The organism is Nonomuraea recticatena (assembly GCF_039533245.1).
Taxonomy (GTDB): Bacteria; Actinomycetota; Actinomycetes; order Streptosporangiales; family Streptosporangiaceae; genus Nonomuraea; species Nonomuraea roseola.
The window spans coordinates 1-57,671 of the sequence record NZ_BAAATE010000041.1 but is presented as its reverse complement, the minus strand read 5'-3'; the positions used below and the strand labels follow the sequence as shown (position 1 = coordinate 57,671).

At 69.6% G+C, this 57,671-nt stretch carries 46 protein-coding genes and 2 pseudogenes (1 of these 48 running past the window's edge); 21 read left to right on the top strand and 27 right to left on the bottom strand.

The features are described 5' to 3' along the window. A protein-coding gene (locus ABFX50_RS44095) for an ABC transporter ATP-binding protein (RefSeq protein ID WP_346155427.1) crosses the window boundary here: on the top strand, positions 1–1,685 show its 3' portion. 271 nt of this gene lie to the left of the window's left edge; only the last 1,685 of its 1,956 coding nucleotides appear in the window; its start codon lies off the left edge, out of view; its stop codon occupies positions 1,683–1,685. Here the strand turns inward: ABFX50_RS44095 and ABFX50_RS44090 are convergent. From ABFX50_RS44090 to ABFX50_RS44080, 3 genes are all read right to left on the bottom strand, one after another. Further along, positions 1,646–1,915: a hypothetical protein gene (locus tag ABFX50_RS44090; RefSeq protein WP_346155424.1), complete on the bottom strand. Its 270-nt coding sequence runs from the start codon at positions 1,913–1,915 to the stop codon at positions 1,646–1,648. The two genes, ABFX50_RS44095 and ABFX50_RS44090, sit on opposite strands and share 40 nt — an antisense overlap. Positions 1,916–2,244: 329 nt before the next feature. Further along, positions 2,245–3,552, bottom strand: a complete 1,308-nt coding sequence (locus ABFX50_RS44085; RefSeq protein WP_346155421.1) for a hypothetical protein — start codon at positions 3,550–3,552, stop codon at positions 2,245–2,247. 543 nt (positions 3,553–4,095) lie between these two features. Continuing rightward, positions 4,096–4,221: a hypothetical protein gene (locus tag ABFX50_RS44080; RefSeq protein WP_346155420.1), complete on the bottom strand. Its 126-nt coding sequence runs from the start codon at positions 4,219–4,221 to the stop codon at positions 4,096–4,098. A 179-nt stretch (positions 4,222–4,400) separates the two neighbouring features. Between ABFX50_RS44080 and ABFX50_RS44075 the strand changes: the two genes are divergently transcribed. Then, a complete protein-coding gene (locus ABFX50_RS44075; protein WP_346155417.1) occupies positions 4,401–5,870 on the top strand; it encodes an MFS transporter in 1,470 nt (489 codons plus the stop codon). 104 nt (positions 5,871–5,974) lie between these two features. Here ABFX50_RS44075 and ABFX50_RS44070 read toward each other — a convergent pair whose 3' ends face one another. Continuing rightward, positions 5,975–6,499 (bottom strand): helix-turn-helix domain-containing protein, encoded by a 525-nt coding sequence (locus tag ABFX50_RS44070; protein WP_346155414.1) that lies wholly within the window; start codon positions 6,497–6,499, stop codon positions 5,975–5,977. A 248-nt stretch (positions 6,500–6,747) separates the two neighbouring features. On the opposite strand from ABFX50_RS44070, the gene ABFX50_RS44065 reads away from it, so the two are divergent. The 3 genes from ABFX50_RS44065 to ABFX50_RS44055 all read left to right on the top strand — a co-directional run bounded on the left by ABFX50_RS44065 (position 6,748) and on the right by ABFX50_RS44055 (position 8,492). Further along, positions 6,748–7,008, top strand: coding sequence for a hypothetical protein (locus ABFX50_RS44065; protein ID WP_346155412.1), 261 nt, complete (start codon positions 6,748–6,750; stop codon positions 7,006–7,008). Between the two features lie 39 nt (positions 7,009–7,047). Further along, on the top strand, positions 7,048–7,215 hold the full coding sequence (locus ABFX50_RS44060; RefSeq protein ID WP_346155410.1) for a hypothetical protein: 168 nt from the start codon (positions 7,048–7,050) through the stop codon (positions 7,213–7,215). A 434-nt stretch (positions 7,216–7,649) separates the two neighbouring features. Next, positions 7,650–8,492: a hypothetical protein gene (locus ABFX50_RS44055; protein WP_346155407.1), complete on the top strand. Its 843-nt coding sequence runs from the start codon at positions 7,650–7,652 to the stop codon at positions 8,490–8,492. Between the two features lie 88 nt (positions 8,493–8,580). Here ABFX50_RS44055 and ABFX50_RS51575 read toward each other — a convergent pair. The 5 genes and pseudogenes from ABFX50_RS51575 to ABFX50_RS44035 form a co-directional block, all read right to left on the bottom strand. Beyond that, positions 8,581–8,739 (bottom strand): annotated as a pseudogene (locus ABFX50_RS51575) (transposase); the annotation flags it as partial. A gap of 351 nt (positions 8,740–9,090) precedes the next feature. Continuing rightward, positions 9,091–9,783 carry a hypothetical protein gene (locus tag ABFX50_RS44050; protein WP_346155405.1) on the bottom strand — a complete coding sequence of 231 codons (693 nt, stop codon included), beginning with the start codon at positions 9,781–9,783 and terminating at the stop codon, positions 9,091–9,093. Between the two features lie 1,593 nt (positions 9,784–11,376). Next, positions 11,377–11,830 (bottom strand): annotated as a pseudogene (locus ABFX50_RS51570) (transposase); the annotation flags it as partial. A gap of 484 nt (positions 11,831–12,314) precedes the next feature. Then, positions 12,315–13,346: an NAD(P)-dependent oxidoreductase gene (locus ABFX50_RS44040; protein ID WP_346155403.1), complete on the bottom strand. Its 1,032-nt coding sequence runs from the start codon at positions 13,344–13,346 to the stop codon at positions 12,315–12,317. 111 nt (positions 13,347–13,457) lie between these two features. Then, positions 13,458–14,210 (bottom strand): hypothetical protein, encoded by a 753-nt coding sequence (locus ABFX50_RS44035; RefSeq protein ID WP_346155400.1) that lies wholly within the window; start codon positions 14,208–14,210, stop codon positions 13,458–13,460. Between the two features lie 471 nt (positions 14,211–14,681). On the opposite strand from ABFX50_RS44035, the gene ABFX50_RS44030 reads away from it, so the two are divergent. From ABFX50_RS44030 to ABFX50_RS44015, 4 genes are all read left to right on the top strand, one after another. Continuing rightward, positions 14,682–15,830, top strand: coding sequence for an integrase core domain-containing protein (locus ABFX50_RS44030; protein ID WP_346155398.1), 1,149 nt, complete (start codon positions 14,682–14,684; stop codon positions 15,828–15,830). Between the two features lie 63 nt (positions 15,831–15,893). Further along, positions 15,894–16,064, top strand: coding sequence for an RNA polymerase sigma factor (locus ABFX50_RS44025; RefSeq protein WP_346155396.1), 171 nt, complete (start codon positions 15,894–15,896; stop codon positions 16,062–16,064). A 21-nt stretch (positions 16,065–16,085) separates the two neighbouring features. Continuing rightward, positions 16,086–16,247: a hypothetical protein gene (locus ABFX50_RS44020; protein WP_346155395.1), complete on the top strand. Its 162-nt coding sequence runs from the start codon at positions 16,086–16,088 to the stop codon at positions 16,245–16,247. Positions 16,248–16,628: 381 nt separating this feature from the next. Continuing rightward, positions 16,629–19,763 (top strand): AfsR/SARP family transcriptional regulator, encoded by a 3,135-nt coding sequence (locus tag ABFX50_RS44015; protein ID WP_346155392.1) that lies wholly within the window; start codon positions 16,629–16,631, stop codon positions 19,761–19,763. Here the strand turns inward: ABFX50_RS44015 and ABFX50_RS44010 are convergent. The 7 genes from ABFX50_RS44010 to ABFX50_RS43980 form a co-directional block, all read right to left on the bottom strand. Continuing rightward, a complete protein-coding gene (locus ABFX50_RS44010) occupies positions 19,760–19,912 on the bottom strand; it encodes a hypothetical protein (RefSeq protein ID WP_346155390.1) in 153 nt (50 codons plus the stop codon). The two genes, ABFX50_RS44015 and ABFX50_RS44010, sit on opposite strands and share 4 nt — an antisense overlap. A 94-nt stretch (positions 19,913–20,006) precedes the next feature. Further along, on the bottom strand, positions 20,007–21,257 hold the full coding sequence (locus tag ABFX50_RS44005) for a Zn-dependent hydrolase (RefSeq protein ID WP_346155386.1): 1,251 nt from the start codon (positions 21,255–21,257) through the stop codon (positions 20,007–20,009). Continuing rightward, on the bottom strand, positions 21,254–21,430 hold the full coding sequence (locus ABFX50_RS44000; RefSeq protein ID WP_346155383.1) for an MbtH family protein: 177 nt from the start codon (positions 21,428–21,430) through the stop codon (positions 21,254–21,256). The genes ABFX50_RS44005 and ABFX50_RS44000 overlap by 4 nt, the downstream gene beginning before the upstream one ends. Next, complete coding sequence (locus ABFX50_RS43995; protein WP_346155381.1) at positions 21,427–22,176, bottom strand: thioesterase II family protein; 750 nt, start codon at positions 22,174–22,176, stop codon at positions 21,427–21,429. Before ABFX50_RS43995 ends, ABFX50_RS44000 begins: the two co-directional genes overlap by 4 nt. Further along, positions 22,173–25,220 (bottom strand): condensation domain-containing protein, encoded by a 3,048-nt coding sequence (locus ABFX50_RS43990; protein WP_346155379.1) that lies wholly within the window; start codon positions 25,218–25,220, stop codon positions 22,173–22,175. Before ABFX50_RS43990 ends, ABFX50_RS43995 begins: the two co-directional genes overlap by 4 nt. After that, positions 25,217–25,837 (bottom strand): LOG family protein, encoded by a 621-nt coding sequence (locus ABFX50_RS43985; RefSeq protein WP_346155376.1) that lies wholly within the window; start codon positions 25,835–25,837, stop codon positions 25,217–25,219. Before ABFX50_RS43985 ends, ABFX50_RS43990 begins: the two co-directional genes overlap by 4 nt. Beyond that, positions 25,834–27,339 (bottom strand): amino acid adenylation domain-containing protein, encoded by a 1,506-nt coding sequence (locus tag ABFX50_RS43980; RefSeq protein ID WP_346155374.1) that lies wholly within the window; start codon positions 27,337–27,339, stop codon positions 25,834–25,836. Before ABFX50_RS43980 ends, ABFX50_RS43985 begins: the two co-directional genes overlap by 4 nt. Before the next feature lie 143 nt (positions 27,340–27,482). Between ABFX50_RS43980 and ABFX50_RS43975 the strand changes: the two genes are divergently transcribed. The 8 genes from ABFX50_RS43975 to ABFX50_RS43940 are packed head-to-tail and all read left to right on the top strand — an operon-like array spanning position 27,483 to position 44,096. Then, positions 27,483–30,695 (top strand): SDR family NAD(P)-dependent oxidoreductase, encoded by a 3,213-nt coding sequence (locus tag ABFX50_RS43975; RefSeq protein ID WP_346155372.1) that lies wholly within the window; start codon positions 27,483–27,485, stop codon positions 30,693–30,695. Continuing rightward, positions 30,692–32,401 carry a fatty acyl-AMP ligase gene (locus tag ABFX50_RS43970; protein WP_346155368.1) on the top strand — a complete coding sequence of 570 codons (1,710 nt, stop codon included), beginning with the start codon at positions 30,692–30,694 and terminating at the stop codon, positions 32,399–32,401. Before ABFX50_RS43975 ends, ABFX50_RS43970 begins: the two co-directional genes overlap by 4 nt. Continuing rightward, the gene (locus tag ABFX50_RS43965) at positions 32,398–35,046 is read left to right on the top strand and encodes a type I polyketide synthase (RefSeq protein ID WP_346155365.1); all 2,649 of its coding nucleotides are present in this window, start codon (positions 32,398–32,400) and stop codon (positions 35,044–35,046) included. The genes ABFX50_RS43970 and ABFX50_RS43965 overlap by 4 nt, the downstream gene beginning before the upstream one ends. Then, the gene (locus tag ABFX50_RS43960; RefSeq protein ID WP_346155363.1) at positions 35,043–36,437 is read left to right on the top strand and encodes an amino acid adenylation domain-containing protein; all 1,395 of its coding nucleotides are present in this window, start codon (positions 35,043–35,045) and stop codon (positions 36,435–36,437) included. The genes ABFX50_RS43965 and ABFX50_RS43960 overlap by 4 nt, the downstream gene beginning before the upstream one ends. 8 nt (positions 36,438–36,445) lie before the next feature. Further along, positions 36,446–39,574 carry an amino acid adenylation domain-containing protein gene (locus tag ABFX50_RS43955; protein ID WP_346155362.1) on the top strand — a complete coding sequence of 1,043 codons (3,129 nt, stop codon included), beginning with the start codon at positions 36,446–36,448 and terminating at the stop codon, positions 39,572–39,574. 13 nt (positions 39,575–39,587) lie between these two features. After that, positions 39,588–39,998: an aspartate 1-decarboxylase gene (panD, locus tag ABFX50_RS43950; RefSeq protein WP_346155358.1), complete on the top strand. Its 411-nt coding sequence runs from the start codon at positions 39,588–39,590 to the stop codon at positions 39,996–39,998. Next, positions 39,995–40,267, top strand: coding sequence for a phosphopantetheine-binding protein (locus tag ABFX50_RS43945; RefSeq protein WP_346155355.1), 273 nt, complete (start codon positions 39,995–39,997; stop codon positions 40,265–40,267). Before panD ends, ABFX50_RS43945 begins: the two co-directional genes overlap by 4 nt. Beyond that, the gene (locus tag ABFX50_RS43940; RefSeq protein WP_346155352.1) at positions 40,248–44,096 is read left to right on the top strand and encodes a non-ribosomal peptide synthetase; all 3,849 of its coding nucleotides are present in this window, start codon (positions 40,248–40,250) and stop codon (positions 44,094–44,096) included. Before ABFX50_RS43945 ends, ABFX50_RS43940 begins: the two co-directional genes overlap by 20 nt. Positions 44,097–44,152: 56 nt before the next feature. On the opposite strand, the gene ABFX50_RS43935 is transcribed toward ABFX50_RS43940, so the two are convergent. The 8 genes from ABFX50_RS43935 to ABFX50_RS43900 are packed head-to-tail and all read right to left on the bottom strand — an operon-like array spanning position 44,153 to position 53,389. Beyond that, complete coding sequence (locus ABFX50_RS43935) at positions 44,153–45,874, bottom strand: non-ribosomal peptide synthetase (protein WP_346155349.1); 1,722 nt, start codon at positions 45,872–45,874, stop codon at positions 44,153–44,155. Between the two features lie 3 nt (positions 45,875–45,877). Next, the gene (locus ABFX50_RS43930; RefSeq protein ID WP_346155347.1) at positions 45,878–46,891 is read right to left on the bottom strand and encodes a TauD/TfdA family dioxygenase; all 1,014 of its coding nucleotides are present in this window, start codon (positions 46,889–46,891) and stop codon (positions 45,878–45,880) included. Next, entirely contained in the window at positions 46,888–47,649 is a 762-nt protein-coding gene (locus ABFX50_RS43925) for a thioesterase II family protein (RefSeq protein ID WP_346155344.1), read from the bottom strand. The genes ABFX50_RS43930 and ABFX50_RS43925 overlap by 4 nt, the downstream gene beginning before the upstream one ends. Beyond that, complete coding sequence (locus ABFX50_RS43920; protein ID WP_346155341.1) at positions 47,646–48,716, bottom strand: GntG family PLP-dependent aldolase; 1,071 nt, start codon at positions 48,714–48,716, stop codon at positions 47,646–47,648. The genes ABFX50_RS43925 and ABFX50_RS43920 overlap by 4 nt, the downstream gene beginning before the upstream one ends. After that, the gene (locus ABFX50_RS43915; protein ID WP_346155339.1) at positions 48,713–49,984 is read right to left on the bottom strand and encodes an ATP-grasp domain-containing protein; all 1,272 of its coding nucleotides are present in this window, start codon (positions 49,982–49,984) and stop codon (positions 48,713–48,715) included. Before ABFX50_RS43915 ends, ABFX50_RS43920 begins: the two co-directional genes overlap by 4 nt. Then, the gene (locus tag ABFX50_RS43910) at positions 49,981–51,012 is read right to left on the bottom strand and encodes a PLP-dependent cysteine synthase family protein (RefSeq protein WP_346155337.1); all 1,032 of its coding nucleotides are present in this window, start codon (positions 51,010–51,012) and stop codon (positions 49,981–49,983) included. The genes ABFX50_RS43915 and ABFX50_RS43910 overlap by 4 nt, the downstream gene beginning before the upstream one ends. Next, positions 51,009–51,908, bottom strand: coding sequence for a GHMP family kinase ATP-binding protein (locus tag ABFX50_RS43905; protein ID WP_346155335.1), 900 nt, complete (start codon positions 51,906–51,908; stop codon positions 51,009–51,011). The genes ABFX50_RS43910 and ABFX50_RS43905 overlap by 4 nt, the downstream gene beginning before the upstream one ends. Next, positions 51,905–53,389, bottom strand: a complete 1,485-nt coding sequence (locus tag ABFX50_RS43900; protein WP_346155484.1) for a lyase family protein — start codon at positions 53,387–53,389, stop codon at positions 51,905–51,907. Before ABFX50_RS43900 ends, ABFX50_RS43905 begins: the two co-directional genes overlap by 4 nt. A gap of 133 nt (positions 53,390–53,522) precedes the next feature. Between ABFX50_RS43900 and ABFX50_RS43895 the strand changes: the two genes are divergently transcribed. From ABFX50_RS43895 to ABFX50_RS43885, 3 genes are read left to right on the top strand one after another with little or no spacing between them, the layout of a single operon-like run. Next, positions 53,523–54,182, top strand: coding sequence for a helix-turn-helix transcriptional regulator (locus ABFX50_RS43895; RefSeq protein WP_346155331.1), 660 nt, complete (start codon positions 53,523–53,525; stop codon positions 54,180–54,182). Continuing rightward, on the top strand, positions 54,179–54,826 hold the full coding sequence (locus tag ABFX50_RS43890) for a response regulator (RefSeq protein WP_346155328.1): 648 nt from the start codon (positions 54,179–54,181) through the stop codon (positions 54,824–54,826). The genes ABFX50_RS43895 and ABFX50_RS43890 overlap by 4 nt, the downstream gene beginning before the upstream one ends. A 1-nt stretch (position 54,827) precedes the next feature. Continuing rightward, positions 54,828–56,051, top strand: coding sequence for an MFS transporter (locus ABFX50_RS43885; protein WP_379506914.1), 1,224 nt, complete (start codon positions 54,828–54,830; stop codon positions 56,049–56,051). Between the two features lie 240 nt (positions 56,052–56,291). Here the strand turns inward: ABFX50_RS43885 and ABFX50_RS43880 are convergent, their stop codons facing one another. Both ABFX50_RS43880 and ABFX50_RS43875 read right to left on the bottom strand, forming a co-directional pair. Next, positions 56,292–56,504 (bottom strand): hypothetical protein, encoded by a 213-nt coding sequence (locus ABFX50_RS43880; protein WP_346155321.1) that lies wholly within the window; start codon positions 56,502–56,504, stop codon positions 56,292–56,294. A 185-nt stretch (positions 56,505–56,689) separates the two neighbouring features. Further along, positions 56,690–56,881 carry a hypothetical protein gene (locus ABFX50_RS43875; RefSeq protein WP_346155317.1) on the bottom strand — a complete coding sequence of 64 codons (192 nt, stop codon included), beginning with the start codon at positions 56,879–56,881 and terminating at the stop codon, positions 56,690–56,692. Between the two features lie 12 nt (positions 56,882–56,893). On the opposite strand from ABFX50_RS43875, the gene ABFX50_RS51565 reads away from it, so the two are divergent. After that, the gene (locus tag ABFX50_RS51565) at positions 56,894–57,184 is read left to right on the top strand and encodes a helix-turn-helix domain-containing protein (protein WP_379506913.1); all 291 of its coding nucleotides are present in this window, start codon (positions 56,894–56,896) and stop codon (positions 57,182–57,184) included. Here ABFX50_RS51565 and ABFX50_RS43870 read toward each other — a convergent pair. Then, a partial coding sequence (locus ABFX50_RS43870; RefSeq protein WP_346155314.1) for a transposase family protein occupies positions 57,172–57,671 on the bottom strand: 500 nt, incomplete at its 5' end. The two genes, ABFX50_RS51565 and ABFX50_RS43870, sit on opposite strands and share 13 nt — an antisense overlap.

Sequence of the window (57,671 nt, the reverse complement as noted above, 5' to 3'; positions counted from 1 at the left end):
GAGCGGTGCTGCTGGCCACCAACGCGGTCCTGGTGCTGCTGCTGTCCGGGCCGCCCACGCTGGAACGGCTCACGCAGGCGCTGCCCGTCCTGCTCGGCGTGGCCGTCGCGGGTGTGGCGCGCAGCGTGCTGTCCTCGATGGGCGACGCCGTGAACGGCAAGCTCGCCCCGCGCATCGACCGGGCCGCGACCGTCCGGCTGCTCGAACGGGCCGTGCGCGTGGAACTGGTGATCATCAAGAACGCCGAGTTCCGCAACCTGATGTCGGCCGCCGCCCGTGGCGCGCTGTCCGCCCGGATGGTTACCACGTACGCCATCGCGCTGGTGGAGGCGCTGACCGGCCTGGTCGCCGCCGCAGGCGTGCTGACCGTCCTGCATCCGCTGCTGATGCCGCTCATGGTGGTGGTGACCGTGCCGTCGGCGTGGGGCGCGGTCCGGATGGCCCGGGCCCGGTTCGTGTCGATGAAGCGGTGGACCGAGCTGCAGCGGCAGCTCGAAACCCTGTCCGAGCTGCTGATCGGCTCGTCTCCGGCTGAGGAGGTGCGGGCACATCGGGCGGGCGGTTTCCTGCTGCATCACTACCAGCGGCTGGCCCGGCTGTCGGAGGCGGAGCAGGCCCGGCTGGCCGGGCTGGAGGCCCGAACGAACTTGATGTCCGACGGGGTCGCCGGGCTGGCCCGGCTCGCCATGTACGGCGTGCTGGGCGCGCTGCTCACCTCCGGCGCGGTGCCGCTAGCCGTGGCGGGCACGGTCATCATCGCCATCCGCACCGGCACCGGACACTTGACCGCGCTGGTGTCGGCCGTGAACGACCTGTATGAGCAAGGCCTCTTCGTCCAGGACTGGAAGCAGGCATGCGACCGGGCCGAGCAGGAGGCGATCCGCGGTGGCACGATCAAGCTGGACCAGCCGCCCGACCAGATCTTCGCCCGGAACCTGTGGTTTACCTACCCCAACAACGAGCAACCCTCGCTCGCCGGCATCGACATGACGGTCCGCCGCGGCGAGATCGTCGCGCTTGTCGGCGAGAACGGCTCAGGCAAGACGACGCTGGCCAAGCTGCTGACCGGCCTGTACATGCCGCAGCGCGGCGCGGTGTGGTGGGACGGCCGCACCACCGCCGAGCTGGACCGGGCCACCCTGTTCGACCATGTGGCGCTGGTGGCTCAGGATTTCGTGCACTGGCCGTTCACCGCCCGGGTCAATGTCACGATCGGCCGTTCGACCCGCAGGCCGGATGCCGCCGCGCTGCGTGAGTCGGCCGCCTTCGGCCGGGCCGACGAGGTGGTCGACCGCCTGGACGCGGGCTGGGAGACGCTTCTGGCGCCGGAGTTCCTAGGCGGCACCATGCTGTCCGGCGGTCAGTGGCAGCGTATCGGGCTGGCTCGCGCCCATTACCGCAACGCGTCCGTGGTGATCTTCGATGAGCCCACGGCCGCGCTGGATCCCAGGGCGGAACTCGAGGTGTTCGATCGGGTCGGCGACCTGGCCAAGGGCGGCAGGGCCGTCATTCTGGTCACCCACCGGCTGGCGTCCGTGCGGCGCGCGGACCGCATCTACGTTCTGGACCGCGGAAGGGTCATCGAGCACGGCACCCATGATGCGCTTATGGCGTTGAACGGCCGCTACGCCGAGCTGTACAGCCTTCAGGCCAAACAGCACCAGGACTCCGTGCCCTCCTCGTAAGACTTCAGGAACGTCTTGCCGGCAGATGCTGCCGAGGGACCCGGCGGCCACCTGGACAGCGCCCGGTCGTCACCAGCGGTGCGGTGGCCAGGACGGCGCCACTCCCATGCCCATGTCTCCTGCGCGGGGGCGGCCAGCGGGCCTGCCAGCGGCACCGAGGCCACGGTCGCGGTGGCGAAGACCCAGCGCTGGACCTTTCCGCGCGCGGACGGCGGCCTGGGCGGTGGCATAGTGACCTGAGCGCCTCTCCCGCGCGGCAGCCCGACGCCTGCTCAACCGGGCGTTTTTTACATGCCTCTACATCGAGACCACCGAACGCCCGATGTCAGCGCCGGCGATCCTAACCCTTCGCCCCGTTCCTACACGTCCAACGCAGAAACGGTGGCGCCCCGAAGGATGCCGCCGTTTCTCAAACTTCCGCGCTACTCACTTCCGCCCCCGAAGAGGGGTGTTCGAGTGACACGTCTTGGTGGAGGCAAGCAGGTGCCCAGCATGCCTCACGAGAACTTGGATGGTCCAGCGTTCATGAGTCCTGCTGGCGTTGGTCCAGTGGCGCCGGTTACTTCAGCCGGTCGGCCACTTGCGCTGCCACCGGAGCCATGCGCGTACAGCGCGCACCCGGATCGTAGTTCTGCCCCTCGTCTGGATCGGTCATCGTCAGAATCACCACGAAACGTCCCTTCCGGAACACCAGCGCGCCCGCCGGCCAGGCATAGCGCCGGGTCACGCAATAGGACCCATCGCCCACGGAACGGCTCAGCCGCCGTCCGCCGTCGACGGGCCCGGCCACGGTAAGGTAGTGCTCCGCCGCGGCGGGGGCCATGTAGCTGATGACTTCCACCCGTAGCTTGTGCCGGTCGGTGAAGTAGTGATTTCCGGTGCCTCGTTCGCACATGGTGTGGACGTAGGCGTACTCCTTGGGATCGCGGATACCTGTACCGATGCTGAAGTCCAGCCTTCCGACCGCGCTGGAGATCTCTTCTCGGGCGAACGGCGCGGCCGGGCGGAGGAACAATCTCCGGAAATCCCCGGCGTTGTAGACGGCGCAGGCGAGCGTCGGCTTGGCCGTGACCAGAGGGCTGTGGTAAGCGATCGACGGAGCCCCTACGGGTCGTATCGATCGCTTCGACAGGTTGCCGGCGATCGTTTCCAGCAGCGTTCGCTGAACGTGCTTGAGCCGAGGCCCTCGCTCCAGCGACGTATTCACCTGCACGACCGTCTTACCGGACCGAAGGGCGAAGTTCACATGGTCGATACCGTCGTCGTCCGGGCTTGTATCCTGCTTCTCCTGCCGTACCGTGACCTTACCGATGGCCGGCCGGTTGACGAAGTCTTTGAAGGCGTACTGCATGGCGGAGGCGTTGGTGTAGCTCTCTTGGAAGACTGCGATCGTCAGCCTGCTCTTCGGCCACAGCCAGTAGTCGCAACTGTTGGGCGGTGTCGTTGGGAGGAACAGGTCGTCGTCCTTGTCGACGGGTCCGTCGCCCTGGCCGTCAAAAGTGGAGCGCCGGTACGATCCGGTCAAGGGGTTGGGGCGAAGCAACAGGCCATGCTTCTTCAGGTCGGCGAGCGTCATCAAGGCGCAGGCTGAAATGACGGGCGAGCCAGCGTATCTGATGGGCGGCGTACCGGTCTCGACCAGCGGCGCCGGGTCGGCGATTCCCTCCTCCTCCAGCGCTTCGAAGCCGTCACGCTGGATCGTTTTCAACTTGAGGCCGCCTGCGGTGGCCTCATCCCCGGTCGTCGGGGCAGCGGAACTATCTTCGGTGACGCCCGGACCACTCTCTCCACGCAGGTTCGGCAGAATCACGAAGTCGGCGGCGATGACCAGTACCACCACGAGCCCCGTGGCGATCAGCAGCGCCATCAGCCATCCCATCCTTCGGCGCCGCGGCGGACGCGGCGGAGGCGGCGGAGGCGAAGGGTGTGGCCCTGCCGGCGGGAGGCCGTAGCGGTGCGGGGGTGGCGGATAGGGCTGGCGGGGGCTCCCGGGCACGCCTTGCGGTCGCCACTGAGAATGGCCAGGAGTGCCGTGCCCCTGCCATGAACCGGACGGATCCTGATAGGGCGGTTGTCCCACGATGCCCCCGTTCGATGATCGCTAGAAACTTGGCCCTCACGGGCCAAGAACAGAGGCCAGAGTGTAGCGCCGTATTTACCGCGCATCCTGACACATCTGTACGTTGTGGCACCGGGCACCGGACTTGGCTGGAAACCGACGAATATCGGCAGTTTTGCGCTAGGTGAGTGGAACGCGCGCATGCCAGCCTGTACTCCGTTGTTTCAAGCGTTAACGGGCGCGTTTCATACCGGACAGTGCAATCTCCAGGCGTAAGCGCCCGCCACGAGGAACTCCGCTATGTCTCCCGTCTTCAGGCTCAGTGGGACGTGTACATCTGCCGGATCTTGATTACACCAGGACCTGGGTCTTCCGCTCGAGGCGTTCGTAGGGGGCTTGGCCGCCGAGGGCCCGGTGGGGGCGATGGAGTTTGTCGTTGAGGACGCCGGTGGCGTCGATGACGATGCCCTCAAGCATGCGGTGCAACTCTTCGAGAGGATACCCAGTAGGGGTATATTTACCGCGGCAAATAGCCGCACTGCCAAACGCAGCCCATGAAAGGGACCCCCTTGTCGTCATCGGCGTCATCCACGCATCTTGGCCCACGCGCCGAGGCCAGGACCTGGCTCGGGCTGGCCGTGCTTGTCCTGCCCGCCATGCTGCTGTTCATGATGCTCACCATCTGGTTCCTGGCAATCCCCCAGCTGGCCGCGGACCTGAAGCCGAGCAGCATCCAAACTTTGTGGATCATCGATATCTACGGCTTTCTGATGGCCGGCCTGCTGGTCACCATGGGCACGCTCGGCGATCGGATCGGCCATCGCAAGCTGCTGGTCGCGGGTGCGGCCGTTTTCGCCGTCGTCTCGCTGATCGCCGCCAACACCTCAGACCCAGCCTTGATGATCGTCTGGCGGGCCGTTCTCGGCATCGCCGCGGCCACCCAGATGCCCGCCACCCTCGGGTTGATCTTTGCCACGTTCACCGACGCGCGCAAGCGCGGCATCGCGGTCGGCGTTTGGTCGGGCGGCATCTCCGTCGGCACCGCGCTCGGACCGGTGATCGGCGGGGCGCTGCTGGAGGCATTCTCCTGGCGCGCCGCCTTCCTGGTCGCCGTACCGGTGATGGCGATTGTGGCGATCGGCGCCCTGCTGCTGTTGCCCAACCCCCGCAACCCGACCGCCAGCCGCCCCGACCTGTTCAGCGTGGGGTTGTCGCTGGCGACCCTACTGCCGATCGTCTACGGCGTGAAGGAACTGGCCAGGCCCGACGCCCTCGTACCGGCGTTGGCTGGCATCGCGGCCGGGCTGGCGTTCGGTGCCGGGTTCGTCGTGCGTCAGCTGCGCCTGCCCGAGCCGCTGCTGGACGTGCGGCTGTTCGCCAATCGCATGGTCAGCGGCGCCCTGCGGGTGTTCTTGCTCGCCGCCACCGCGCTGGGTGGCGTCTATCTGCTGTTCACCCAATACCTTCAGTTGGTCGAGGGCCTGTCGCCCCTGCAGGCCGGGCTGTGGGCGTTGCCGGGTGCGGCCCTGCTGGTGGTCGTCTCCGCGGCCTCGCCCGTCCTGGCCCGGCGTATCCGCCCTGGCTATCTGATTGCGGCCGGGTTGGCCGTTCAGGTGGTCGGCTACCTGATGCTCACCCAGGTCGACGCGAGCGGCGGGCTGCCGCTGCTGGTGAGCGGCTTCATGGTGCTCTATCCGGCCGTCGCGCCGTCCATGGCGCTGACCACCAACCTGATCGTCGGCTCGGTGCCCCCGCACAAGGCCGGGGCTGCCTCCGGGCTCGCCACTACCTGCAGCGACCTGGGCATCTCGCTCGGCATCGCGATCATCGGCAGCATCGGCGCCGCCGTCTATCGCGCCCAGGCCGGCGTCGCGCTGCCTACGGGCCTGCCGCCCGAGGCCGCAACCGCCAGCCGCGACAGCATTGACGGCGCGGTCGTCGCCGCCCAGCAACTTCCCGACGACCTCGGCGACGCACTACTCACCCCCGCCCGCGAGGCCTTCACCCGCGGCCTCAACCTGGCTGCCGTCACCGCCGCCGCGATCGCCGCTGGGGCGGCCATCATCGCCCTCGCCAGACTTCGCCACGTCCCCGCTACTGGCCAGCCGGCCCAGGCCGAAGCCTGAGCGCGGGTCTTCCGACCGCGCCGCCCGGCAGATACCGGTCGTCATCCACGTAAGGGAGACCGGTATCGCGCTCGATGACACCCGACGTGTGCGGTATCAAGTCGCTAACGACCTCGTGCATAGTTCGGACTGAGGCACTGTGGCGTGCGGTCAGGCACTCTCTCATGCTGGTTTCTGGTCGGACAAGAGTCCAGCGATGGTGGTGACGATCTCCCGTGTTGATCCGGCTTCTGCCCGATGAAGCGAGCACGGTCCGCGGTGCCGGCGGCTGGGCGGCGCACCCGGATCTCGGTCGCGTCCAAGATGGCGCTCCGGCCGCTGTCGCCCAGGTAGTCAATCACCTCGGCCAACGTGGTAAGCCTACGACGTGAGGCGATTCGGCACTCGCGCTGAGCCGGCAGCGAGCGGGTCTTCCCGATGGCACGGGTGATGGTGGAGCGATCAACGCCGAACCAGTAGCCAAGCACATCGTGAGTGACTCCATGGCGCAGGTGGACCAGCGTGGCCAAAAGCCGATCAACGAAGACCAGCTTGTGCCGGGCTCCTGCCCCGATCCGGCGCCGCCGAGGCCTGGCCGGCGGCTCGGCCTTCCGTTGAGCGACCCATAGCGGCCCGATCTCGGCGACCAACTCCCGCCAGCACGTCCACCGGCAACCCGTAGAGCCGGTCCGGTACTACGCACGATCGCGGTTAACTGTCCGTTACGTGATATCTACTAACAGCAATCAGCTATCGGTAGCGAGGCCGAATGCGACCTGATCGCGCCATCTTTCGCGCGTATTCCGCCATGCAGTCCGTGAGCATGGTCGAACCAGTTCAGAGGTTGGCAAGCTAGGACTTCGGTGCGAAACCACTGAAAGGGGTTGCATTGCGTTACATGAGGTTCGTTGCCATGGTGATCATGTCGATCACCGCCGCTGCAGCCTTCTCGTTGGGCACGCAGACGGCCTACGCCGCTGAGACCACGAAGAAGGGCGAGGATGTTATAACGGTCGCCGAGATGCGTTCCGTGGGCCCCTTCTACACCTGGGAAAGCTGCGACAGCGAGCGCAGGACCTACTCGCGCTACTACACCCGCATCGAGCAGTGCGAACTTCGGTACGGATATTGGTATTTCCGTTACGACTCCGCCAGCTAGTAGTGCGGTGACCACATAGGTTCACCGGCTTGAGGGACCGTGCTGCTGCTTGCGCTGGCCGTCCCGGTTGCCCTCCACTGTCGTATCGACACCGAAGCGATGGAGGAGGAGCGCGGTGGTCGAGCCCGTGCGGGCGCGGCGACCACGCGGGCCGCCGACCAGTCCGCCGCGGAGCGCGCGGCCAAGGCAGAGAAGATGCGTCTTTAAGGCCGCGGGGACATAGCGGCCCAGGATGAGACGAGTCCGAGAAGCTGGTCGACATGCTGCGGAAGACATGTCCGATTAGCACCCGCCCGACGAGCTGCTCCCGACGGCGTCCGGGCGTCGGCCCGTGGCCTTCAAGCGTCAGCCCGCCAGCTCCAGTGGTAGCCGCACGACGTGCAGTGACGCGCCAGCCGTTCCGGCCTCCTGCCGTCTACGGTGTAGCCCTAGAACGGCTGTTTCGTGGCCTAGCGGGTGGCGATCCGATGGGAGCGGAAGGAGGGAAAGCTGGGTTCGGCGTTGAATGAGTTCAGGAACACGTTGGTGGAGGCGGCCGAGCAAAGGAAGCGCGCTCACGATGCCACCCCCGTCGGCATGTTCCGTTCGGCGGACGTGGTGCGGCAGGTCGATACGGTCGCGAGTGCAGAGGTATGCTCCTAATGGCGATGACGCTCCCCCAAGAGTCTGCGTGGCTCGCTTCGGTGAGCGGTGCCAGCGCAATATTCCTATGGGATGAGGATGCTCTGGCCGGCCCCAATAGCGTGGCAACACACCTTCACACCTTCCTGAACCAGGTAGCACCCGACGTGCACGAGACCAACACCGCCGCAGCACGATATGCCACCGCCACCGGCGGAGCGGAATTCGGCGCCTTCGCCCGGCATTGGAACACCCTCACCACCAACACCGCCACCAGCCCAGAACCCAGCACCGACACAGGCTTCGGCTCTGGCGAGAATGGCGGCTCGGCCGACGCCCTCCAGATCACTGCCGGGGTGGTGGGCCTGCTTGGCCTCGCCGCCGGCGGCATCGTCCTGTCCAAAACCGGCGTCCTGACCCGGCTGGCCTTGCTCGCCCAGCACATGGCTGCCAGCGCCGCCGCCGGACCCGCCGGCGCCCTCACCGCCGCCCAAGCCGTCGCCACCACCCGCGTAGCCAACACCGCCACCACCCACCAACTCCTCAAATACCTCACGGAGAAGATCGCCCCCCACCTCCGCCGCGCCAGCGACGCCCTACTTCAGGGCCGACTTCCCGCACTCGAACGTCCGGGCGGCTACCGTAAGCCGCCTATGGGCGCCAAGGGGGGCGAGAGGATGGATATAGGCAGACGCCCGAGAGATGCCGGTGGACCTCCGCTCTGCTTGACATGCAGGAACCCTGCCCACCGATGTACATGCAATCGTGATCCGTACGTCGGCAATGATCATCCTTTTGCTTGCAGCAACTGTGGACGTTTGATTAAGCATTGTGTCGTCAGGCCGTGTAGCAAACACAGATGACAGGTCCTCCGCGGTACGGCGAATCACATAAGCACGGGTGCGCTGGTCCCCGCGCATACGCGTGAGGATGACTCAAAACTGGGCTGCATCAGCCTGCGACCGCGCCGCGATTCAGGCGCCATCTATGGGTCTTGCCCGATGATGCCTCGACAGGACTTGCGCGCATAGCGCGGCAAAAGACGCCCTCATCGCGCAACCGCTCGTAATTGTCGCCAGCCGCGATGACCAAGGTAGCGGCCAAGTCAGGACCGACGCCTTTTCCAGCAGATCGGGAGCGAGGGTTTAAACGGCGCGCGTGATGCGTTGAGCCTTTTCCAACCTATCGCCGCAGCTCAGCCAGGACATCCAGTCTGCACGAGGCGACTGACCTGCGGCCTGCCCTCCGCCGCAGCATGAGCCAGGCCACGCCAATGCGACTCAACCCTGGTCAGCGGGTGGTGCCAAGCAGGTTGAAAATGCTCAGTGTCCCGTTAGGGATGAAGAATTATCCACCGCAGTTCAAGAAGGACGCGGTGGCGTTGTATGAGTCCAGGCCCGGACGCGACGATCGCGGTGCTCGCTGCTGACCTGGGGGTCAGCCCGGAATGCGCGGATCAGGTCAACGGCGTTGCATCGACCACTCCCAATGCTCCCAGAAAGACTCGTCGCCATTTTCGATTCGGTCTAAGTCTACGTCGATTTCGACAACATTGGGAAGCACCGTCTCGATCTCTGAGGGAAGCAGGGTATGCGCGGTGACTACTCTGACGTTAGCGTCGAGGAGGAGGTTGCGGGCACGATCATCTTCGTCCATGTCGAAGAACCAGTCGCTGAACGATTCTGCTACGGTTTTATCGAGGTTGACAATGCCCTCGAAATTTTCCTTGTAGTCCTTCAGTTCTTCGTAGAGTGTGGTAACGGCGCTCCCGGTGGCTCCCGTTGTGTACGCAAGAGTTCGGATAGTCGCGCAGAGCTTGCGCATCGCCTCAAGCGCATGTTCGGTCGCCGGTGAATGCCAAGAGCTCGACAGGTCGTATGCGCGTTGTTGACACACCTCCTGTAACGTGGTCAGTTCCGCGGCTACATTGTGAAACAACTCACCCCGTCGGGCCATTTGGCCTAGGTCCAGGTTGTCGAAGAAGCCTTTGATCGTGGGCGCGTCGTACGTGGAGACGTCCGCCGGTTCAGTTTCCGGTCTAAGAGTCTTCCAAACCTCATGTCGAACGCCGTTGATCGCCTTCTCTAGACGCGGTCGATTTGCTTCAATAATCCCCTCCGTCCTGTCGTAGTCAACGCTGCTGGCAACGATCATGCTAGCTATGCTGGCATAGTCTCCATGAGCTTCCGCGTATCTATATCTTGACGTCCTCGCTATATCAAATACCGCTTCATCGAAATGCGCCATGGTCCGCCAGGTAGGACTAGAATGAAGGCCGAGTACGTGCCATTCCAATTCCCTCCACTCATCGTCCTCTGCCTTGGATGCGAGTTTCAGGTCTGCGTACATTTCATGGCCGATTTTCTTCAATAACTTACGATCTACAATTAGATCGGCCTTTCCTGACGGCCACGAGGTTGGCAGCTGAAATCCGCTCTCCCAATTATTCCATGAATCTTCTGACATTACACTCCTTCGAAGTCATGCTAAGTGGTGAAATGACCTACTTGACTCGGACGGGAGGGCTCAGCGAAGTCGGTACACCTACACGTAATAGCTTGAATGTACTGGCAGTATTTTGCCATTTATGGACGGGATTCCCGCCATGACCGGAGAGATACCTTTCGGGCAGGGGTCTCGGCGAGGTGGCACGAGCCTGACTCTCGGGATAAGCCATTGTTCAGAAGATGGCGACGCTGGATGTGCGAGGGTAGCCAGATCGAATGCCGTCACGCTTGAGCCCCTTGTCCCGCTGGAACATCCCCACAACCTCCTCTGAGCCTTTTCCATCCTCCGTTCGCGCAGCTCGTGGGACTTGCCTTGGAGGTCCGTACGCGCCGAAAAAGCGGCTGTGACGCCACAGGTCACAAGCTCGTACGTGTCGCCGACAGAGCACTGCGCAACAGCGCGGATAGCCGACTGCCAGGATGAAAGGCTCAGAAATCAACAAACCGCAACCCGGAGCAGCACGACACCATCCTCACAGCCGGAGTAGTACGGCTTCTCGTGGACCAGAGTGAGGCGAGTAACGCCCGACTCGGGGTCAGCCGTCGCCCCGGGCTCCACGTTCGCGTGTCGGTCCCGTAGCACGCCGGTCAGGTGTAGCAGGCACTGTCCCCTCAGACCGCACATGCCTACGCGTCTCCCCCAATGGCAACGGCCGCCCGTCCTTCATCGCCGAGTGGAGCCCCAAGCAGGTCGCGCAGCACGTCGACCTTTGGCTGCCTCGTCGAAGTTGTCGACTCGAGCCAGTCCGAACGCAGCGCCTACAACCGCGCTGCCACCTGTAGCTACCGCACGGCATCTGCCTTGCTGCCGTTCTTGCTGGAGCTGGAAAACCCTCGCTCCCGCAAGAGAGCGAGGGGTGGTCTCCTAACAAGTACCGCTCACCAGAATTCAAAATAATAGCTGGTCCCCCAGGAACTCCATCTGATCTCTGAGACCTGGTAGTAACGCTTGAACTCGGACCTTTGACTAACACATCCGCTATAGTCCACACCTACGCCGCACCAGTGCGTCTCTGCGTACGAGATGTGTGATCCGGTCATGGATGCCCCGGCGTTCGCCGGGGTGGCGAGCAGCACGGCTGCCGCAACGGCTGCCGCTCCGATCGCTCCACGGAACAGGTGCTTCACATACTTCCTCTCAGATAAGCGGCCGGTCAGTAATAAGTCTGGCCACGTGAGCCCTCGAACGCACATTGGTTCTAAGATCGCGGAAGCTTACATGCACGTCGGATCCGTTGAGGGCGTGCAGATGAGGCAGATCAGCGGCCCGGGCTGTGGCGATCCAGGCGTCGAGGCGGTCGGCGTTGCCCTCGCTCGGCCGGAGCTGGTCGGCAAAGCCGCGGACGAGCCCAGCCAGGCCGATCATCTCCGGACAGGCGGTGGTGAGCTCGTTGAGCAGCGGCGATGCTCGTCTTTGAGGTTGTCGGGCTGGCTCAGTGGGACCCGGGTAAGGCCGCGTGGGGAGATGGGAAGGCGGTCGGCTTCGACCCGGCCTGTTGCCCGGCGACTTCCTTCATAACGGCCTCATCGAAGTTGCGCCGCAGGTGCCAGCGGTCATCAACCGGGAGGGCGTGGCGGATCGCCTCGGCATAGGCGCCTGAGCCGTCCCGGCACACCACCTGCACCCCGGGACGGGTGCGCCACCAGGCTTCCGGGACATCGGCGGTACGGCCAGGCAGGATGTCGATGCGCTCCGCACCACCACCACCAGCACACGGCGTGCATCGACCAGGACATCGGTCAGACTGCGCTCGTGATGGTCGTGCACGCGGGCTGTCGCGGCTCCGCAGGCCGGGCGGGCGGCGGATCCGTTCGGGATTCGCGCGCGTACCCGAATCTGCTCGCTCCGGGCCGACACTACCGTACGCCACGTGCACGGCCTCGCGCCTGCATGTAGGGAGGGCAGGCCGTGCACGTGTGCACCCGCACCATAGTCACGCGAGGCCACGCGATGCGGGAGCTGCGAGAGCCTCCGCGCGCCTGCGTGCGCGAGTCGGGACTCTCAAGGCGGGCAAACCGTCGACAGGCGGGCGGGCATGCCGCTACGGCGGGCCCATGAATGGCGAGGCTTCCATCCTGAAGAACAGCGACCTGCGCTCGGCGTTGCCGGACAGCCGCCGCCGTACTGCCCCGAGCCCAAGTCGAGTCTCGTCACCAGTGCCTGGCCCGCATCGGCTGTTATGCCGGCTCCCGTTCGCCCATGCGGTCGCGACTGAGGAACTCGGCAAGGCGGGTCGGGGCGTCATCTCCGTGGCCGGCTGACACCGCGGCATCGATGACCTCCTTGGCCGCTCGGGTGACGGCCGAGGAGACCTCGGCCTGGTCGAGTGCGTGGACGATGTGTTCCAGGCTGGCGGCGATCGAGGTCAGCGACGACGACTCTTCCCCGGAGAAGCGGCCGGCGTCGATCTCGGTTGCCAGCCCGGGAATCAGGTCGGCGACAAGCTGCGCCATCTGCTGGGCGTGGGACGCCAGTGCGGTGGCCGGTACGTGATGCCGCGCCGCGAGTGCGAAGGAGTGCATCAATCCGGTGATCGAGCTCCAGAACAGGTTCAGCAGGGCGACATCGAAGCTCGCCGCCCTTCCCGGGTCGGCTCCGAGATGGACGGCTGTGCCTCCCAGCGCCGCCAGCTTCTCGCGGTGGCGGTCGAAGAGCTCGGCCGGTCCGCTGTAGAGGATGCGGGTCGCCTCCGTGCCGATGGCCGCCGCAGGAGTCATGATCGAGCCGTCGAGATAGGCCAGGCCCAGCTTCTCCGCCCGGGCGGCCAGCTCACGGGTGCGCTCCGGTCCTTCGGAGGTGAGGTTGACCAGCGTGGTGCTCGGCAGTCCGCGACGGTCTGATTCGGCGACTGCCCGGTCAAGGATGGCGTCGACGGCGTCCGCGTCGATGACGCAGACGATGGCCACTTCACTCGCATCGAGCGCGGCCAGCGGGCTGTCCGCCCAGGTGGCGCCGCTCGCGAGAAGCTCATCGGCTTTGCCCGCGGTCCGATTCCACACCGTGGTGGGGTGACCGGCGGCAAGGAAGGCCGCTGCTATGGCGCGTCCCATCGGCCCCAGACCGATCACCGTCACGGGCGCTTGCGAGGTCTCCTGTCCCATAGTCGTGTGCTCCCATCGTTCGAGGACGTCGGCGTCCCGGCCGTACAGTTTAGGCAAAGGTTGACGTTGATGTGAAGGTCCGGGCGGACCACGCGGGATCGAGAGCATGCGCGCGTTGCGCTACTCGTGGAGAAGGGCCGGCTGCGCCCTGACCGAACGGCCGCCCGATACCGCGTCTACACCGATGCGCATGCCGAGACCGTCCGCCGCCCCGGGTCCTTAAGCGTTTTCATCCTGAGCGGCGCGGGCGTCTTCGACGGTTTGAGAACGAGGACCGCGTGAACGTTTGTAGTCGTGCGGTGTGGGGTGGCAGCGCAGGCGGGTCAGGATCTTCCATGTCTCGAGCTCGCTCGCCCGATGGCGCGGATGCGGGTGTGGGCGTGGTTGCGTGGTATCCGAAGACCATCCCTGCCTGGGCCACCGGCTGCCAGCCACTGGACAGCTGGCCCACTCCGCCGGTTCCATCAGCGCAAAGGACTTGTAGCCTGCGACTTCTTCCACGTTGACACGATCTTTCCGAAGCGCGTGTACGTGTTGTCTGTGATGGAGATCAGCACGCGGCGTGTGCGCATCTTGGGGGTGGCGTCCCGTCCGACCGGCGCATGGACCGCATAGCAGGCCCATAAGCTCCTGATCGACCTTGGCGAGCGAGCGGCGTCGTTCCGCTTCCTCATCCGCGATCGGGACGCCAAATTCACCAGTGTCTTCGATGATGTCTTCGCGGCCGCGGGCGTCACCGTGCTGAAGCGCCGTCACGAACGCCGAGGGTGAACTGCTATGCAGAGCGCAGGATCCGCACGGCGCGAGCGGAGTGCTCTGCTGATCTACGGTGAACGGCATCTGCGCGCGGTCCTGGACGAGTACATCGATCATCACAATGGGCATCGGCCGCACAGGCGCGTGGGCAACGACCGCCCCATCAGGAACGAGCAGGTGGTTGTGCCGTTGGAAGGCCGTATCGAGCACCGACAAGTGCTCGGCGGAGCGATCAACGAGTACCGCCGAGCCGTATAACTCGGGCCGAGAAACCCCAGTCCAGCCCGCACGCGCGAGTTTTGACGCGCTACAGGCGCGAGGCGGGTCGTCGGAGTCGGCGAGGCGGGCAGGGCCCGGCGGAGGCGTGGTGGTCGAAGGCCTGGCCCCGGCCAGCCGCAAGACCCGCTGAATCCAGGCCTCCAGGCTCGTGGAGGCCGGCGGCGTGGAGGCTGGCGGCGTGGACGCCTGGTCCATCTCGTCAACTCTGCGCCTGCCGATAATTACATCCGCCCAGATGAGTGGGCGTTTGCTACCTGCGGCCGGGAGAGCGGCTCGTCGTCTGCGACTTGTTTGGCACGCCAGCCCTGACGCCGGAGAACCAGGCGGAGATGCGCGACTACCGCGCCTACGGCAGCGCGCCCTCTGGCCGTTCAGGAGACGGAACCCAGTGCGGCAGGATGATCGGCCGTGCTCCTTCGCCTGGCCTATCTCACCGTCACGAACACCTTCGCCGCGCTGCGGTTGCTGCCCATGAGCGATCGAGACAAGGACGTGGAGATTCTCGTCCTGTGTCACCAGATCACCGTCCTTGAACGTCAACTCGGCGCCGACACCAAAGTGAGATATATACCTGAGGACCGGGTCCTTCTCGCCGCTCTCCTGACCTCGCTGCCCCGCGAGGTTGTGCGCCAGCTGCGGCTTCTCGTCCGGCCGGACACCGTCCTGTGCTGGCACCGCGATCTGATGAGAGGTCGTCATGCCCGTACCTGCCGGCCGAAGCGACGTGGGCGCCCACCCACGGTCCGCTCCATCCGTGTCCTCGTTCTGCGCCTGGTTGGGGAGAATCCGGCTTGGGGATATCGGCGGATCCACGGGGCGCTCACCACACTCGGCATCAAGGTCGCCGCATCGACGGTGTGGGAGATCCTCAAGCAGGCAGGTGTTGATCCGGCGCCCGAGCGGGCGTCCACCACGTGGGCCGACTTCCTGCGCTCGCAAGCCGACGCCATACTGGCCTGCGGTGTCATCGAGACTGTCACCCTGAATGGGAAACGCCAGTACATCCTGACAGTCATCGAGCACGCCACCAGGCGCGTCCGTGTGCTCGGCACCCCCGCTCACCCGAGCGCAAACTGGGTCATCCAGGCGTTCAAGAATCTGGTGATGGATCTGGAGGATGCGGGCTGCCGGGTGCGCTTTCTGATCCGGGACAGGGATGGGAAGTTCCCTGCGCTCATGGGCAAGGTCCTCGCTGAGGCCGACATCAAGATGGTGCTCACCGGTATTCGGATGCCGCGGATGAACTCGATCATGGAGCGGTGGGTGCAGTCGTGCCGTCACGAGCTTCTCGACCGCTGCCTTGTATGGAACGAACGCCATCTTCGGCACGCCCTGCGCGAGTACGAACGGTTCTACAACCAGCACCGAGCCCACCAAGCCCTGAACCAAGGAGCCCCGCTGCGTCCCGCCCCGGATCCGATCACAGACCCCGGGCGAATCATCGACCTGAACATACGCCGACGAGACCGGCTCGGCGGCGTCCTCCAGAGTACTCACATGCCGCTTGACCTTTATGGACGTAATTTTCGGCAAGCGCAATGTCGGGCGGCTCTGTAACTTTCAGGGGTCTCGGACCACTTCTCCATGTCCACGAACACCGGGACATGAGGAGTTGAGGCGGTGACGGATGAGCGAGAACGATTCACCACCATGTACGACGAATGCCGTCAGCGAGTGTGGGCCTACGTGGTCGCCCGCGCTGGACGGCAGGTCGCCGACGAGGTGGTGAGCGAGACGTTCGCCATCGCCTGGCGCAAGCTCGACCAGGTGCCCGGCAACGCCCTGCCGTAGCTGCTGAGGATCGCCAGGAACGTGCTGCGCGACTCCGTCAGGGAGGAGGCGCGGCGTGAGGGTCTCGCCAGGGAGCTGCGCGAATGGGTCGTGGGCGACGTCGCCGACCAGGTGGCCGAGCGCCTGGGAGTCCTCAGGGCCATGCGGAAGCGGTCTGGGGGCCGAATCTCCCCGCACCTTTGAGCAATACGGGGGCCTATGGCCAAGGAAATGATTTCTCGGGCATCGCGTTTGGGGCTCTGGTGTCCGAAATGTGGACGCTCGGCCCTGATCAGCGCCTCGCGGGCGTGCGGCGCGGAGAGAACGCTATACCGAACGGCCGATCTCGTCATTGGGGGCGTACTGCGACAACATCAACGGCCGAGTCAGGCAGGGGCAGGGCCCCGGCCGTCGCCGATGGGCAAGCAGGGATGGCGTGCAAGGTGAATGTGGTGGATCGTTACCGTCATCTCGTCCTCGTGACCGCGCGCGTGCGTACCAGCTGGTCGTGACACCGCGGCGTCCGAGGGCCGGGCTGAAACGGAAGCGCGCGGGCTGCCGCGCGGTGAGTTCAGGGAGCGCCCAATGAGTAGTGTTCTGTCTTTTCGGGTTCTCGGGCCGCTGGAAATCCGGGCGGGTGAGGAGCGGATCCAGATCAGGAGCTCGCGGCAGCGGATCATCCTCGCCCTGCTGCTCCTGCGATCGGACCGGGCGGTGCCTGTGGAGCGGCTTGTGGAGGCCATCTGGGGCGAGTACGCGCCGCCCACTGCGCGCAGTCAGGTGGTCATCTGCATCTCCGGCCTGCGGCGCATCTTCGCGGACGCGGGCGACTCCACCAGCCTGCTCCGCACCTCTCCTCCGGGGTACATCTTCCACGCCGCCCCCGAACAGGTCGACCTCCTTGCCGCCGAACGCCTGGCCGGCCGCGCCCGTACCGCGGAGAACCAGGGAGACTTGGTCACCGCGGCGAAGCTGTTGCGCATGGCCTGCGGCATGTGGGAGGGCCCGGTGCTGGAAGGCATCGAGAGCTCGTTGCTCGAAAGCGAGGCGCGCAGGCTCGAGGACAAACGGCTGACCTGGGCCGAGCACAGTGCCCAGCTCGAGTTGAGCCTGGGCAGGCACCGCGAGGTGATCGACGACCTGGCGGAGCTGGTGAGGGCCCATCCGCTCCGGGAGCAGTTACGCGCCCAGCTGATGCTGGCGCAGTACCGGTGCGGACGCAGGGCGGACGCGCTGGAGACCTACCGTACGGGCCGCCTGCAGTTGATCGAGGTGCTGGGCATCGAACCCAGTGCCGAGCTGCAGTCCCTGCACGTCACCATACTCAACGATGATCCCGGACTCGACCAGTTCGTGATCACGCCGCAGCAGGGGCTCACGCAGGAGACTGTGGTGCCGCGCGACAGCGAACCGGCCCAGGTCTACGACGATGCCCCCTACCAGGGGATCGATGAGGCGGCGGTGCCCGCCCAACTGCCCGCGGACGTGCCCTACTTCGTCGGCAGGAGCGACGAGTTCGCCAGCCTGGACGCCTTGTTGGAGGAGCGGCAGCGGCAGGGCCTGCTCACCATCGCGCTGGTCACCGGCATCGGCGGTGTAGGCAAGTCAGGATTCGCCGTGACCTGGGCGCACCGGATCGCGGCTCGTTTCCCTGACGGGCAACTCTATGTGGACCTGCGAGGCTTCGACCCCGATGCCAAGCCGCTGAGCTCTCACACGGTCATGGGCCGCTTCTTGCGGGCGCTTGGGCTCTCGGGCGACCGCATCCCCGACGATCAGGACGAACGTGCGAGTCTGCTGCGCACCGTGCTGGCCAAGCGGCGCATGCTGATCCTGCTGGACAACGCCCGGACGATCGACCAGGTCCGGCCGCTGCTGCCCGGCCTGGGCACCTCATGCGTGATCGTGACCGGCCGGGACCCGCTCGGAGAGCTGACGGCGCTGGACGGGGCCAGGGTCGTCCACCTGGAGGTGCTGAACCCTGCCGACAGCGCCGAGCTGCTCCAGGCCGTCGCCGCTACCGTGCAGATGAGTGACGCCTTACGCCTGGCCGCCCTGTGCGACGGTTTACCGCTTGCGCTGCGCATCGTGGGCGCCAGGCTCAACGCGCGGACCGACTGGACCCCCGGCAAGCTTGCGCTCCGGCTCGCCGACGAGCGGCGCCGACTCGACGAGCTGAGCTATGGTCAGCTCACCGTACGGGCGACCTTCGCCCTGAGCTATCGGGATCTGGGACCCGAGGCGGCCAAGTTGTTCCGCCGCCTCGGGCTGCTGGAGGCCCGCGACTTCGCCTCCTGGACCGGCGCCGCGCTTCTGGAGGTCGACGAGCTCACCGCCGACCGGCTGATAGACCAGCTCGTGGACGCCCGGCTGCTGGAGGTGGCCTCCATCGACGGCCTCGACCAGGTCCGCTACCGCTTCCATGACCTTGTCCGGCTCTACGCCAGGGAACGCGGCTACGAGGAGGAGTCCCATCAGGACCGGACCGACGCGCTGGAGCGTGCGCTGGGATGCTGGCTCGCGCTGGCCGAGGAGGCGCACCGGCGCGGGTACGGCGGCGACTTCACCCACCTGCACAGCTCCGCGCCCCGCTGGCGGGCACTGGACATGGATCGGCTGCTGGAGAAGCCGCTCGACTGGCTGGAGGCCGAGCGTAACGCCCTGATCAGCGCCATTTCCCAGGCCGCGCATACCGACATGCCCGACCTCTGCTGGGACCTGGCCATCGCCGCCACCACACTGTTCGAGGCGCGTAGCTATTTTGACGACTGGCTGGCCACGCACGAGACCGCGCTGGCAGCCGCGCGCAAAGGGAATGATCTACGGGGCGAAGCGGCCGTACTTTACTCGCTGGGCAGCCTGTACGTGTTCCAGCAGGTCATCCCCAAAGCGCAGGAGCTCTTCGACGCGGCGTTGCGGCTGTTCCAGCAGTTGGGTGACGACTACGGGCGGGCGCTGGTGCTGCGCAACGCCTCGCTGCTCGATCGGATCGCGGGCAGGTTCGAGGTCGCACTGGACAACTACCGCCAGGCCAAGGAGATCTTCGCAGCGGTGGGTGACCGGTTCGCCGAGGGGCACGTGCTGGGCAGCATCGCCCAGATCGAACTCGAACGTGGCCGGGTCGAGCCCGCCGAGCAGCTTCTCACCGGCGCTCTGGAGCTGTTCAGGGACCTGGGCAGCGAACGCGGCCAGGCGCAGATACTCAACCGGCTGAGCGAGACGCTGCGGGTACAGGGCCGCCTGGAAGAGGCGGAGGCGGCCTGCCTGACCGCGCTCGAGTTCGTCCGGGGGCAGGGAGACGAGGTGGGGCAGGCATATCTGCTCCGGGCGCTGGGCGAGATCCAGCTGGACCAGGACCGCCGCGAGGACGCGGCGGCCAACTTGCAGGAAGCTCTGGCTCTCGCTCAGCGGCTCAACGAGCGATTCGCGGAGGGCCGGATCCAGCTCGCGCTGGGTCGGCTCCGCATGCGTGGGCAGCCCGACGAGGCCATCACGCATCTGCTCGACGCGTGTGACATCTATTCGGAGCTCGACGCCCGGCTGTGGGAGTTCCGCACCCTGTTCCTGCTGGGGCAGGCGTTCATGCAGTCCGGAGACCTCGAGTCCGCCCGGGACGTCTGGACGCGGGCCCTGACCTACTCAACCGACAGCGAGTCCGCCGAGTTCGAGGAGGTCAGGAACAACCTCGCCGCCCTGGAGCCGACACGAGCCGACGATTAGGCCCAGTGACTGTTGCCCGTGCATTCGGGTGTGGCGATGGGGCAGTCGCCGGTGTGTGCGTGTGCGGTGCTCGCGATCATCGGCGCGGGAGCCAGCGCGAAGGCGATGACGGCCACGAGCTTCGCGACCCTGATCACCCATCGAGACATGGAGTTACCTCTTTCCTTGAGCGGGGTTGGCCCGCATAAGAAACGTACGGGAGGCCGGTCTCGTGGGGATATCACGAGGAAAACTCCTCGATATTCAGGAAATTTTGTCCTTCTTGAGCACGGCGGACAGGAGCACGTCGGCTCCTTGCGCCAGATGGTGGGGCGCCGTGTACTCGGTCGGCGCATGGCTGACCCCGCCCGCGCTCGGGACGAAGATCATGCCTATGGGGGCGATGCGGGCGACGATCTGCGCGTCGTGCCCCGCCCCGCTCGGCAGGTGGTGCGAGAGGTATCCGTGCTCGGCCGCCGCCTTCGCGATCAGCTCCTGGAGCTCTGGCTCGCAGCCCACGGGCTCGGTGCGGGCGCCGGCCTCGACGGTGACGCGGACGCCGGAGTCCTGCTCCACCCTACGGGCGATCCCCACCAGCCGGTCCGTCGCCAGGTCCATGTTGACGGTGGAGGCGTCCCTGAACTCCACCCCGAGCCGTACCCGGCCCGGGATGACGTTCCACATCCCCGGGTCGACCGTGATCGTGCCCGCGGTGGCGCGCAGGACCAGCCGTTCCTCGGCGGCGATGGACCGTACGGCCTCGATCAGCCGCGCCGCGGCCACCAGGGCGTCCACGCGCTGCTCCATGGGAGTGGTGCCCGCGTGGCCGGCGACGCCCTCGACCGTGACGGAGACGTTCACCCTGCCGATGATCGACTCCACCACGCCGATCGGCACGTCCAGCGACTCCAGCACCCCACCCTGCTCGACGTGCAGCTCGAAATAGGCCGCGATCGAGCCGGGCGTCCATGCCGCGCCATCGAGCAGGTCGGCGTCGCCACCGACCGACCGCAGCAAGTCGGCGATGGTGACGCCGTGCTCGTCGACCTGGTGGGCGGCTCCCGGCGGCAGCACGCCGGCGAAGGCGTGCGACCCCCACATGCCCATCGTGCCCCGTGCGCCCTCCTCGTTGCAGAACGCCACGACGGCCAGCGGATGGTCGAGCGCGATGCCCTCTTCCGCCAGGGTGCGGGCTACCTCTATGCCGGCCAGCACGCCGTAGGCGCCATCGTATGCGCCGCCTTGGATAACGGTGTCGATGTGAGAGCCGAGCACCAGCGCGGGCGCGTCGCCGTTTCTGCCCTCCCGCCTGCCGATGAGGTTGCCCGCGGCGTCCACCTCGACGGTCAGGCCCGCGTCCTCCATCAGCCGGGTGACGTATGCGCGCCCGGCCACGTCGTCGGCGGTGAACGCCAATCTCGTCATACCGCCGCCGGGATCGGCCCCGATGGCGCCCAGCCGCCGCACGTCCGACATCAGTCTGGCCGCGTTGACGCGCAGCGTGGTCTCGGTCATGAGGCGCGCAGCGACTTGGGCCGCATGTCCGTCCACACTCCCTCGATGTACGCCAGGCAGGCGTCGCGGTCGCTGGCCACGTCCGTGGCCGTCCAACCCGCGGGAAGGTCCCGGCCTTCCGGCCACAGCGAGTACTGCTCTTCGTGGTTGTACACCACTACGTACCTGTTCATGATGCGATCTCCAGATCCTGGACGATGAAGCGGAGCAGTTCCGCGCGCCGTTCGTGCATGAAGAAATGACCACCCGGCAGGACGCGCATCCGGAAGTCCTCGTCGGTGTGCCACTGCCACGCCCGTGCCTGCTCAGGGGAGACCAGCCCGTCGGCGTCGCCGGTGAAGGCCCGGATCGGGTACGGCAGAGCCGGCTCCTCGATCGGCGTATAGGTGTCGGCCACCTGCAAATCCGCGCGGAGCTTGGGCAGGACGACCGCCAGCAGCCGGGGGTCGTCGACGATCATCCCGTCAGTGCCGCCGAGCCGCTCCATCCGGGCGACGAGTGCGGGGTCCGGCAGGTCGTAGGTGGTGGGATCGCGCGGCAGATCGGGCGGCCCCGCCGCCGCGAGCAGGAGCGCACGGGGCTGCTCGAACCCCCTGTACACGACCCGCCTGCGCAGCTCCCTGGCCACCTCGAAGGCCACCCAAGCGCCCAAGCTGTAGCCGAACAGCGCGTACGGCCGGTCCAGATACGGCTCCAACCCGTCGGCCAGGTCCGCCACCAGCTCTTTCATGACCGTGTACGGCTGCTGCCTGATCCGCCGCTCGCGCCCCGGCAGGTGCACGGGCGCCACCTCCACGGTGGCGGGCAGGAGATCGGCCCATTGCTGGTACTCCACCGACCCTCCCCCGGCGTAGGGCAGGCAGAACAGCCTGATCGCCGCCTCGGGGCGCGGGCAGGGCAGGCTCACCCACTCGGTCATGCCTCACCCCTCGCGATCGGGACGTCCGGATCCGTGACGAGCTCCACGATGGTCCGCCTCAGGTCGGCGGCCATCGCGGCGACGGTCTCCGGGCGGAATAGGGCGATGTCGAATTCGAGTACGGCCCGTGCGGACTCGCCGAACTCGGTGACCTCGAGTGCCAGGTCGAACTGGGCGGTGCCGAGGGGCGGCACGACGCGCTCGGCCTCGATGCCGGGCAGCCGGTCCTCGGCCGATTCCAGCAGGCGCAGGTCGACGAGGGTGAAGAGCACGTCGAATGGCGTCGCCGGCGCTATCTTGAGCTCGTCCACCAGCCGCGACAGCGGCAGCTCCTGGTGCTGGTAGGCCCGCAGCACGCCCGCGCGGACGCGGTCCACCGTCTCGGCGAAGGTGCGGTCCGGGTCGAGCCGGCTCCTGATCGGCACGATGTTGACGAAGTGGCCGATCAGATCGGCGACCTCGGCCCTGGACCGGCCGGAGACCACCGAGCCCACGGTGACGTCGGAGGTGCCCGCCTGCCGGGCGAGCCACACCTGGAACGCGGCGAGGAACACCATGTGGGGCGTGGCGTCCAGCCGCCTGCACAGCTCCCCAGCGCTGACCGGTAGGTCGAACGCGTGCTGGCGGCCCTGGAAGAGCGGCCGCCTGGGCCTGGGGAAGTCGGTGGGCAGGGACGTCGGGACGGCCCCCGCCAGGGTGTCCTTCCAGAAGCCGACCAGGTTCCTCAGGCGCTCGCCTGCCAGGTCCTGGCGCTCCCACACGGCGTAGTCCACGTACTGCAGCGGCAAGGGCCGTGGCGTCCGGCCGGAGCCGTGGCGGGCGCGGTAGAAGGCGCACAGCTCCCGCCAGAAGATCGCGGTGGACCAGCCGTCGAAGACGATGTGGTGGACGAGCAGCAGCAGGACGTGCTCGTCCGGCGACACTCGGTACAGGACCGGCCGCAGCGGCGGGCCGGCCGAGAGCGTGAACGGCTTGCCGTACTCCTCGATGATGAGCCGCATCGCGTCGGTCGTGTCCACCACCGGTAGCCGCATCGGTGCCGGGTCGGCCACGCGCTGCGTCGGCCCCTGCCTGGTGGCGTGGAAGCTGGTACGCAGCGATTCGTGCCTGGCGATCACCTGGTTCAGCGCCCATTCCAGCGCGGCGACGTCCAGCGGGCCGCGTAGCCGGAAGGCGTGCGGCGCGCTGTAGGCGACGCTGGAGGGCGCCAGCTGTTGCAGGATCCACAGGCTCTCCTGGGCATGGGAGAGCGGGTACGACTCTCCGGCGGCGCGTGGCACGAGGACGGGGCCGGCGGCGCGCTCCGGGCCGGCGATCCACCCCGCCAACCGGGCCGGGGTGGCGTGCTCGAACAGGTCGGCGATCGAGACCTCGAGACCCAGCTCCTCCTGGAGCCGCAGCGTCACCTTGACCGCGGCCAGGGAATGGCCGCCGCGGCGGAAGAAGTTGTCGTCGGGACCGATGCCGCCCGCAGGGTGGTCCAGGACCTCGCTCCAGATTCCGGCGATGGCCTCGACCAGCTCGGCGGGCGCCGCTGCGGCTGCGGGTGCCGCCTGCTCCACCGGGTGAGGCACGGCGATGGCCGGCGTCGGGCGGGTCGGCAGCTCGATGCCGCTGAGCGGGATCCCCTGAGAGGTCAGCGCCGCGTCGAGCACCCGCAGGTAGCCGTCGGCGAGCCAGGCGACGGTGGCCGGATCGAAGAGGTCGGCGTTGTAACGCAGCAGCCCCGATACGTCACCTTCGACGGAGATGAGCTCCATCCCGAGGTCGAAGCGGACATGCGCTTCTTCGACCGGATGCGTGACCAGGTCGAGGTCGCCCAGTGCCAGCCGCATGCCGCGCTCGCCGGTGGAGGGGGCGCCCAGCGGCGACGCCGACGGCCCCTGGTCCGCCCGCAGGATCTCGCCTCGCTGGGAGGAGCGCAGCGTGAAGCTCGCGTCGAACAACGGTGAACGGCTCGAGTCCCGCTCCAGGCCGAGCCGCTGCACGAGCAGGGAGAAGGGGTAGTCCTGGTTGTCCAGTGCGTGCAGCATCCCAGCGCGGGCCCGAGCGGCGATCTCGCCGAGGGACGGGTCTCCCGTGAGGTCGACCCGCAGCACCACCGGGTTGGCTAGATAGCCGATGACGTCGCCGAACTCCGGACGGCTCCGCCCGGTGGCGAACGTGCCGAGCAGGAACGTCTCCTGGCCGGCGACCCTGCCCAGCAGGGCCTCGTACGCGGCCAGCAAGATCGTGTTGAGCGTGCCCTCGCCGCGCGCGACCAGCCTGCGCAGCGCGGCCGAGCGCTCGGCCCCCAAGCGGAAGGCGTGCGAGCCGCCCGCGAAGGTCTGGCCGGACGGATGGGGTCTGTCGATCGGTAGCGCGAGCTTGGACACGGGTGCCCCGAGCAGGTCGAGCCAGGCGGACTCCAGCCTCTTGCCCGCCGGTCCGGCCAGCATGGCCGCCTGCCAGGACACGAAGTCGGCGTAGCTCGCACGGGGCGGCGCCAGCCCGGGCTCGGCGCCCCGTGCGTAGGCGGCGTAGGCGTGCCCGAGCTCGTCCATCGCCTGGAACAACGACCAGCCGTCGATCGCGATGTGGTGGGTCACCCAGAGGAGCACCGGCGGCGCGCCTGACCGCCGCACCACGACGACGCGGGTCACGGGGCCGCTTGCGAGGTCGAACGGGCGGGCCGCCTCAGCTGTGAGCATGGCGGACAGATCCCTGCGGCCCAGGTCGGTGACGCTGAACTCCAGACCGCCCGACGGGTGCACCTGCTGGACCGGGGTCCCCTTGAGGTGGCGGTAGGTCGTGCGGAAGATGGCATGGCGAGCCACCAGCCAGGCGAATGAGCGCTCGAGAGCGTCCAGGTCCGGTTCTCCGTGGATGGTCCAGGCGAAGGGCACGTTGGAAGCGGCGTTGGCCTGCGGCCCGGCCTGGCTGATGACCCAATGTGCGCGCTGGCCGTACGACAGCGGGATCGGCGCCGCTCCTGCCCTGGCGAGCTGGGCGAGCAGCGCCCGCTTGGCGGCGGGAGAGGCCGGCGCGCGGGTTCGCATCGTCATTCCGGGCCTCCGGAGCGGGCCAGGAGCAGGCTCTCCACCAGGGAGAGCGCCTGCTCCGGCGTGGGCACGGAGTGGAACGTGGGCTGCTCGGCCGTCGAGATCAGCTCGAACCGCGTGAGGGTGTCGAGCAGGCCGATGAGGCCATCCCAGATGCCTTCGGTGTTCACGATGACCATGGGCTTGGCGGATCTGCCCAGGTAGGAGGCAGAGAGCACTTCGACGATCTCGTCGAGGATGCCGTAGCCGCCCGGCAGCGCGATGAAGGCGTCGGAGCTGTGTAACATGTGCTCCTTGCGCCGCTGCAGCGTCTCGGTGATCTGCAACTCCTGCTGCGGCGCCGCGATGGTGCGCTCGCGCTCGTACAGGAAATGGGGGATGACTCCCCTGATCGAGGCCCCGTGGTCGGCCGCTGCCCAGGCGACCTGGCCCATGAGACCCGAGCCCCCGCCGCCGTAGACGAGATGGTGGCCGCGCTCGCCGATGAGCCTTCCGGTCTCCTTGGCGGTGTGGACGATGGCGTCGGAGTTGCTCGGCGCCGCGCCGCAGAAGACGCAGATTCGCAGGGGCCGCCCGCCGCGCGTGGAGGTAGCGCGGGCCTGCACCGTTGTCGTGGTCATGGGATTCGCTCCAATGCGATGCGGTCGAGCTTGCCGTTGGAGTTCAGCGGGAGGGAAGTGAGCCGGCGGAACCCCGCCGGGATCATGTGGGCGGGCAACTGGTCCGCGCAGATGACGCGAACCTGCCGGATGTCGAGGTCCTGGCCCGTAAGGTAGGCGACGATGGAGGGCTCGCCGATGGGCGGCCGCCGCACGACCACGGCCGCGTCGCGCACTCCCGGAGCGCGGCGCAGCAGGGCCTCGATCTCCGTCAGCTCGATCCGGAAGCCGCGGAGCTTGACCTGTGCATCGAGCCGTCCCAGATACTCGAACGATCCGGACTCGGACTGCTGCACCAGGTCTCCCGTGCGATACCAGCGCGCCTCGCCGTCACCGAGATCCACCGTAGGGAAGCGCTCCGCGTTCAGCTCGGGCCGGCCGACGTACCCGATCGCCAGCCCGGTGCCGCCCACCCAGAGCTCGCCTTGGGCGCCGATGGGCACCACCCGGCCGTCGGCGCCGACGACGGCCGTGCGAACGTGCCGGAGCGGGTAGCCGATGTCCGTGGGGCCCGAAGACCTGCTCACCGTCACCCGGTCGACCAGCGCGCAGGTGGAGAAGACGGTGGTCTCGGTCGGGCCGTAGATGTTGACCACGGACTCGTGCCCGCCCGTCCCGGCGCGGACGTCCATCCACGTCCTGATGGTGTGGTGATCGATCGCCTCGCCGCCCAGGACGAGGTAGCGCAGGGCCAGGGGGCGCGGCTTGTCCACGAGAGCGGCGGTCAGGTACTTGAACATGCTCGGCACCTGGCACAGCACGGTGACCCCCTGGTCGGCCAGGGTGTCCAGGAGCCGCCACGGATCGCGTCCCACCTCGGTGCCGATCACCACGATGCACCCGCCGTGCAGCAGCGCGCCCCATATCTCCCAGACGGAGAAGTCGAAGCAGTGGCTGTGGAACCAGCTCCACGCGTCGGCGGTGCTGAAGGAGAACCGTTCCGCAGCCGAGCGGAACAGCTCCTGCACGGCGTGCTCGGGTGTGGCCACGCCCTTCGGCGTGCCGGTGGATCCTGAGGTGTAGATGATGTGCGTGGGGACGTCCGCCGCGCGCTCGGCCGACGGCACCGGCTCCGCCTCGGCACCGGTGACCTGGATCTCCGCCGTCCCCTCGAAGGGCCATGGCGTGCCGGGGTCGGCGCAGATCGCGCGCACCCCGCTGTCCTCGGCCATGAACCGCACTCTGGCGGCGGGATAGTCGGGGTCGAGAGGCACGTAGGTGCAGCCATGGTCGATCACCGCGATGATGGCGGCGACGACCCTCCACGAGCGGCGCATGTACACGCCCACGCGATCACCCGGCCGGATCCCGAGCCGGGCCAGGGAGCGCCGGACATCGTAGGAGGCCGCGGCCAGTTCCGCGTAGCTCACCGTCCGACTCTCGTCGACGACGGCGACGGCCCGCGGCCGGCACCGGACATGGTCATGGAAGACGGAGGTGAGCGAGCTGTATTTCTCATTCACGGACCAGGATGCTGCCGAAGTTCGCAGCTCGCCGGTATTGGACGCCTCGCTAGTATTGCCCGGCCAACCCCCACTTCCGGCTAGGTACAGCCCACGCCCTGCGGCGGAAGACGCCCACGCCGCACATCGCGATGCTGCTGCTCATGAACAGTGTGGTGTTCCTTTTCCCCGGGCAGGGCTCGCAGTGGCAGGGCATGGGACAGGCCCTGATGGAACGCGAGCCGGTCTTCGCCGACGCGGTGCGAGAGTGCGAGCGCGTGCTGTGCCCGCACGTGGCCTGGTCACTGACCGACGCCCTGGTGCGGGGCACAGGGCTGGACCGTATCGACATCATCCAGCCCGCCCTGTTCGCGCTGCAGGTGGGCCTGGCCAGGCTGTGGGAGTCCGTGGGCGTGGTGCCGTCCGCGGTGGTCGGCCACAGCCTCGGCGAGGTGGCCGCCGCGCACGTCGCGGGCGCGCTGACGCTCGCCGACGCGGCCGACGTCATCCGCATCCGCAGCGCCATGCTGCGCCGGATCAGCGGCGCCGGGGCGATGGCGCTCCTCGGGCTGAGCTGGCGGCAGGCCGCGGAGCTGCTGGCCGGGGAGGATGGCCGCGTCCGCGTCGCTGCGGGCAACGCGCCGAACCTGACCGTGGTCGCGGGCGACCGCGACGCGGTCCACGACTTGACCGAGCAGCTGCGGTGGGACGACGTCTTCGTCCGGATGGTGGGCGCGGACGTGGCGAGTCACAGCCATCACGTGGAACCCCTGCTCGGCGAGCTGCGGGCGGCCCTGGACCACATACGGCCCGGGGCGGCGGACATCCCCCTGTGGTCCACCGTGGTCGGCGGGCCCGGCGTCGTGCCCGGCGCGGAGTACTGGTGCCGCAACCTGCGCGACCCGGTCCTGTTCTGGCCGGTGGTCCAGCAGTTGCTGGACGCCGGCCAGGACACGTTCGTCGAGCTGAGCGCGCACCCGACGCTGATCTCGGGGCTGAACGCCCCCGGCGTGGTCACCCGCTCGGGCCGCCCACCCCGGCTGTTGCCGTCCGTGCGCAGGCAGGAGCCCGGCACGTTCGCCGAGTCGCTGGCCGAGCTGAGCGCGCGGAGGCTGTCCGAGGACTCCTTCCTCCGTGACCACAGGCTGGACGGGCAGGTGGTCTTCCCCGCCGCTGGATACCTGGCCGCCGCGATCGAGCACGCCGGCGCGCTGGCCGACGTGGAGTTCAAGGCCCCGCTGATCGTCGAAGGCGTCCGGTGGTTACGGACGCTGGCCGAGGACGACGCCTTCACCTTCAGCGCCGACGGGCGTGTGCACGCCACCGCGTGCCGTGTCGCGCCCATCGCCGCCGAGCCGCTCTCCCTCGACGCCATCAAGGCACGCTGCACGCGATCAGCCGACCCGGCGGAGCTGTACGCGGCACTGGCCGGCCGCGGCGTGGCGTACGGGCCGGCCTTCCACGGCATCGAGGAGATCCGCACGGGCCGGCACGAAGCCCTGGTCCGGCTGCGCGCACCGGATTCGCAGCCGGACATCCCGCGGCTGGACGCCTGTCTGCAGGCGGCGGCTGCGCTGGTCGGCCACGACGCCGTGGCCATGCCGCACCGGATCGGCCACGTCTCGATCCTGGCCGACCTCGGCACCGCTCGCTGGGCGCACGCCAGGGCCGACGAGCAGGCCACCCGCTTCGACATCGACGTCTGCGACGAGCAGGGCCGGCCCGTGCTGGCTCTGCGCGGGCTGACGCTGCGCGAGGTCGCCCGCCAGGCCCCCGCCGACTGGTCCTACAGCACCCTATGGGAGCCGATGGAGCCGCGAGCCGCCGAGCCGCTCCAGGGCGTGGTGTTCAGGCACGAGGATGGCGCCCCGGCCGAACAAGGCGTGCGCTCGCTTCTCGCTCTGGTGCAGAGGCTGATCGCCGACCCGGCTCCGGTCCGGCTCTGGGTGATGACGCGCGGCGCGCAGGCCGTCGGAAACGGCGACGTGGCCGACCCCGACGCCGCCGCGGTCTGGGGCCTGGCCCGCACCATCCGCCACGAGCACCCGGAGCTGCGGTGCACCCTGATCGACCTCGATCCGCACGGGGACGGCCGCCCACCTCGGATGTGGGAGCTGGGAGAGGAGAACGAGGTCGCATGCCGCGACGGGCGGTGGTTCGCGGCGCGGCTCACCCCGCGTGACCCGATCGACTCGGGCACACCCCGGCTGCGGGCCGACGGCTGGTACCTGGTCACGGGCGGCCTGGGCGGTCTCGGCCTGCTCACCGCTCGACAGCTGGTACGGCACGGCGCCCGGCACGTGGCCCTGCTGGGCAGGAGCGCGCCCGGTGAGTACGCCAGGAGCCGGATCGGCGAGCTGCGCGCCGCGGGAGCCCACGTCCACGTGTCGGCTGCCGACGTGGGCGACGCCGGCGAACTGGCGGCAGCGCTTGACCGGCTCCGCGCGCAGGGGCCGCCCATCCGGGGCGTCGTGCACGCGGCGGGAGCGGCGAGGGACCGCACGATCGCGGCCGCCACGTTCGAAGACCTGCGCAAGGCGCTGCGCCCCAAGGTGAGCGGCACCTGGAACCTGCACCGGCTCACCGAGGACGACCCGGTGGAGCTGTTCGTGCTGTTCTCCTCGGTGATGGGGGTGATCGGCGCAGGTGGCCAGGCCGGCTACACCGCCGCCAACGCCTTCCTGGACGCGTTCGCGCACTGGCGCCGGGCCCGTGGCCTCCCCGCCACGAGCATCGCCTGGGGGCCGTGGTCGGAGGTCGGCGCGGCGGCCCGCCCGGACCGTGCGGGCCGCCTGGCCGAGCGCGGCATGGGCGGGATCAGCCCGGCCGCCGGGCTCGAGGTGCTGGACGGCCTGCTGGCCGAGCACCCGGACCAGGCCCCGGCGCAGGTTACGGTCGTCCCGCTGGACGCGGCGACCTGGTTCGCGAACAACCCGGGGCACGACGGCTGGTCGGTGTTCGCCCGGCTGCGCTCCTTCGCCGCCAAGGAAGGCGAGCTCCTGTCCGTCGCGGACCTCGGTCCGGCGGAGCTGGAGCGACTGCTGGCCGAGTGGGTGGCGGTCGTGCTCCGCGTACCGCCCGCGGTCATCGACCCAGGGCTGTCGCTGATCAAGCTGGGCTTCGACTCCCTGATGGCAGTCCAGTTGCGCAATCTCCTCGACGCACGGCTCGGGGTGCTGCTGCCCACGCTCTCGTTCCTGGACGGCCCCTCGATCACCGAACTCGCGACGCGCGTCCGCGCGACCCTCGGCGCCGAGCCCGCCGAGGCTTCCGGCGCCGACGACAGGCTGCTCGCCCCTCTGGCCGCACTGTCGGACCAGCAGGTGGACGAGCTGCTCGACGAACTGCTCAACGACCCCATCGGAGGCGAGGCATGACCCCTGCCCGCAGGGCTTCGGTGCTCGAAGCCCTTCTGATCACCGGCGCCCAGCGCGGCGACCGGCCGGCGCTGACCGTGCTCGACAGGCAGGGTACGGCCGAACTCAGCTTTGGCGACCTGGCCCACCAGGCGTGCCAGGTCGCCGCCCGGCTTACGGAGCTGGGCGCGCGAGGCGAACGGGTGCTGCTCCTGTGCCCCACGTCGCCCGAGTACGCAGCGATCTTCTACGGCTGCATGCTGGCGGGGGCCGTGCCCGTGCCGGTGTTCCTGCCGTCCGCCGCGCACTTCACCGCCGCCTGGCCAAAGATCCTCCCCATCGCTCGCGACTCCGGCGCGGCCTACGCGGTGACGCCCGGGGAGCTGCCCCAGGCCGAGCGGCTGTCGGCGCTCGCGGGCTTCCGCCGTTGTCTGCACACGGCTGACCTGCTCACCGGCCCGGCCGAGACCGGCCTGGCCCTTCCCGCACCGGATGATCTGGCGTTTCTGCAGTACACCTCGGGCTCCACCGGCCAGCCGAAGGGCGTCATGGTCACCCAGCAGGGGCTGCTGCACAACGCCCGAGCCATGGGCGGCGCGCTCGACGCCGACGAGCGAACCACGACGATCTCCTGGCTGCCCCTCTACCACGACATGGGCATCATCGGCGCGCTGGTCTCCCCGCTGCTCTGGGAGGCGCACGTCGTCCTCATGCCGTCGCAGATGTTCGCGGCCCGGCCGACCACCTGGCTCCGCGCCATCAGCGACTACCGGGGGCAGCTGTCCTACGCGCCCAACTTCGCCTACGAGCTGTGCGCGAGCAAGGTCACCGATGCCGAGCTGGCCGAGCTGGACCTGAGCTCGTGGCGCCGGGCCGTCTGCGGGGCCGAGCCGATCCGCGCCGCCACGATCGAACGCTTCGCCGCCACGTTCGCGCCGACGGGACTGCGGCTGGAGAACCTGCGCCCCGGGTACGGCATGGCCGAGGCCACACTGGTGATCTCCATGGGCCGGTGGCGCGGGCGGGCGGCGACCACCACTGAGGTCGCCGGCCGCTCCTACCTTCGGTGTGGCACGCCCGTGGCCGACACCACCGTGCGGATCGTCGACCTGGAGACGGGACTCCCCAGCGCACCCGGAGAGGTCGGCGAGGTCTGGATCTCCAGCCCGTCCGTGGCGGCAGGGTACTGGCAACGGCCGGAGGCCACGGCCGAGACCTTTCACGCCCGGCTCCCCGGCCATCAGGAACGGTTCCTGAGGACCGGGGACCTGGGCATGATCAGCGACGGTGAGATCGTCCTCGTCGGCCGCCATAAAGACCTGATCATCATCAACGGTGTCAACCACTACCCCCAGGACATCGAGCACACGGTCGAGCAGGCTCACCCTGCGGTGCGACCCAGCATGGTCGCCGCCTTCGCCGCCGCGGCCGCCGAGGACCAGCCCCAGGCGGAGGTCGCCGTGGTGGTGGCCGAGGTGCAATCCTCGTTGGCGGACGACCTCAACCAGGTGATCACGGACATCAGGCTGGCCGTCGCCAAGGAGCACGACGTCAGGCTGGACGGGGTCTTCCTGGTGGAGCCCCGCACCATCCCGAAGACCACGAGCGGGAAGATCCAGCGCAGGGCCAGCCGCGACGGCGTGCTCGCCGGCGAGTTCCCGACGCTGGCCGCCTGGAACTCGCCCGCCCTGGCCGGCATCCAGCTGGGCGAGGCGGTCGGGGCATGACCACCTCCCCTGGCCTCCTGCAGATCATCATCGCCATGGTGGCCGAGCGGATCGGGCACGCCATGGAGGCGGACGACCTGTTCATCGACTACGGCATCGGCTCGTCCGACGCCGTGGCGCTCGCCGGCGCGCTTGAGGCCCGGCTGGGAGTCGCGCTGCCCAGCACGGTGCTCTACGACCACCCGACACCGCGGGCGCTGGCGGGGCACCTGGCAGGCGGCGCGAACGCGCGGGAGCAGCGGCCGGCGGCGGGGGTCCACGACCCCGTGGCGATCGTCGGCATCGGCTGCCGCCTGCCGGGAGCGTCCGGCCCCCGGCAGCTCTGGCATCTGCTGACGGACGGCGTGGACGCCATCGGGCCCGTGCCGGGCGAGCGCGCCGTCCGCCATCCTGGATGGGCCGAGCCGGGCGTCGGAACCGGGGGTTTCCTGGCCGACGTCGACGCGTTCGACCCCGAGTTCTTCGCGATCAGCGCCCGCGAGGCGGCGGCGATGGACCCGCAGCAGCGGATGCTGCTGGAAGTCGCCCACGAGGCCTTCCAGGACGCGGGAGTGCGGCAGGCGGATCTCGGCGGCAGCCCGACGGGGGTCTTCGTCGGCATCAGCAGCAGCGACTTCGCCGTCCGCGCCCTGTCCGGGGGCGCCGAGCCGGACGGCTACACCCCGACAGGCGTGGCGCACAGCGTCGGCGCCAACCGCATCTCCTACGTCTTCGACCTGCACGGCCCCTCCATGTCGATCGACACGGCGTGCTCGTCATCCCTGGTGGCGACCCACCATGCCGTCACGGCGCTGCGGACGGGCCAGTGCGACCTCGCGCTCGCGGGCGGGGTCAACGCGGTGCTGTCGCCCGACATCGCCCTGTGCTTCCGTACGGCGGGCATCCTGGCGCCGGACGGCCGCTGTAAGTCGTTCGCCGCGCACGCCGACGGCATGTGCCGCTCCGAGGGCGCGGTCATGGTCATACTGAAACGGCTGTCCGACGCCCTGGCCGGCGACGACCGGATCTACGCCGTCATCCGGGGCGGAGCCGTGAACAGCGATGGGCGTACGAACGGGCTCATGTCGCCCAGCGCGCCCTCACAGGTGCGCCTGCTGCGCGCGGCCTGCGCGGCGGCAGGGGTACGCCCGGCGGAGATCTCCTACGTCGAGGCGCACGGCTCGGGCACACGACTGGGCGACCTGATGGAGCTGCGCGCCCTGTCGGAGGTCCTCGGCGAGGGCCGAGCCGAGCCGCTGCGGATCGGCTCGGCGAAGAGCAACCTGGGCCATCTGGAGGCCGCCGCCGGCGCCGCCGGCCTGGCCAAGTTGGCGCTGGCGCTGTTCCACCGCACGCTCCCGCGCAGCCTGCATGCGCGGGAGCGGGCCGAGGAGTTCGACTGGGACCGCGGCAACCTGCTCGTGCAGACCGAGACGGAGCCGTGGGAGGGCCGCCTCGCGGGAGTCAGCTCCTTCGGATTCGGCGGCACCAACGCCCACCTCATCCTGGAGGCGGCTCCTTCGCGCGAGCCGGTGCCTGCCCGGCCGGGGCGCCACTATCTGCCGCTGTCCGCGCACACCCCCGCCGCGCTGCGGGAGCTGGCCGGCCGGTGGCGGAACGCCCTGGACGATCCGGACCTGGCCACAGGTGAGCCGTTGGCCGCGGCCGTTCACACGGCCGGGGCCCGCCGCGATCACCACGCCTGCCGCTTCCTGGTGAGCGGCGCGGACGCCGCCGAGCTGCGGCGAGAACTCGACCGGGCGATGGTCGACCTCCTCGCCGTGCCGCCCGCAGGCGCTCGTGGCGGAGCGCTGGCGCTGTTCTTCGCCGATACGCCCGAACTCCAGCCCGCCGTCACCGGCGAGCTGCTCCGGGCGGGGATCCGGCCCGACCTGGTCATCGGTCACGGTCGGGGGGAGATCGCCGCCGCACTCTACCGCGGAGCGCTGACCCGGGCGGGCGCGGAGCAGGTGGCCGCCCACCACGCCAGGGCGCTCGCGGCACTTCCCTACGGGCACGCCGTGCGCGTGCGCCTGGAGCGGCGCCTGGCCGAGGCTCTGTGCCGCCGCGTCGATCCCGGCGTCGCGCTGGCCGCCACCGAAGACCCGCACACCAGTCTCATCGTGGGTCCCCCCGCGGCGGCCGGCCGGCTGACCGCCGCGCTCGAGGGCAGCCAGGTGCGCTTCAGCGCGGCCGGTCCTGTCGCGCAACGACACGGCAAGCCCGCAGTCTCGGCCGCCGCCGAGCTGAAGCGCGCACTGCGCGGCCTGGAGACCAACGTCGGCGAGGTGGCGCAGGTCTCGACGGTGACCGGAGAGCCGGTGGACGGCAGGGAGCAGGACCCGCGGTACTGGGCGGCGCACCTGGCCGGTCCCAGCCTGCTGGCCGAGGCACTCGACCACGCGCTTCGCCGCGGAGTCACCACGTTCGTGGAGATCGGCTCGGACCACCTGGCCCCCAGGCTCCGCGCGGTGGCCGGCGAACGGCAAGCCCACGTGGTCAGGTGCGCGACCCCTGACCACCTCCCCGGTGCGCTGGCCCGGCTCTACGAGCTGGGGTACGACCCCGGCTGGGCGGCGCTCAATCCGCCGGCCCGACCCACGTCCATACCGTTGCTGCCCTGGTCGCGCCAGTGGTCGGCGTACCCCACGGAGGTTCCCGCATGAGTACCGTCCCGCACGACGTGGCCGGCTGGGTGAAGCTCTCTCCTGGCGCCGTCGCCGTTGAGGACCCGGCGGGCGGACTGACGTACGGCCGGCTGGCCGCCAGGGCGAACGCGGTAGCCGACGAGCTGCGGCGGCGAGGCGTCCGGCCGGGCGAGGTGGTGGCGATCGAGCTGCCGCGTTCCGCCGATTACGCGGCCGCGATCTTGGGCGTGTGGCAGGCCGGTGCGGTCGCCCTGCCCGTCGACACCACGCTGCCGCCCGAGCGGCTGCGCTATCAGGCGCGCCAGGCCGGCGTGGCCGAGACGCTCTCGGTCGTGCCCCAAGCGTCCGGGCCGGAGCCGCTGCGGCTCGGAGCCGTCCGGGCGGGCGACCGCGCCTACATCCTGTTCACCTCCGGCTCGACGGGCCGCCCCAAGGGGGTGGAGGTGTCCCACGCCTCCCTGCACAACTGCGTGCACGCGGTCGCCGACCTGCTGAAGCCGGACAGCCGCGAGCGGTACGCGGCGAACCATACCTTCGCCTTCGACATGTCGCTGGTGGAGCTGTTCGTCCCGCTCAGCTACGGCGGGGCGGCCCTGGTCACCACGGAGGCCCTGCAGGCCAGGCCGGACCGGCTCGTCGCATGGCTCGAGGAGCGGGGAGCGACGGTCGTGCACGCCACGCCCACCGCGTGGCGCTCGCTCATGCCCTACCTCACACCGGGACAGCGGGAGCTGCAGGTGGTGTGCGGCGGCGAGCAAATGACCGCGCGGCTGGCCGACGAGCTGGCCGAGCGGGCCGGCCGCGTGTGGAATTTCTACGGCCCGACCGAGGTCACGGTGTGGTGCACCGCCGGGCTCGTCGGCCCGGCTGAGACCGACCCCGTCCCTGTGGGCAGGCCGCTGGCCGGTTACCGGATCCACCTGATCGACCGCGAGGGCAGGCCGGTGCCCGACGGTGAGCAGGGCGAGATCCACGTCGGGGGGCAGGGCCTGGCGATGGGCTACACGGGCATGCCGGAGCTCACCGCCGAGTCGTTCACCGAGCATCCCGAGTACGGCCGCCTGTACCGCACCGGCGACCTGGGCAGGATGCGGCCCGACGGGCAGCTCCAGTTCGACGGGCGCCGCGACCGGCAGGTCCAGCTCGGCGGCTACCGGGTCGAGCTCGGCGAGCTCGAGAGCGTGGCGCAGGATCATCCGCTGGTCGAGCTGGCGGCGGCCTACGCGCTGGACGAGGGACTGCTGCTGCTCGTCCAAGGTCAGGTCACCGGCAGAGCGCTGCGCAAGCACCTGGCCACATTCTTGCCCAGCTACATGATCCCGCCGCGGATCGAGACCCTCCCCTCATTCCCCCTCACCCCCACCAAGAAGATCGACCGAGCCGCTCTCTTGACGTGGGCGACCGGATAGGAGAAGTCATGCCCGGACTGCACGAACTCGTCGAGGCGCAGGTGGAGCGGACACCGGACGCCGTCGCCGTGGTGGACGCCGCCGGCGGGCGGCTCACCTACAAGCACCTGGACGAGCGCGCGAACCAACTGGCCCGGCACCTGCGCGAGCAGGGGGTCGTGGCCGACACTCCGGTCGCGGTCTGTGTCCACCGCGGGCTGGACCTGGTCGTCGCCCTGCTCGGCGTGCTCAAGGCCGGCGGCGCCTACCTGCCCATCGACCCGGACACCCCGCCCGCCCGGGTGCGCGTGATGGTCGAGCAGGCCGGTGTGCCGGTCTGCCTGGGAGAGGAGGCACTGGCGGACCGGTTGCCCGGCGACGTCGCCCGCGTCGTCCTGATCGACCGAGACAGCGACCTGATCGACGCCTGCGCCCGCACCGCCCCCGACGCCGGGCTGCACCCCGACAACCTCGTCTCGATCTACTTCACCTCCGGCTCGACCGGCCTGCCCAAGGGCGTGGCCAGCACGCACCGGGGCTGGGTCAACCGTATGACGTGGATGCAGGACGAGCACCGGCTGGCGCCCGGAGAGAGCGTCCTGCACAAGACCACGCTGAGCTTCGACGACTCGGCCGTCGAGGTGTTCTGGCCGCTGTCCGTCGGCGGTGTGGTGGCGATCCTGCAGCCGGACCTGCACAAGGACCCGGTAGCTCTGCTGGAGGCGGCTCGGAGCTTCCGCGCGGCCGTCGTGCAGTTCGTGCCGAGCATGCTCACGCTCTTCCTGCAGGCGCACCGGCGCGCCGGGCTCCCGTCCCTGCCCCATCTCCGCCACGTGATCTCCAGCGGTGAGGCGCTCACCACGCCGCTGGCCCTGGCCTTCCACGAGCAGATAGGCGTGTACGGCTGCCGCCTGCACAACCAGTGGGGCGCGACCGAGGTGTCCATCGACTCCACCCTGTACACCTACGACGTGCACGACCCGTACGCGGGCCCCGTGGTGTGCATCGGCACGCCCTTCACCGGCAACACCGTGCACGTGCTCGGCCCCGACGGCCGCCCGGTCCCCGACGGGGAGACGGGCGAGCTCTACATAGGCGGCATCGGCCTGGCCCGGGGGTACCACGGCCAGCCGGCCATGACCGCCTCCCGCTTCGTGCCCGATCCCTTCGGTGAGCCGGGCGCCCGCCTCTACCGGACGGGCGACCTGGGGCGCCGCCGGCCCGACGGTGCCCTTGACTACCTGGGACGTACTGACCATCAGGTCAAGATCCGCGGTGTCCGCATCGAGCTCGGCGAGATCGAGGCCACCCTCGACACGCACCCGGCGGTGCAGCAGTCGGCGGCGGTCGTCGCCGGGGACCGCCTGCTGGCCTACGTCAAGGCGGAGGACGTACCGCCCGATCCGGCCGAGCTCAGGGCCTACCTGGCCGGGCGGCTGCCGCCCTACGCCATTCCCGCCCATATCGCGCTGGTCGACACGATGCCGCTGACCCCCAACGGCAAGGTCGACCGCGAGGCGCTGCCCGCCCTGGCTCCCGCGCAGGAACGGGCGCAGGGCCGTCCCCCCGTCTCCCCTACCGAAAAGGCGCTGGCCGTGATCTGGGCGGACGTCCTGGACGTGGACCGGGTTGACCTGGACGACAACTTCTTCGAGCTCGGCGGCAACTCCCTGCTTGCCACTCAGGTGATGTTCCGCGTCCAGGACGACCTAGGCATCGACCTCCCGCTCTACCTGCTCTTCTCCACCGAGTCGCTGGAGGAGCTGGCCGCGGAGACGGACGAGAGCCTGGCCGGTGAGCTCGCGCCGCTGACGCGGGTGTCCCGCGACGAGACCCTGCCCCTGTCGTTCAACCAGGAGCGGCTGTGGTTCCTGCAGCGGCTGGCGCCCGGCTCGACCGCGTACAACATGCCGAACGCCTGCCGGCTGAGCGGGCGGCTGGACGTGCCGGCCTTCCGCAGGGCGTTCGACGCCCTGGTGGCACGGCACGAGATCCTCCGCACGCGCTATGTGGAGAGCGCCGAGGGGGTGCCCGAGATCAGGATCGACGCCGAAGGGCCAAGCCTGATGATCTCACGTGCGCAGGGCGACACCCAGCTGGACCGGGAGACCGCCGCGTCAGCCGCCTTCCAGGCGGACTGGGACCAGCCCTTCGACCTGGCCGCCGCACCGCCTGTCCGCGCCAGGCTGACCCGCCTGGACGCCTACGAATACGTGTTCTCCCTGGTCATCCATCACATCAGCTACGACGCGGGCTCCGAGCAGGTCTTCTGGCAGGAGCTCGCCACCCTGTACGAGGCCGAGCTGTCCGGTCGGGCCGCCGTGCTGCCCGAACCGATCACCCAGTACGTGGACTACGCCGTCTGGCAGCGGCGCGAGAATCCACGGATGGCCGACCAGGTCGACTTCTGGCGCGGCGAGCTGGCGGGCATCCGCCCGCTGAACCTGCCGCTGGACAGGCCGCGCCCGCCCATCCAGACCTTCGCTGGGGCAAGGGTGTCCTTCCTGCTGGACGAGGACATCACCGGCAGGCTGCGCCGGCTCAGCAGGGAAGCGAGCACCACGCTGTTCGCGACGCTGCTGGCGGCCTTCCAGGCCACGCTGGCCGGCACGTGCGGCACCGGCGACGTCACGGTCGGCTCGCCGATCGCGGGCCGTGCCCGCCCCGAGACCGAGCAGATGATCGGGTTCTTCGCCAACACCCTGGTGCTGCGTACGTCGTGCGCCGGCGATCCGACGTTCGCCGAGTTGCTCGACCGGGTGCGAGAGGTCGTTCACGCCGCCTATGCGAACCAGGACGTGCCCTTCGAGCGACTGGTGCGCGAGCTGCGCCCGCCCCGGGACCCGAGCAGGATGCCCTTCTTCGACGTCATCTTCAACGGCGTGCCGATCAGCGCGCTGACCAGCGCGGAGAGCGGGCGGCTCGCACAGGTCACAGTCACGCCCATCGACCTGGCGACCCAGACCAGCGTCGCCGACCTCGTCTGCTCGCTGTCCGAGACCACCGACACGATCATCGGCGAGTTCGCCTACAACACCGACCTCTTCGACGCCGGGACGGTCGAGCGCCTCGCCGGCTCCTGGCTGCGCCTCCTGGCGGATGTGAGCCGCGATCCCCACCGGCCTCTGTCCACCCTGTCCCTGTCCCCCAGCGAGTGAGCGGAGACTCACCTTGTTGCGCACCATGTTCAAATCGAAGATCCACCGTGCCACGGTCACGCATGCCGACCTGCACTACGTCGGGTCGGTGACGATCGACCGCGACCTGATGGAGGCCGCCGACCTCCTGGACGGCGAGCAGGTGGCCATCGTGGACATCACCAACGGCGCCCGTCTGGAGACGTACGTCATCGCCGGCGAGCGAGGCAGCGGCGTCATCGGCATCAACGGCGTCGCGGCCCGCCTGGTCTCGCCCGGCGACCTGGTGATCCTGATCTCCTATGCCCAGTACTCCGCCGAGGAGCTTCCGCGCTACCGGCCTCTGGTCGTGCACGTGGACGCGGGCAACCGCATCGTCGACATCGACGCGGAGCCCGCCCGTCCCGTACCAGGGGCGGCCGGCGCGGAGAGGAGAGCGGCATGAGCGGCGTGTACGAGTCGCTGACCGCCGACTGGGCTCTCGTGCTGGGCCGCGACCTCAGCGGTCCCGACGACGACTTCTTCGAGGCGGGCGGCCATTCGCTGGCCGCCATCCAGCTGGTCGCCCGCATCCGGGCGCGATACGGCATCGAGGTGCCCGTCGCCTGCGTGTTCACCCACTCCACGGCGGGCGGGCTGGCCGAGGAGATCGCTCGGCTCCTGGCCGAGGGCGTTCCCGCGGGAGAGGCGGGCAATGATCACCACCGCGTTTGAGGTGCCGCTGACGTTCTCTCAAGAACGGATGTGGCTGCTCCACCAGATCGATCCAGCCTCGACCGCATACAACGTCTGCGTGGCCCTGCACCTGCGGGGCCCGCTGGTCGTTGCCGAGCTGCAAGCCGCCCTCCACGCGCTCGTCGACCGGCACGAGGCGCTGCGCACCGTCTACAGCAGCTCGCACGGGCGGCCGGTGGCGACGGTGCTGCCCACGATCCCCGTCGAGATACGCCCGCTCTCGCTGGCCGCCGACTCCCTGGACGCGGTCCGCGCGCTGGCCGCGGCCGAGGCCGCCAGGCCGTTCGACCTGGCGCGCGGCCCCTTGCTACGCGCCGGCCTCGTGCGCCTGGCCGACGAGGAGCACGTGCTCATCCTGGCGGTGCACCACATCGTCTTCGACGAATGGTCCATGGGGGTGCTGTTCACCGAACTCGACCTGCTGTACCAGGCGGGGCCGGCGGGCCGTACCGCCGCCCTGCCGCCGCTCGCGCGCGCCTACGCCGACGTGGTGGCGGCGGAACGGCGCGCGGATCTCGCGCCCGCCGCCGAGCATTGGCGCCGGGCCCTGGCCGACCTGCCCGCGCTGAACCTGCCGACCGACCACCCGCCCACCGCGGAACCGTCGACGGCCGGCGCCACGATCTCCTTCGAGGTGCCGCCCGGCCTCACCGCCAAGCTCACCGCGATCGCCCGCGAGGCACGCGCGACCCTGTACATGACCGGCCTCGCGGCGTTCTCCGCACTCTTGTCCCGCTATTGCGGGCAGGATGACGTGGCGGTCGGCACCACGGTCGCCAACCGGTCGGCGCCCCAAACCGCGGGACTGATCGGCGCGTTCTTCAACACCCTGGTCATGCGCTCGGACCTGTCGGGCGACCCGACGTTCACCGAGTTGCTGGGCCGCACCCGCGCCTTCTGCCTGGACGCGCTGACCCACCAGCACCTGCCCTACCAGCGGCTCGTGGAGGAGCTGGGCGGCGGCTCCACTCCGCTGTTCCGCGTCATGTACGAGGCCCACGCGGGCCTGCCGCCCGCCCTCACCCTCGGCGACCTGACCGCGGAACCGCTGCGCTTCGAGGACACCGAGGCGAAGGAGGACCTGTCCCTGTCGCTCACGGCCGACGGCGACCGCGTCGTGGGCCACCTGTCCTACCGGACCGACCTGTTCGAGCAGGACACCGCCGAGCAGCTGGCCGAGTCATTCACGCACCTGTTGGGCCAGGTCGCCGAGGCTCCGGACGTCCCGCTCGGCACGCTGGACATCCTGCCGCCCGCGCGGCGCGAGCTGGTGCTCGCGGCGGGTTGGGGCGCGGCCCCGCTGGGCCCGCTCGACCGGTGCGCGCACACGCTGTTCGAGGACCGAGTACGGCTGGATCCCGAGGCGACGGCGGTGCTCGAGGGCGAGTCGACGCTGACGTACACGGAGCTGGACCGCCGGTCGAACCGCATCGCCCACTGGCTCCAGAGGCAAGGGGTGGGTCCCGAGGACGTGGTCGGGGTCGGCCTGGAGCGCTCCGGCTGGCTGGTGGCCACCTTTCTGGGCGTCTGGAAGGCCGGGGCCGCCTACCTGCCGCTCGATCCGGGGCTCCCACGGGCGCGGCTGGACCACATGCTGACGGACTCCGGTGCCCGGCTGGTGATCGATGACGCGCGGGCCCTGGAGCGGGCGACGTCGTCGCTGCCCGAGGAGCCACCTGAGGTGGCCGTCCTGCCGGACAACCTCGCCTATGTCATCTACACGTCGGGGTCCACGGGCCGTCCCAAGGGCGTCATGGTGGGGCACCGGGGCCTGGTGAACTTCCTGCACTGGTGCGTGGCCGCCTACAGCGTGGGCGGTGACGGAGGGGCGCCGCTCTTCTCCTCGGTCGCGTACGACATGGTGGTGCCCAACCTCTACACCCCCCTCATCACCGGACAGGCCGTGCACGTCGTCGCCCCGGACACGCCGCTGGACGAGCTCGGCGGCGCCCTGACGGGCAGGCCGTACGGGTTCGTCAAGCTCACCCCCGGGCACCTGGAGATCCTGTCCGGCCAGTTGTCGCCGGAGGAGGCGGCCGGGCTGGCCGGAGTGCTGGTCGTGGGTGCCGACGCCTTCCCCAGCCGGGCACTGGCGTTCTGGCAGGAGCTGGATCCACCGCCGGTACTGCTGAACGAGTACGGCCCCACCGAGGCATCCGTCGCCAATTGCGTGTACACGGTGACGGGCCCGATCGGCGGTGAGCTGGTGCCCATCGGACGGCCCATCCCCGGCACCACCATGTACGTGCTCGACGACGACCTGAGCCCGGTCCCCTTCGGAGTACCCGGCGAGCTGTACATCGGCGGGCACTGCGTGGTGCGTGGCTACCACGGGCGCCCCGCCCTGACGGCCGAACGATTCGTGCCCGACCCTTTCGGCGCGGAGGGGGCTCGGCTCTACCGCACCGGAGACCTCGGGCGGCTGCGCGCCGATGGGGTGTTCGAGTTCCTGGGCAGGCTGGACGAGCAGGTGAAGATCAGGGGCTTCCGTGTCGAGCCCGGCGAGGTGGAGGCCGCGCTGGACGCGCTGCCCGGGGTGCGCCGGTCGGTGGTCATGGCGACGGCGTCGCCGGCGGGTGGGCAGCAGCTCGTCGCCTACGTGGACACCGCCCGGCCCGTGGCCGGGATCCGGCGCGCGCTGGCACGGGTCCTGCCTGACTACATGGTGCCGTCCGCCTTCGTCCCTGTGGACGCCATCCCGCTCAACCGCAACGGCAAGGTCGACCGGGCCGCCCTGACGGAGGCCGGACGGGCCCCGGCCGCGCCCTGCACGCGTCGTCAGCCCGCGACGGACGCCGAGCGCCAGGTGGGCGAGCTCGTCGCCGACGTGCTCGGCGTCGCCGCCGACGCCGTGTGGGCGCGGGACGACCTCTTCGTGCTCGGGCTCGACTCCCTGACCGCGGTGCGCCTCCTCGCGGAGGTGCGGCGGCGGCTCGGCGTCACGGTGGAGCTGCGCCGCTTCCTGCAGGACGCGACGCTGGACGGGCTGATCGCGCTGGTGACAGCGCCCAGGGCAGCCGGCGCGCCTCCCGCGGCGGTGCCCGTCATCCGCTCCTTCACCTCGGTCGGGATGGGCGAGCCTGTCCACTTCTTCCACCCGCTCGGCGGGGCGAGCCTGTGCTACTCGGGGCTCGCCGCCGGGCTCGCCGCCCACCGCCCCGTCCACGTCGTGCAGGCGCTCGGTGCTGATGTGCGAGGGGGATCGCTGCGGTCCATGGCCGCCCGCTACGCGCGGGAGCTGGTCGCCTCGGCGGGGCCGGACGCGCCGCCGTACACGCTGGGGGGCTGGTCGGCCGGAGGGGTGCTGGCCTTCGAGACGGCGCGGCAGCTGCACGCGCTCGGGCACCGCATCGGCCACGTGGTGCTGATCGACTCCATGCTGCCCGAGGTCGTCCACCCCTCGGTGTACGGCGAGCTGCTGGAGGAGCTTGACACTCTCATCGGCCGGGTGGCCGGGCAGGACATGGAGGCGGCGCAGGACGTGTTGCTGAAGTCCCAGAACGCGTTCTACGACGGGCTGGGAATGACCTCCGAGCAGGCGGCGGCGCACTACGAGGCGTACGGACCGCGGTTGCTCCGGTTCTGGCGCGACAGCCTGGCGGGCCTGGCGGCCTACCGCGCGGGAACGTTCGACGGCCCGGTGACGCTGCTGGTCAGCGACCGGCATCCGATGGCGGCGCGCGTGGTTCACGAGGCGGGATGGCGGGCGGTGGCCGGTGAGTTGACCGTGCGGGAGGTCGCGGGCGACCACTACGACCTGCTCCACCCGCCCTACGTCGACCAGCTCGTCCGGTTCTTCGCCGGATAGACCGGGACACAGATCGAGGGGGAGGGTCCGCCGGACCCTCCCCCTCGATCTGCCTCTCACGCCGGCAGATCGGCTCCGCGCAGGGAGTCGACGTGCGCGGCCAGGTCACGCAGGACCGGGTACCTGAACACCGTGTCCATCGTCACCGTGAGCCCCAGCTCTTTCTTCAGGCACGAGACCACCTTGATGGCCAGGAGCGAGTGCCCGCCGAGCCGGAAGAAGTTGTCCGTCCCGCTGATGTGCGGCGCGCGCAGCACCTGGCGCCAGGCAGCGGCGATGAGCTCCTCGGTGGGGGTGCCGCGCTGTGGCGTCCCGGCTGCGCCGTGACGCGTCGGCCGCGGCAGCGCGCCGCGGTCGAGCTTGCCGTGGCTCGTCAAGGGAAAGGCGTCCAGCGCCACGAAAGCGGCGGGGACCATGTAGGCGGGCAGGTGCGCTTCCAGGTGAGCCCGCCACTGCCCGGGACCGGCCGGCTCCTCGCCGGTCCGGCAGTAGGCCACCAGCCCGCGGCCGGTGTCGAGATCGTCCCGCAGCAGGACGACGCACTCGGCCACGCCGGGCGCCTGCGCCAGCACCGCCTCGATCTCGCCCAGTTCGATCCGATAGCCGGACAACTTCACCTGGTGGTCCCGGCGCCCGGCGAACTCCAGTCGGCCGTCCGGCGTACGCCTGGCCAGGTCACCGGTCCGATACATGCGCGAGCCGTCGGCCGCCTCGGCGTCAGGGAGGAAGGACAGGGCGGTCAGGCCCGGCCGGCCCAGGTACCCGCGCGCCACCCCGGGACCGGACAGGCAGATCTCCCCCACCATCCCCGCGGGGACCGGGTTCAGCTCATCGTCCAGCAGCCGCAGGCGGCCGCCCGGCAGCGGTTCGCCCAGGTGCGGGCCGGTGTCCTGAGTGATCCACGCGAAGGTCGCGTCGACAGTGCACTCCGTCGGGCCGTAGACGTTCGCCGCCCGCGGCCCTCCCGCCGCCGTCGCCCCGGCGATCCGATCCCACAGGCTCTGGCTGATGGCCTCGCCGCCGACGAGCAGGGTGAGCTCGCCGGGTTCGAGCCGGTCCAGCACCAGGTCGAGGTGCGAGGGGGTGATGTCCAGGCAGGTTAGCTCCTCGTCCGCGGCCAGCCGGGCCAGCGCCTCCGGGTCCGACCTGACCGTCTCCGGCACGATCACCACCGTGTCGCCCCGGCACAGCCGCACCCACTGCTGAACCGAGGCGTCGAAGGAGGCGGCAGCGTTCCAGCCGACCCGGGCGGGCGCCGTGCTGGTCAGGCCGGCCCCTTCCAGCGAGGCCAGCAGCGCGGCGAGCGAGGCGCGGGAGACCTGCACGCCCTTGGGGGCTCCGGTCGAGCCGGAGGTGTAGATCACGTATGCGAGGGTGTCACCGCTCACCCGCGCCGGCTCGCGCTCGGGCGCCCTGCTCACGAGCTCGCCTGGTGTGACGGCCACCTCGTCCGGCGCGGCGGCCGCGCCGGCGACGACGAGCGACGCCCCGCAGTCCCGCAGCAGGTACGCGCGGCGCTTCACGGGCAGCTTGGGGTCGATCGGCACATAGGCGGCGCCGGCGGCGAGGGTGCCGAGCAGGCAGATCACGAGGTCGATGCCGCGCGGCAACATCAGCGCGACCACGGACTCCGGTCCGGCGCCGCGGCGGGCGAGCCCGCCGGAGACGCGTGCCACCCGCTCCCTCAGCTCGGCGAACGTCAGCCTCCTTTCCCCCTCGACCAGAGCCGTCCGCTCGCCGGGCACGGCCATCAGCCGCTGAATGACGTCGATGGCCATGCCTCACGCTCCGATCGCGGGTGCCGCGGGCTGCACCGAGGGGGCGCAGTCGGCGAGCGCGACGGGCTCGCCCATGGCGACCAGGATCTTGCGCTCGCCCTGGAAGGCGTCCCGGCCGTGCGCGCACATGATGTTGTCCACGAGCAGGAGGTCGCCTGGCTCCCAGGTCCTGCGCAGGGTCACCGCTTCGTAGGCCTCGTTGAGCGCCGCCGCCTCGCCGGCCGACAGCGGCGTGCCGTCGCCGAAGGAGGTGTCGAAGGGCAGGCCGTCCTCACCGTAGGAGTCGATGAGCACCTCGCGGACGTCCTCGTCCAGGGACCAGCGGCTCCAGAAAGCGACATGGTTGAACCACACCTTCTCGCCCGTCGCCGGATGCCGGATGACCGCGGGCCTGCGCTGCCACGTGCGCAGCCCGTCCCCGTCCAGCCACTCGAAGCCGATCAGGTTCTGCTCGCAGTAGCGCTCGACCTCCGACCTGTCGTCCGTGGAGAACGCCTTGCGCCAGGGCATGCCGACAAAGTCGGAGTAGTTCCTGGTCAGGATCCAGCCCTGGGCCTCGAACCGGTCGCGCAGCTCCCGCGGCACCGAGGCGTACATGGCGCGCATGTCACCCACCGTGGTCACGCCGCCCTGCTCGGGCGCGGTGAGGCAGCAGAACAGGAGGAGCCCGGGGAAGTCCAGCGTGTAGCTGTTCTCGTTGTGCAGCCGGATGGCCTGCGCGGGCGGCAGGTCCGTCGAGGAGTAGACGTCGTCGCCGTAGGCGCTGCGGGGCGTGGCCTTCTCCTTGTAGGCCGCCTTCTCGCCCATGACCTCGTCCCGCAGGAGGGCGAAGTCGCCGGGCGCCACCATGGGCAGCCCCCGCAGCATGAGGCACCCCGAGCGCCGCACCTCCTCACGCACGAACGCGCGCGCTCCGGCCAGCCAGGCGGCCGCGTCGTCGACGCCCTCCAGGCGGGGGACGTGAACGAGCGGCGGAGTGCCCTGCTCCCTCCGCACGTCCTGAACAGTGGATGTCATCGTGTTTCCTCTCCTTGTACGCGCCCCGCCATGACCGCGATGGACAGCAGGGCGCTCGGATCGTCCTGAAAGTAGAAGTGGCCTCCGGGCAGCACGTGGGTCGTGACCTTGGAGCAGGACGCCTCGGCCCAGCGGGCCAGGTCACCGAGCGGCACGACGGGGTCGCTGTCACCGCCGACGGCCGCGACGGGGCAGCGCAGCACCCTGGTGGGGCCGGTGAAGCGATAGGTGTCGTCGATGGCGAAGTCGGCCCTGACCGTCCCCATGACCATGCTCCGCAACTGCGGGTGGTCCAGCACCTCCTCCGGCGTGCCGCCCCTGGTCCTGAGGACCGCGACCAGTTCGTCGTCGGACAGAGTTTCCGGATGGACGGGGCTGGGATTGGGCAGGTGAGGGGCGCGGCAAGCCGAGGCGACGAGCCCCAGGACGGGCCGGCCGAGCTCCTCGAGCCTCCTGACGATCTCGAACGCCATGAGCCCACCCATGCTGTGCCCCAGCACGATGAGCTCGTCGGCAGTGGGCGGCAGGTGCGCGACTATGGGGTCGACCAGGTCGTCCACGCTTTCGGGCAGCGGCTCGGCGTAGCGGGCGCCGCGGCCCGGATACTGGCCGATGAGCAGCCCGAATCCCGCCGGGAGCAGGTCCGCCCAGTCCAGGTAGGCATGCGCGGATCCTCCGGCGTGCGGCAGCACGAGCAGGTTCACCCGCCGCCCTGGCCCCGGGCCCAGATCCCAGACGACGTCCTGGGAAACGTTCACCGCGCCTCCTCCCCGGCGCCCGTTCGCGGACCGGCGAGGAGCTCGGTGAAGACCTGGATCGCCCGATCGACGGCCGCCGCGCTCACGTCGGCGTGGGTGACGGCGCGGATCCGCCCGTGCCCGAGCTCCTCTACGCGCACGCCCCTGTCGCGGGCCGCGGAGATGAAGGAACACGTGGTGTATCGGTCGTCGTGGACGCGGAAGAACACCATGTTGGTGGCCGGCGGGCTCAGGGTGATGCCGGGCAGGACAGCCAGGCCGGCGGCGAGCCGGGCGGCGTTGGCGTGGTCGTCGGCCAGCCGTCCGGTCATCTTGGTCAGGGCGACGATGCCGCACGCGGCCACCACGCCGGCCTGCCGCATGCCGCCGCCGAGCATCTTGCGGACCCGCCGCGCGGCCGAGATCGCCCGCGCGTCGCCCGCGAGCACCGACCCGATCGGCGCGCACAACCCCTTGGACAGGCAGACCTGCACGGTGTCCGCAACGGCCGCGATCTCGGCCGGCGTCACCCGCAGCGCGGTCGCGGCGTTGAAGAGGCGGGCGCCATCCAGGTGGAGCGCCACGCCGTACCGCCGTGCCAGCCCGGCGATCTCGGCCAGGTAGGGGAGGGAGAGCGGCACGCCGCCACAGCGGTTCTGCGGGGTCTCCAGGCTGATCATGGAGGGCCGGGCGAACTGCGGGTCGTTACAGTCGACGGCGCAGGCCTGCTCGATGTCCGCCGGGTCGATCGTCCCGTCTGGCCGGTTGGGCAGGGGCTCGTAGACGACGCCGCCGCACACCGACGCCCCGCCGGCTTCGTAGACGTAGATGTCGGACTCCCGGCCGACGATCGCCTTGCCGCCGCGCGGGCAGTGCACCAGGGTCGCCGTCAGGTTCGCCATGGTGCCGCTCGGCATCAGGCAGGCCGCCTCCTTGCCGAGGAGCTCCGCGGCAAGGTGCTCCAGCTGGGCCACGGTCGGGTCCTCGCCGTAGACGTCGTCGCCGAGCGGCGCCTGGGCGGCCGCCTCGAGCATGGCGGGAGTGGGCAGGGTGAAGGTGTCGCTGCGTAGTTCGACGACGTCGGTCATCGGTCTCCAATCGGGGAGGCGGCGCTGATGAGGGCCGGCTCGAGGTGGCCGAGCGCCGTGTCCAGCGCCTCCGCCAGCTCCGCGTAGCCGCTTCCTGAGGCGATCACGTAGCCCAGCCGGTCGTAGCTGCACGTCGGCGGCCGCACCGGGGCCCCCGCCGCCGCGGTGATGGTGACGGCGGCCACGCCGGGAACGGCCTCTGCTTGGGACACCCCTGTGACCTCGCGCAACGTGGCGCCGGGAAGCGGCCGCAGCTCCTGCGAGGCCAGGAGGAACGCGATGCCGGCGGGGATGAAGCGGGTGGGCGGCGGCGGCGGCGGCAGACCGGTGGCGGCCCGCAGATGCGCCGCCACCAGGTCGAACCCGCATGAGAGCGCGATGACCTCCGGGATCATGCCGCCGGCCGGCCGAGCGTTGATCTCCACGACGTAGCCCATGCCGTGGATGAGCTTCATCTCCAGATGCGTGACGCCGTGCGTGATCCCGACGGCGGTCAGCGCCCTGCGGGCGGCGCCGGTCAGCGTGGCGGCCGTGGTCTCCGGCAGCGGCGCGGGGAAGACGTGTCCGCGCTCCACGAAGTACGGCGGTGGCGTGACCCGCTTGGCGGTGATGCCCACGCAGTGGTGGGTCCCGCTGGAACTGATCATCTCAAGGCTGAACTCGGGGCCGTTGAGATAGCCCTCGATCAGCGCGGTCCTCGCGGTCGCCTGGCCGCGTACGTTGGTGGTGGTCGAGACGATCGCGCGACAATGCGCCAGCACCTCGGCCGAGGTCGAGCAGAGTCCCACGGAGAAAGAGCCCGTGTCGTCCACGGGCTTGACGACGCAGGGCAGCTCGATGAGCGCCAGGGCCTCAGCGATCTGGGCCTCGAGGTCGCGGTCAGCAGTGACCAGCGCGAACGCGGGAGAGGGCAGGCGGTCGGCGGCCAGCGTCCGGCGCATAAGCCCCTTGTCGCGGCAGATGGCCACCGCGTCGGGCGGGTTTCCCGGCAGGCCCAGGGCGGCGGCCACCCGTGCGGCGGTGACGACGTAGAACTCGCTGGTCGTGGTCACTCCTGCGATGCGGTCCAGGGTCGACTCGAGCAGGCCAGGCAGCAGGGCGGTGTCGTTCGTGTCGCACAGCACGATCCGGACGCCCGTCGCGTCCAGTCCCGCGTAGCGGGCCGGCTCGGCAGTCGCCAGAACCGGCTGGAAACCCAGCTCGCGGGCCCGCTCCAGGGCGAGCATGCCGGTCCCTGTGGTGTTGGACTCGATGAAGACGAGGTTCATGCGTACTCCACGGCCTTGTCGAGCGTGGCGTAGGACCAGGTCGTCGCGATCTCGGTGCGCCCGAGGCGGCGCGGCGCGGCGGGCAGACGCAGGTCGGTGATGCCGTGGGCAGCCCGGTACTCCGGGTTGTAGATCGTGTCGACATAGCGATCGCCCCGGTCAGGGAATATCGCCACCACAGTGGCGTCGGGGCCCAGCCGCGTGCTGAGCCAGCGGGCCACGAGGTAGGCGGACCCTGAGCTGTTGCCCGCGAAGACCTTCTCGTGCGAGGCCAGCTCGAGGGTGGCGGCGAAGGCCTCGCGATCGGAGAGCCAGTGCACCTCGTCGATGGCGGAGAAGTCCACGTTGGCCGGGATGAGGCTGTTGCCCAGCCCGCTCTGCAGCCGGCCCGGCTGATCCGGCTGGCCGAAGATGACGCTGCCCGCCGCGTCGACGGCGACCACCCGCACGTCGGGCTGGAGGCGGTGTAGGCCGCGAGCCGTGCCGCAGAGGGAGCCGCCGCTGCCGACCGCGCCCACGAGCACGTCCACCCGGCCGACGGCCGCGACCACCTCCTCCGCCAGCGCGTGATACGCGGCCGGGTTGGCGGGGTTGTCGTACTGCCGTGGCCAGAACGCTCCCGGGTTGGCCTCCATCACGCTGTGCAGCCGCTCGAGCCGGGCGCTCTGCCAGCCGCTGCCCGTCATCGCGGGCACGACGTCGACAGTGGCCCCCATCGCTGTCAGCTTGGCGGTGGTGAGCGGGTCGATGCGCGGGTCGGTGACGATGTGCACGTCGTGGCCGAGGTACGTGCCGACCAGCGCGACGCCCATGGCCATCGTCCCGGAGGAACTCTCCACGATGAGCCCGCCGTCTTTCAGCGTGCCGTCGGCCCGAGCCGTCAGGATCGCCTGCTTCGCCACCCGATCCTTCATGCCGAACGGGTTGAGCAGCTCCAGTTTGGCGTACAGAGCGGCGCCCTCGGCCGGCCGCAGCCGCAACAGCGGGGTCTCGCCGATGGCATCGATCGTGTCACGTCGGTACGTCATGTCCTGCTCGTGCTCCTGCAGACGATGAGGGGGCGGGCGAGCTGCTCCAGCTCTTGGAGGGCACGGGCCAGCTTGGGCCCGTGCCCGGGGTCCTGCCGGGCCAGGAGGATGCCCACGCAGGTGCCGCTATGGCCGACGACCGTGCCGAGCCCGCCCACCATGCGGCAGATCTCCTCCACCTCGGCCAGGTGGGGCTTGGGATTGAAGGCTTGGAACAGCCGCGCGCTCGCGGTCGCGACCGCGCCCACCGTGGCCACGTCCTGGTCGCGGACGGCGATGGTGAGCTGGTCCAGCAGCTCCTCGTACCTGACGGCCCAGTGCACCGGGATCGGCTTCCTGGTCTTGTTGAAGGCGACGGTGTCGACACTCTCCCCGTCGTCGATCCCGGCGATCGTGAGCTGGGGCAGTGCGCCCATGCGCCGGTGCAGCCGTACCTCCCGATGGAAGAACGTGTTGATGCCGGGATGCATCACACCGTCCGACGGCTCGATGTCGGCCATCAGAAGCTTCAGCACCCTGTTGGGCAGATTCAGGCGGAAGGCTCCGTCCACCGCGCGGGCCGTGGCGACCAGGTCGGCGGTGGAGCTGGCCATGCCCTTGCCCTCGGGCAGCGCGCTGTTGAGCATCAGCCAGCCGCCGCCGGGCAGGCCGTAGCGATCGAGGATCCGGGTGGCCAGCCGCTGCGACTTGCCCTTGTGCGGCGGGGAAACGATCACCTGGTCCAGCTGCGGGTCGGGTTCAAAGGCGGCCTCCACGTAGAGGTCGACAGGGAAGGTCACCAGGAAGTCGGTGCCGTCGCCCACGATGCCCTGCAGCAGCTCGCCGAAGGTGCCGGGTGCGCGGCCCCTGCCCAGCCCCGCGGTGCGGTGCGCGCTGTCGAGCGCCTGAGTGGTCATGCCGAAACCTCCGTGCTGGTCGCGGTGCTGTCCTGCCAGGCGGTCCGCAGCGCCTCCGCCTGCCCTGCGGCGGTGCGGTCTACGGCGTCGAGCCGTTCACGGGTCTGCTCGAGCAGTTCATGAACGTCCTGCGGCCTGGCGGAGCCGCTCGTCCGTCTGCGCCGCACCCCCTCCTCGGCGTCCAGGAGCTCCCGCAGCCGGTCCTCGCCGAGTCTGAGGCGGTACCCCTGCTCTTCGCAGGCCACGGCCAGGCTGCTCAGGCTCAACGCATCGGGTGCGGGATCGTCCTGGGCGCCGGCGGCGATCCAGGAGCCGACGATGACCTGCGCGGTCCTGGCCGGCACGTGGTTCTCGAGCGTGAGATGGTTGGCCACCGCCGCGGCGGCCAGCGGCTCGCCGTTCACCGCCTTGCCGGCGCGGTCCGGGTGGAAGCGCAGATCGGCGATCACCCTCTGGAGCAGCGCCAGCATCGTCTCGCTGGTGTCGAACAGGTCCTCGAGGAAACGCGTACTCTCCTTGGAGACCTCGACCAGGTTCGTGTAGCCGGTGTTGCGCTGCCCGATCATGAGGTCGAAGGAGAGCCCGACGAGGTGGCCGCTCATGCCGCGGATGCGTTCGAGGATCGGGAAGTTTCTCTTGTGCGGCATGGCGGAGGAGATGCCGGCCAGCTCGTCCGGCAGGTCGATGAAGCGGCAGCTGGATCCGCTCCACCACAGCAGGTCGGTGAGGAACCGGCTCACCGTGGTGCCCAGCACCGACAGCTCGGCTGCGCATCTCAGCACCCATCCACGGGAGGCGACCGAGGTCAGCGCGTGCGGCTGGGGAGCGTGGAAGCCGAGCGCGGCGGCCATCCGCGATCGGTCCCACGGCAGCTCGAGCCCGGCGAGCGCACCGGCTCCCAGGGGGCTGAGGTTGATCCCGTCGTACAGCGCGTGCAGCGACTCGGCCGCCGTCGTGGCCGCCTCGGCGAGCGCGGCGAGGTAGAAGCCCAAGGTGATCGCCTGCGCCCACTGGTGCTGGGTGTGCCCGGGCATGATCGAGCCGGTGTGCCCGCTCGCTGCCAGTACTGCGGCGTCGGCCAGCCCCCTGACGGTCTCCGCCACGCCCAGGAGCCGCTCCCTGCCGAACATCAGCTGGGCGCACGCCTGCACGTCGTTCCTGCTCCGGTCCACGTGCCAGGCGGTGGCCTGGGCGGGTATGCGGGCGTACAGGGCCCGCTCCATGGCGAACAGCGTGTCCGACATCGTCGTGCCGTGTTCGGCCGCCACCTCCTCGGCCGACAGGCCCGCCACCGCGCCCCGGATCCGCTCGCCCATGTCTGGATCCAGCACGCCCATGCGGACGTACTCCTCGGTTTGAACCATCTCAATCCACTGGTAATGCCGCAGCAGATGCTGGACCTCCCAGTCGAACCGGCTGTTCAGCACCGTCCGTTCAAGCAGGCTCGCCGGCGCCTGCCGTATCCGTCCTGTCGGAAGCATGCGGTTCACGCTGTCAGCGTGGGCACCGGCATAACAGGCGGAACGATGGGCGATATCGGCGCGATATCGCTGCGATCTCGCTCAGTAAGGCGTCGTGCCTACTTTGGGGCTGTTGGCCTATCTGGGAGGCGCGATGGTGTCCACACTGTTGTCCGGCAGCTTGGGATTCGCCCGGTTACTCCGCAGCTACCGCTGCAACGCCCGGCTCTCTCAGGAGCAGCTCGCGGAACGGGCGCGGCTCAGCGTCCGTGCCTTGCGCGACATCGAGCGGGGCATCACCCGCTTCCCGCGCCGCTCCTCGGTCAGGCGCCTGGCCGTCGCGCTGGAGCTGACCGGAGAGGACCGGCTGAGCTTCGAGTCGGCTCCGGACCGTGCGCTGGCGTCCCCGCTCGCCGGACCCGGCTACCTCGCCCTCGACCGGACTGCGCTCTTGCAGGAGGTGGACGACGCGATCACGGCCGCCGCACGCGCGGGCACGAGCGGCGTCGTGAGCGTGACGGGCCCGCCGGGGGCGGGCAAGACCGCTTTCGCCGAGCGGTGCGCTGATGTGCTCCGGGCACGCCGGGGACTCGCCTGCTTCGGCGTCGACCTCCGGGGAGAACGGCAGGAGGCCGACGCCGCCATGCGACACGTCGCGGCCGCCCGTGGCGTGCTCGTCCTGGACGGCGCGCGGTGCTCGGACCTGCTGGCTCCCCTGCTCGAACTCGGCTTCTCCGGGGTCATCATCACCAGCAGGCATCCCCTGAAGGATCTCTCCCCGGCCCGGCACATCGTCCTTACGGTCTTGCCGTGACCCCCGACGTGCGTGTGCTGATCTGCTACTCGGAGCGGCTGCTCCGCGCCGCGCTGCGGTCGGTGCTCAACGGTGAGGCCGGCGTCTACGTAGTGGGCGAGGCCGCCGACGGCTTCGAGGCCCTGTCGAAAGCCCGCCGACTTCACCCTGACATCGCCCTCATCGACGAACGGCTGCCCGGCATCGACGGCATCCAGCTCACCCAGCGCCTCCGCCGCGACGAGCCGGCCACCGCCGTGCGGAGCATCATCATGACCGAACATCCCGAGTCGATGTTCGACGCGGTACGGGCCGGCGCCCGCGGGTTCCTGCTGCGCTCCAGCGCCCTGGACGAGCTCGTGTCGGCCATCCGCGCCATCGCCGACGGAGAGGCGTTCTTCGCCCCGCAGGTCGCCACCAGGTTCCTGCAGCAACTGGAGAGCGGGCTGCCACACCTGGACGCCGAAGCCGTCAAGTCGCTGACTGAGCGCGAGCAGGAAGTGCTCATGCTGGTCGCAGACGGGCTGAACAACAACGAGATCGCGAGCAAGCTGTACCTCAGCGAGGCGACTGTCAAGTTCCACGTCTCCAACCTCCTTAGCAAACTGCACCTGCGCGACCGCCTGCAGATCGCGGTCTTCGCGCACCGAGCCGGGGTCGTGTGAGATGGCCGTGACACGTCTCGAGCCGTCGTTCCACCGGCTGTGGGCGGCCACGGCGCTGTCGAACGTGGGCGACGGGCTCGTCGTCGTGGGTGCACCGCTCATCGCGGTGGGGCTGACCCGCTCGCCGTTCCTGGTGTCCCTGGTCAGCGCTGCCGCGACGCTGCCTTGGCTGCTCTTCGCGTTGCCCGTGGGCGCCCTCGTCGACCGGCACGACAGGCGCGTGCTGCTGGCGGCGGCCAACTGGGGCCGCGCCGCCGTGCTGCTGGTGTTCGCCGCGGTGGCGTGGCTGGACCTGCTCCACCTACCGTTGCTGCTGGCCTCGCTGCTGCTGGCCGGGGCGTGCGAGGTCGTCTCCGACAGCACCGGACAGTCCCTCACCCCCATGGTCGTCCCCCAAGAGCGGCTCCCCGTGGCGAACGGGCGCCTCTTCGCCGCCCAGACGGTCGGCAACAACTTCGTCGGTGCGCCGCTGGCCGGGCTCCTGCTCGGCGCACTCGGCCAAGCCGCCCTTCTCGCCGCGCCCGCCCTGCTCTATACCGGTGCCGCCGCGATGCTGGTGGGGCTGCGCGGGCGCTTTCGCGTCCAGTCGGACACCGCCGGCGTGCGGGCGGACATCGTGGCGGGCCTGCGGTTCCTGCGAGACCACCGCGTGCTCCGCTCCCTGGCGCTCTTCGCGGGCCTGTTCAACTTCGCCAGCGCCGCCTATTTCGCGGTCTTCGTGCTGTGGGTGGTCGGCGACCAGTCCAGAGTACGGCTCGAGGCCGGTGGGTACGGCCTGTTGATGGTGGCCCTCGCGGCCGGAGCCATAGGGGGTTCCCTGCTCATGGAGCGGCAGGTTCGCTCGCTGCCACGGGTGCTCATCATGTCGGCCGTGCTGAACAGCCTCCTGCTGCTCGTGCCCGTGGTCGTGCCGGTCGCGGCGGTCATCGGCGTCGTCGCCGTCCTGATGGGGGCGACCAGCGCGATGTTCAACGTCGCTATCCAGTCCCTGCGGCAGCAACTGACACCGGAGTCGATACTGGGCAGAGTCAATGCCACGGCCCGGCTGATCGGCATGGGCACCATGCCGATCGGCGCGCTGGCCGGAGGGGTGCTGGGTGACCACGCGGGACTTCCCGCGGTTTTCTGTGCCGCCGCCGCGCTGTGCCTCGTCGCCGTCGCGATCGCCGGTCGGTCGGTGACGGCGCGCGCTGTCGCGTCGCGATCCGCGGCGGCAAGTACTTAGGGCGAGCGCGAGGGAGGCACCCATTCGGCCCGCGTCCTCATGGGGCAGCCTCTCATCGTTCATCGGCGCGAAACAGAACGCCGGGTGCGCACGACGCAGGCCCGGCCTTCGACTGGGCGACATCGTAGATCGGCACCGACATGGTGCCATCGTCGTTCACGGGCGCACGGACCGGGCGACCGTGTGGAGCCTGGCCGAGCTGAACCGCTGGGAAAACCGCGACCGCGCGCTGCTGGCGCTCTACGTGCCCAGCGGCCTCGGCTCAAGCGCGATGCGACGGTTATGAAGCGAATGCCACCGCCTTTGCGCGGGCAGCGTGATGGTGATCGACGCGGTGTCGGCGGTGCTGCCGTCCGCGGCCCGGGTCACCGTCAAGGTGAGGGCGACGAGTTCCTTGCGGCCGTCGGCGCGCATTCCGATCAGTACCAGCAGTGCGCCTGCCGATAATTCCATCCGTCCAGGTCACGGTCTTGCAGGGCTTCTCTCGCAGGCAGGCTTCGATTCCTAAAGAGGCGCCAGTGCGGCAGGATGACCGGTCGTGCTCCTTCGCCTGGCCTATCTCGCCGTCATGAACACCTTCGCGGCGTTGCGGTTGCTTCCGATGGGAGATCGGGACAAAGGACGTCGAGATTCTCGCACTACGTCACCAGATCGCCGTCCTGGAACGACAGCTCGGCGCCGACACCCGGGTGAGGTTCGCTCCCGAGGACCGGGCCTTCCTCGCCGCTCTCCTGGCGCCGCTGCCGCGCGACGTCTTGCGCCGGCTGAGGCTTCTCGTCCGGCCGGATACCGTCGTTCGGTGGCACCGTGATCTGATGAAACGGCGTCATGCTCGTGCCTGAGTGCCGAAGCGGCGCGGGCGCCCGCCAACCGTTCGTTCCATCCGCGCCCTCGTCTTGCGTCTGGTCCGGGAGAATCCATCCTGGGGCTACCGGAGGGTGCACGGAGAGCTCTCCACGCTCGGCATCAAGGTGGCGCCGTCCACAGTCTGGGAGATCCTCAAGCGGGACGGCATCGATCCGGCGCCCGAGCGGGCGTCCACCACCTGGGCCGACTTTCTGCGCTCCAGGCTGAGGTTTTGCTGGCCTGCGATTTCATCGAGACCATCACTGAGCCCTTTTCATCCTGGGTAACGGCTGTCTTCGACGAGCTGGAGGACGAGGATGGCCTGCACGAGCGCGGTCGCGCCATGCGGGCAGCAGCGCAGCTTGGTGAGCACCTTCCAGGCCTTTAAGGTCGCGACGGCGCGCTCGCCAATGGCGCGGATGCGGGCATGGGCGCGGTTAACGTCCCGCTGCCCGCGTGACAGCCATGGACGGTGGCGATGCCGCTTGAACGGCGTCCGGATCGTGCCGCCCGCGCCGTGATCGCCCTTGTCCGCAAAGGTCTTCACGCCAGCACCGGTCAAGGCGTCGATCAGGCCGATCTTTCGAGCGGCGGTCACGTCATGAACGGCGCCCGGCAGCGCAGGCGAGGTCCACACCAGCCGGCCTGCGGGATCGGCCAGCAGTTGCACGTCCCCATGCTGCTTGTGTTTCCCGCTGTAATACGGTCGCTCGTCCGCCCGACGATCGATCGGGATGAGGGTGCCGTCCAAGATGGCGTAGGCCAGCCGAGCCG

Bases quoted from the DNA above. Each gene is read 5' to 3' on its own strand.
- ABFX50_RS44005 (WP_346155386.1), bottom strand. From the start codon at position 21,257: ATGACCGAGACCACGCTGCGCGTCAACGCGGCCAGACTGATGTCGGAC.
- ABFX50_RS43915 (WP_346155339.1), bottom strand. From the start codon at position 49,984: ATGAACCTCGTCTTCATCGAGTCCAACACCACAGGGACCGGCATGCTC.
- ABFX50_RS43875 (WP_346155317.1), bottom strand. From the start codon at position 56,881: ATGACGCCGTTTCATCAGATCACGGTGCCACCGAACGACGGTATCCGG.
- ABFX50_RS43905 (WP_346155335.1), bottom strand. From the start codon at position 51,908: ATGACCACTCAGGCGCTCGACAGCGCGCACCGCACCGCGGGGCTGGGC.
- ABFX50_RS44085 (WP_346155421.1), bottom strand. From the start codon at position 3,552: ATGGCGCTGCTGATCGCCACGGGGCTCGTGGTGGTACTGGTCATCGCC.
- ABFX50_RS43880 (WP_346155321.1), bottom strand. From the start codon at position 56,504: ATGGAATTATCGGCAGGCGCACTGCTGGTACTGATCGGAATGCGCGCC.
- ABFX50_RS43985 (WP_346155376.1), bottom strand. From the start codon at position 25,837: ATGACCACGACAACGGTGCAGGCCCGCGCTACCTCCACGCGCGGCGGG.
- ABFX50_RS43940 (WP_346155352.1), top strand. From the start codon at position 40,248: ATGATCACCACCGCGTTTGAGGTGCCGCTGACGTTCTCTCAAGAACGG.
- ABFX50_RS44075 (WP_346155417.1), top strand. From the start codon at position 4,401: ATGCTGCTGTTCATGATGCTCACCATCTGGTTCCTGGCAATCCCCCAG.
- ABFX50_RS44015 (WP_346155392.1), top strand. From the start codon at position 16,629: ATGAGTAGTGTTCTGTCTTTTCGGGTTCTCGGGCCGCTGGAAATCCGG.
- ABFX50_RS43960 (WP_346155363.1), top strand. From the start codon at position 35,043: ATGAGTACCGTCCCGCACGACGTGGCCGGCTGGGTGAAGCTCTCTCCT.
- ABFX50_RS43995 (WP_346155381.1), bottom strand. From the start codon at position 22,176: ATGACCGAGTGGGTGAGCCTGCCCTGCCCGCGCCCCGAGGCGGCGATC.
- ABFX50_RS43990 (WP_346155379.1), bottom strand. From the start codon at position 25,220: ATGACGATGCGAACCCGCGCGCCGGCCTCTCCCGCCGCCAAGCGGGCG.
- ABFX50_RS43885 (WP_379506914.1), top strand. From the start codon at position 54,828: ATGGCCGTGACACGTCTCGAGCCGTCGTTCCACCGGCTGTGGGCGGCC.
- ABFX50_RS43900 (WP_346155484.1), bottom strand. From the start codon at position 53,389: ATGCTTCCGACAGGACGGATACGGCAGGCGCCGGCGAGCCTGCTTGAA.
- ABFX50_RS44050 (WP_346155405.1), bottom strand. From the start codon at position 9,783: ATGATCGTTGCCAGCAGCGTTGACTACGACAGGACGGAGGGGATTATT.
- ABFX50_RS43920 (WP_346155341.1), bottom strand. From the start codon at position 48,716: ATGACCGACGTCGTCGAACTACGCAGCGACACCTTCACCCTGCCCACT.
- ABFX50_RS43975 (WP_346155372.1), top strand. From the start codon at position 27,483: ATGAACAGTGTGGTGTTCCTTTTCCCCGGGCAGGGCTCGCAGTGGCAG.
- ABFX50_RS44080 (WP_346155420.1), bottom strand. From the start codon at position 4,221: ATGCTTGAGGGCATCGTCATCGACGCCACCGGCGTCCTCAACGACAAA.
- ABFX50_RS43945 (WP_346155355.1), top strand. From the start codon at position 39,995: ATGAGCGGCGTGTACGAGTCGCTGACCGCCGACTGGGCTCTCGTGCTG.
- ABFX50_RS44040 (WP_346155403.1), bottom strand. From the start codon at position 13,346: ATGCTCTCGATCCCGCGTGGTCCGCCCGGACCTTCACATCAACGTCAA.
- ABFX50_RS43965 (WP_346155365.1), top strand. From the start codon at position 32,398: ATGACCACCTCCCCTGGCCTCCTGCAGATCATCATCGCCATGGTGGCC.
- ABFX50_RS43930 (WP_346155347.1), bottom strand. From the start codon at position 46,891: ATGACATCCACTGTTCAGGACGTGCGGAGGGAGCAGGGCACTCCGCCG.
- ABFX50_RS44010 (WP_346155390.1), bottom strand. From the start codon at position 19,912: ATGTCTCGATGGGTGATCAGGGTCGCGAAGCTCGTGGCCGTCATCGCC.
- ABFX50_RS43895 (WP_346155331.1), top strand. From the start codon at position 53,523: ATGGTGTCCACACTGTTGTCCGGCAGCTTGGGATTCGCCCGGTTACTC.
- ABFX50_RS44000 (WP_346155383.1), bottom strand. From the start codon at position 21,430: ATGAACAGGTACGTAGTGGTGTACAACCACGAAGAGCAGTACTCGCTG.
- ABFX50_RS44065 (WP_346155412.1), top strand. From the start codon at position 6,748: ATGAGGTTCGTTGCCATGGTGATCATGTCGATCACCGCCGCTGCAGCC.
- ABFX50_RS44090 (WP_346155424.1), bottom strand. From the start codon at position 1,915: ATGCCACCGCCCAGGCCGCCGTCCGCGCGCGGAAAGGTCCAGCGCTGG.
- ABFX50_RS43970 (WP_346155368.1), top strand. From the start codon at position 30,692: ATGACCCCTGCCCGCAGGGCTTCGGTGCTCGAAGCCCTTCTGATCACC.
- ABFX50_RS43935 (WP_346155349.1), bottom strand. From the start codon at position 45,874: ATGGCCATCGACGTCATTCAGCGGCTGATGGCCGTGCCCGGCGAGCGG.
- ABFX50_RS43910 (WP_346155337.1), bottom strand. From the start codon at position 51,012: ATGACGTACCGACGTGACACGATCGATGCCATCGGCGAGACCCCGCTG.
- ABFX50_RS43955 (WP_346155362.1), top strand. From the start codon at position 36,446: ATGCCCGGACTGCACGAACTCGTCGAGGCGCAGGTGGAGCGGACACCG.
- ABFX50_RS44055 (WP_346155407.1), top strand. From the start codon at position 7,650: ATGGCGATGACGCTCCCCCAAGAGTCTGCGTGGCTCGCTTCGGTGAGC.